This window comes from Tepidanaerobacter syntrophicus (assembly GCF_001485475.2).
In the GTDB taxonomy this organism is placed as follows: Bacteria; Bacillota; Thermosediminibacteria; order Thermosediminibacterales; family Tepidanaerobacteraceae; genus Tepidanaerobacter; species Tepidanaerobacter syntrophicus.
This window is the reverse complement of the sequence record NZ_DF977003.1, coordinates 519045-576715: the sequence shown is the minus strand read 5'-3', so window position 1 is coordinate 576715 and position 57671 is coordinate 519045. Positions and strand designations below refer to the sequence as shown.

At 38.5% G+C, this 57671-nt stretch carries 60 protein-coding genes, 1 tRNA gene and 2 rRNA genes (2 of these 63 cut by a window edge); 62 read left to right on the top strand and 1 reads right to left on the bottom strand.

The genetic code is table 11. The features are described from left to right. The 30 genes from TSYNT_RS11780 to ftsY all read left to right on the top strand — a co-directional run. Window positions 1-2233: ribosomal RNA gene (locus TSYNT_RS11780) — 23S ribosomal RNA — on the top strand; it begins 729 nt to the left of the window's first position. Window positions 2234-2277: 44 nt separating this feature from the next. Beyond that, window positions 2278-2389 (top strand): 5S ribosomal RNA (rrf, locus tag TSYNT_RS11775). A gap of 21 nt (window positions 2390-2410) precedes the next feature. Then, a tRNA-Asn gene (locus tag TSYNT_RS11770) sits at window positions 2411-2485 on the top strand. Between the two features lie 700 nt (window positions 2486-3185). Continuing rightward, the gene (locus TSYNT_RS11760; protein ID WP_059034278.1) at window positions 3186-3821 is read left to right on the top strand and encodes a YigZ family protein; all 636 of its coding nucleotides are present in this window, start codon (window positions 3186-3188) and stop codon (window positions 3819-3821) included. Between the two features lie 13 nt (window positions 3822-3834). Continuing rightward, window positions 3835-4557, top strand: a complete 723-nt coding sequence (gene nadE, locus TSYNT_RS11755) for an NAD(+) synthase (protein WP_059034275.1) — start codon at window positions 3835-3837, stop codon at window positions 4555-4557. Window positions 4558-4600: 43 nt separating this feature from the next. After that, window positions 4601-5329, top strand: a complete 729-nt coding sequence (locus TSYNT_RS11750) for a YebC/PmpR family DNA-binding transcriptional regulator (protein ID WP_059034273.1) — start codon at window positions 4601-4603, stop codon at window positions 5327-5329. Window positions 5330-5419: 90 nt separating this feature from the next. Beyond that, entirely contained in the window at window positions 5420-5920 is a 501-nt protein-coding gene (ruvC, locus tag TSYNT_RS11745) for a crossover junction endodeoxyribonuclease RuvC (RefSeq protein WP_059034271.1), read from the top strand. A 2-nt stretch (window positions 5921-5922) separates the two neighbouring features. After that, a complete protein-coding gene (gene ruvA, locus TSYNT_RS11740; RefSeq protein WP_059034269.1) occupies window positions 5923-6507 on the top strand; it encodes a Holliday junction branch migration protein RuvA in 585 nt (194 codons plus the stop codon). 12 nt (window positions 6508-6519) lie between these two features. Further along, window positions 6520-7521, top strand: coding sequence for a Holliday junction branch migration DNA helicase RuvB (gene ruvB, locus TSYNT_RS11735; protein WP_059034267.1), 1002 nt, complete (start codon window positions 6520-6522; stop codon window positions 7519-7521). A 23-nt stretch (window positions 7522-7544) separates the two neighbouring features. Beyond that, on the top strand, window positions 7545-9074 hold the full coding sequence (locus tag TSYNT_RS11730) for a SpoIID/LytB domain-containing protein (protein WP_059034264.1): 1530 nt from the start codon (window positions 7545-7547) through the stop codon (window positions 9072-9074). A 35-nt stretch (window positions 9075-9109) separates the two neighbouring features. Continuing rightward, window positions 9110-10135 (top strand): tRNA preQ1(34) S-adenosylmethionine ribosyltransferase-isomerase QueA, encoded by a 1026-nt coding sequence (gene queA, locus TSYNT_RS11725; protein ID WP_059034371.1) that lies wholly within the window; start codon window positions 9110-9112, stop codon window positions 10133-10135. A 15-nt stretch (window positions 10136-10150) separates the two neighbouring features. Further along, window positions 10151-10777, top strand: coding sequence for a transporter associated domain-containing protein (locus tag TSYNT_RS11720; protein WP_059034262.1), 627 nt, complete (start codon window positions 10151-10153; stop codon window positions 10775-10777). Between the two features lie 4 nt (window positions 10778-10781). Then, window positions 10782-11900, top strand: a complete 1119-nt coding sequence (gene tgt, locus TSYNT_RS11715) for a tRNA guanosine(34) transglycosylase Tgt (RefSeq protein WP_059034260.1) — start codon at window positions 10782-10784, stop codon at window positions 11898-11900. Between the two features lie 143 nt (window positions 11901-12043). Further along, the gene (yajC, locus tag TSYNT_RS11710) at window positions 12044-12343 is read left to right on the top strand and encodes a preprotein translocase subunit YajC (protein ID WP_083497756.1); all 300 of its coding nucleotides are present in this window, start codon (window positions 12044-12046) and stop codon (window positions 12341-12343) included. Window positions 12344-12423: 80 nt separating this feature from the next. After that, window positions 12424-12573 (top strand): six-cysteine ranthipeptide SCIFF, encoded by a 150-nt coding sequence (scfA, locus tag TSYNT_RS11705; protein WP_083497755.1) that lies wholly within the window; start codon window positions 12424-12426, stop codon window positions 12571-12573. A 164-nt stretch (window positions 12574-12737) separates the two neighbouring features. Further along, window positions 12738-13997 (top strand): protein translocase subunit SecD, encoded by a 1260-nt coding sequence (gene secD, locus TSYNT_RS11700; RefSeq protein WP_059034258.1) that lies wholly within the window; start codon window positions 12738-12740, stop codon window positions 13995-13997. Continuing rightward, window positions 13994-14866 carry a protein translocase subunit SecF gene (secF, locus tag TSYNT_RS11695; RefSeq protein WP_059034256.1) on the top strand — a complete coding sequence of 291 codons (873 nt, stop codon included), beginning with the start codon at window positions 13994-13996 and terminating at the stop codon, window positions 14864-14866. The genes secD and secF overlap by 4 nt, the downstream gene beginning before the upstream one ends. A gap of 20 nt (window positions 14867-14886) precedes the next feature. Next, window positions 14887-15210, top strand: a complete 324-nt coding sequence (locus TSYNT_RS11690) for a phasin family protein (RefSeq protein WP_059034254.1) — start codon at window positions 14887-14889, stop codon at window positions 15208-15210. A 160-nt stretch (window positions 15211-15370) separates the two neighbouring features. Then, on the top strand, window positions 15371-15952 hold the full coding sequence (fapR, locus tag TSYNT_RS11685) for a transcription factor FapR (RefSeq protein ID WP_059034252.1): 582 nt from the start codon (window positions 15371-15373) through the stop codon (window positions 15950-15952). A gap of 22 nt (window positions 15953-15974) precedes the next feature. Continuing rightward, window positions 15975-16973 (top strand): phosphate acyltransferase PlsX, encoded by a 999-nt coding sequence (gene plsX / locus TSYNT_RS11680; RefSeq protein ID WP_059034250.1) that lies wholly within the window; start codon window positions 15975-15977, stop codon window positions 16971-16973. A 4-nt stretch (window positions 16974-16977) separates the two neighbouring features. Continuing rightward, window positions 16978-17958: a beta-ketoacyl-ACP synthase III gene (locus tag TSYNT_RS11675; protein WP_059034248.1), complete on the top strand. Its 981-nt coding sequence runs from the start codon at window positions 16978-16980 to the stop codon at window positions 17956-17958. A gap of 35 nt (window positions 17959-17993) precedes the next feature. Continuing rightward, window positions 17994-18938: an enoyl-[acyl-carrier-protein] reductase FabK gene (gene fabK, locus TSYNT_RS11670; protein ID WP_059034245.1), complete on the top strand. Its 945-nt coding sequence runs from the start codon at window positions 17994-17996 to the stop codon at window positions 18936-18938. A gap of 11 nt (window positions 18939-18949) precedes the next feature. Further along, a complete protein-coding gene (fabD, locus tag TSYNT_RS11665) occupies window positions 18950-19885 on the top strand; it encodes an ACP S-malonyltransferase (RefSeq protein ID WP_059034244.1) in 936 nt (311 codons plus the stop codon). A 4-nt stretch (window positions 19886-19889) separates the two neighbouring features. Next, on the top strand, window positions 19890-20633 hold the full coding sequence (gene fabG, locus TSYNT_RS11660; RefSeq protein ID WP_059034242.1) for a 3-oxoacyl-[acyl-carrier-protein] reductase: 744 nt from the start codon (window positions 19890-19892) through the stop codon (window positions 20631-20633). A gap of 52 nt (window positions 20634-20685) precedes the next feature. Then, window positions 20686-20925 (top strand): acyl carrier protein, encoded by a 240-nt coding sequence (acpP, locus tag TSYNT_RS11655; RefSeq protein WP_059034240.1) that lies wholly within the window; start codon window positions 20686-20688, stop codon window positions 20923-20925. A 98-nt stretch (window positions 20926-21023) separates the two neighbouring features. Next, entirely contained in the window at window positions 21024-22268 is a 1245-nt protein-coding gene (gene fabF, locus TSYNT_RS11650; RefSeq protein WP_059034238.1) for a beta-ketoacyl-ACP synthase II, read from the top strand. A gap of 6 nt (window positions 22269-22274) precedes the next feature. Beyond that, entirely contained in the window at window positions 22275-22994 is a 720-nt protein-coding gene (gene rnc, locus TSYNT_RS11645; RefSeq protein WP_059034236.1) for a ribonuclease III, read from the top strand. A gap of 117 nt (window positions 22995-23111) precedes the next feature. Further along, the gene (locus TSYNT_RS11640; protein WP_059034234.1) at window positions 23112-23372 is read left to right on the top strand and encodes a stage V sporulation protein S; all 261 of its coding nucleotides are present in this window, start codon (window positions 23112-23114) and stop codon (window positions 23370-23372) included. A gap of 78 nt (window positions 23373-23450) precedes the next feature. Then, the gene (gene smc / locus TSYNT_RS11635) at window positions 23451-27044 is read left to right on the top strand and encodes a chromosome segregation protein SMC (RefSeq protein ID WP_083497754.1); all 3594 of its coding nucleotides are present in this window, start codon (window positions 23451-23453) and stop codon (window positions 27042-27044) included. Between the two features lie 36 nt (window positions 27045-27080). Then, window positions 27081-27974: a signal recognition particle-docking protein FtsY gene (gene ftsY / locus TSYNT_RS11630; protein ID WP_059034229.1), complete on the top strand. Its 894-nt coding sequence runs from the start codon at window positions 27081-27083 to the stop codon at window positions 27972-27974. 81 nt (window positions 27975-28055) lie between these two features. Here ftsY and TSYNT_RS11625 read toward each other — a convergent pair whose 3' ends face one another. Next, entirely contained in the window at window positions 28056-28718 is a 663-nt protein-coding gene (locus TSYNT_RS11625; protein ID WP_059034227.1) for a V-type ATP synthase subunit I domain-containing protein, read from the bottom strand. Window positions 28719-28959: 241 nt separating this feature from the next. Between TSYNT_RS11625 and TSYNT_RS11620 the strand changes: the two genes are divergently transcribed. From TSYNT_RS11620 to fliI, 32 genes are all read left to right on the top strand, one after another. Continuing rightward, complete coding sequence (locus TSYNT_RS11620) at window positions 28960-29409, top strand: MarR family winged helix-turn-helix transcriptional regulator (protein WP_059034225.1); 450 nt, start codon at window positions 28960-28962, stop codon at window positions 29407-29409. A 7-nt stretch (window positions 29410-29416) separates the two neighbouring features. Continuing rightward, window positions 29417-31144 carry an ABC transporter ATP-binding protein gene (locus tag TSYNT_RS11615; RefSeq protein WP_059034223.1) on the top strand — a complete coding sequence of 576 codons (1728 nt, stop codon included), beginning with the start codon at window positions 29417-29419 and terminating at the stop codon, window positions 31142-31144. Further along, window positions 31141-33045, top strand: a complete 1905-nt coding sequence (locus TSYNT_RS11610; RefSeq protein ID WP_059034221.1) for an ABC transporter ATP-binding protein — start codon at window positions 31141-31143, stop codon at window positions 33043-33045. The genes TSYNT_RS11615 and TSYNT_RS11610 overlap by 4 nt, the downstream gene beginning before the upstream one ends. Before the next feature lie 94 nt (window positions 33046-33139). Then, window positions 33140-34180 carry a M42 family metallopeptidase gene (locus tag TSYNT_RS11605; RefSeq protein WP_059034219.1) on the top strand — a complete coding sequence of 347 codons (1041 nt, stop codon included), beginning with the start codon at window positions 33140-33142 and terminating at the stop codon, window positions 34178-34180. Further along, window positions 34165-35178: a M42 family metallopeptidase gene (locus TSYNT_RS11600; RefSeq protein WP_059034217.1), complete on the top strand. Its 1014-nt coding sequence runs from the start codon at window positions 34165-34167 to the stop codon at window positions 35176-35178. Before TSYNT_RS11605 ends, TSYNT_RS11600 begins: the two co-directional genes overlap by 16 nt. After that, window positions 35179-36177, top strand: coding sequence for a M42 family metallopeptidase (locus tag TSYNT_RS11595; RefSeq protein ID WP_059034215.1), 999 nt, complete (start codon window positions 35179-35181; stop codon window positions 36175-36177). Between the two features lie 85 nt (window positions 36178-36262). Then, window positions 36263-36622, top strand: coding sequence for a YlxM family DNA-binding protein (ylxM, locus tag TSYNT_RS11590; protein ID WP_059034214.1), 360 nt, complete (start codon window positions 36263-36265; stop codon window positions 36620-36622). A 2-nt stretch (window positions 36623-36624) separates the two neighbouring features. Continuing rightward, the gene (gene ffh / locus TSYNT_RS11585) at window positions 36625-37962 is read left to right on the top strand and encodes a signal recognition particle protein (RefSeq protein WP_059034212.1); all 1338 of its coding nucleotides are present in this window, start codon (window positions 36625-36627) and stop codon (window positions 37960-37962) included. A gap of 13 nt (window positions 37963-37975) precedes the next feature. Then, the gene (gene rpsP, locus TSYNT_RS11580) at window positions 37976-38269 is read left to right on the top strand and encodes a 30S ribosomal protein S16 (RefSeq protein ID WP_059034210.1); all 294 of its coding nucleotides are present in this window, start codon (window positions 37976-37978) and stop codon (window positions 38267-38269) included. A 39-nt stretch (window positions 38270-38308) separates the two neighbouring features. Further along, the gene (locus TSYNT_RS11575) at window positions 38309-38536 is read left to right on the top strand and encodes a KH domain-containing protein (protein WP_059034209.1); all 228 of its coding nucleotides are present in this window, start codon (window positions 38309-38311) and stop codon (window positions 38534-38536) included. A gap of 36 nt (window positions 38537-38572) precedes the next feature. Further along, window positions 38573-39091, top strand: coding sequence for a ribosome maturation factor RimM (rimM, locus tag TSYNT_RS11570; RefSeq protein ID WP_059034207.1), 519 nt, complete (start codon window positions 38573-38575; stop codon window positions 39089-39091). After that, the gene (gene trmD, locus TSYNT_RS11565) at window positions 39091-39810 is read left to right on the top strand and encodes a tRNA (guanosine(37)-N1)-methyltransferase TrmD (protein WP_059034205.1); all 720 of its coding nucleotides are present in this window, start codon (window positions 39091-39093) and stop codon (window positions 39808-39810) included. The genes rimM and trmD overlap by 1 nt, the downstream gene beginning before the upstream one ends. A gap of 96 nt (window positions 39811-39906) precedes the next feature. After that, window positions 39907-40248 (top strand): 50S ribosomal protein L19, encoded by a 342-nt coding sequence (gene rplS, locus TSYNT_RS11560; RefSeq protein ID WP_059034203.1) that lies wholly within the window; start codon window positions 39907-39909, stop codon window positions 40246-40248. 36 nt (window positions 40249-40284) lie between these two features. Continuing rightward, a complete protein-coding gene (gene ylqF / locus TSYNT_RS11555; protein WP_059034200.1) occupies window positions 40285-41121 on the top strand; it encodes a ribosome biogenesis GTPase YlqF in 837 nt (278 codons plus the stop codon). A 37-nt stretch (window positions 41122-41158) separates the two neighbouring features. After that, window positions 41159-41794, top strand: coding sequence for a ribonuclease HII (locus TSYNT_RS11550; RefSeq protein WP_059034198.1), 636 nt, complete (start codon window positions 41159-41161; stop codon window positions 41792-41794). After that, complete coding sequence (locus TSYNT_RS11545; protein ID WP_059034196.1) at window positions 41794-42147, top strand: YraN family protein; 354 nt, start codon at window positions 41794-41796, stop codon at window positions 42145-42147. The genes TSYNT_RS11550 and TSYNT_RS11545 overlap by 1 nt, the downstream gene beginning before the upstream one ends. Window positions 42148-42168: 21 nt before the next feature. Further along, window positions 42169-43707 carry a YifB family Mg chelatase-like AAA ATPase gene (locus TSYNT_RS11540; protein ID WP_059034194.1) on the top strand — a complete coding sequence of 513 codons (1539 nt, stop codon included), beginning with the start codon at window positions 42169-42171 and terminating at the stop codon, window positions 43705-43707. A 20-nt stretch (window positions 43708-43727) separates the two neighbouring features. Next, window positions 43728-44258 (top strand): cob(I)yrinic acid a,c-diamide adenosyltransferase, encoded by a 531-nt coding sequence (gene cobO, locus TSYNT_RS11535; RefSeq protein ID WP_059034192.1) that lies wholly within the window; start codon window positions 43728-43730, stop codon window positions 44256-44258. Between the two features lie 18 nt (window positions 44259-44276). Next, window positions 44277-45374, top strand: coding sequence for a DNA-processing protein DprA (gene dprA / locus TSYNT_RS11530; RefSeq protein WP_059034190.1), 1098 nt, complete (start codon window positions 44277-44279; stop codon window positions 45372-45374). Window positions 45375-45448: 74 nt separating this feature from the next. After that, window positions 45449-47521, top strand: a complete 2073-nt coding sequence (topA, locus tag TSYNT_RS11525) for a type I DNA topoisomerase (RefSeq protein WP_059034188.1) — start codon at window positions 45449-45451, stop codon at window positions 47519-47521. 16 nt (window positions 47522-47537) lie between these two features. After that, window positions 47538-48881, top strand: a complete 1344-nt coding sequence (trmFO, locus tag TSYNT_RS11520; RefSeq protein WP_059034186.1) for a methylenetetrahydrofolate--tRNA-(uracil(54)-C(5))-methyltransferase (FADH(2)-oxidizing) TrmFO — start codon at window positions 47538-47540, stop codon at window positions 48879-48881. A gap of 73 nt (window positions 48882-48954) precedes the next feature. Continuing rightward, entirely contained in the window at window positions 48955-49860 is a 906-nt protein-coding gene (gene xerC, locus TSYNT_RS11515) for a tyrosine recombinase XerC (protein WP_059034184.1), read from the top strand. 20 nt (window positions 49861-49880) lie between these two features. Continuing rightward, window positions 49881-50414 (top strand): ATP-dependent protease subunit HslV, encoded by a 534-nt coding sequence (gene hslV, locus TSYNT_RS11510; protein ID WP_059034182.1) that lies wholly within the window; start codon window positions 49881-49883, stop codon window positions 50412-50414. A 14-nt stretch (window positions 50415-50428) separates the two neighbouring features. After that, window positions 50429-51826, top strand: coding sequence for an ATP-dependent protease ATPase subunit HslU (hslU, locus tag TSYNT_RS11505; protein WP_059034179.1), 1398 nt, complete (start codon window positions 50429-50431; stop codon window positions 51824-51826). A 63-nt stretch (window positions 51827-51889) separates the two neighbouring features. Further along, entirely contained in the window at window positions 51890-52675 is a 786-nt protein-coding gene (gene codY, locus TSYNT_RS11500) for a GTP-sensing pleiotropic transcriptional regulator CodY (RefSeq protein ID WP_059034177.1), read from the top strand. A 251-nt stretch (window positions 52676-52926) separates the two neighbouring features. Then, window positions 52927-53331: a flagellar basal body rod protein FlgB gene (flgB, locus tag TSYNT_RS11495; RefSeq protein ID WP_059034175.1), complete on the top strand. Its 405-nt coding sequence runs from the start codon at window positions 52927-52929 to the stop codon at window positions 53329-53331. A 2-nt stretch (window positions 53332-53333) separates the two neighbouring features. Then, complete coding sequence (gene flgC / locus TSYNT_RS11490) at window positions 53334-53762, top strand: flagellar basal body rod protein FlgC (protein ID WP_059034173.1); 429 nt, start codon at window positions 53334-53336, stop codon at window positions 53760-53762. A gap of 34 nt (window positions 53763-53796) precedes the next feature. Further along, window positions 53797-54090 (top strand): flagellar hook-basal body complex protein FliE, encoded by a 294-nt coding sequence (gene fliE, locus TSYNT_RS11485; RefSeq protein WP_059034171.1) that lies wholly within the window; start codon window positions 53797-53799, stop codon window positions 54088-54090. Between the two features lie 31 nt (window positions 54091-54121). Further along, the gene (fliF, locus tag TSYNT_RS11480; protein WP_059034169.1) at window positions 54122-55696 is read left to right on the top strand and encodes a flagellar basal-body MS-ring/collar protein FliF; all 1575 of its coding nucleotides are present in this window, start codon (window positions 54122-54124) and stop codon (window positions 55694-55696) included. 10 nt (window positions 55697-55706) lie between these two features. Then, window positions 55707-56717 (top strand): flagellar motor switch protein FliG, encoded by a 1011-nt coding sequence (fliG, locus tag TSYNT_RS11475; RefSeq protein WP_059034167.1) that lies wholly within the window; start codon window positions 55707-55709, stop codon window positions 56715-56717. Next, on the top strand, window positions 56710-57468 hold the full coding sequence (locus TSYNT_RS11470; RefSeq protein ID WP_238142725.1) for a FliH/SctL family protein: 759 nt from the start codon (window positions 56710-56712) through the stop codon (window positions 57466-57468). Before fliG ends, TSYNT_RS11470 begins: the two co-directional genes overlap by 8 nt. Next, a protein-coding gene (gene fliI / locus TSYNT_RS11465) for a flagellar protein export ATPase FliI (protein WP_083497753.1) crosses the window boundary here: on the top strand, window positions 57461-57671 show its beginning. Its footprint extends 1112 nt past the window's final position; the window shows 211 of its 1323 coding nt (coding positions 1-211); the start codon lies at window positions 57461-57463; its stop codon lies beyond the right edge, outside the window. The genes TSYNT_RS11470 and fliI overlap by 8 nt, the downstream gene beginning before the upstream one ends.

Sequence of the window (57671 nt, the reverse complement as noted above, 5' to 3'; positions counted from 1 at the left end):
GGTAGACCCGAAACCGTGTGATCTACCCATGGACAGGGTGAAGCGAGACTAACCTCTCGTGGAGGCCCGAACCACGTTGACGTTGAAAAGTCATGGGATGAGCTGTGGGTAGGGGTGAAAAGCCAATCGAACACGGAGATAGCTGGTTCTCCCCGAAATAGCTTTAGGGCTAGCCTTAACTTTTCGCCCTCGGAGGTAGAGCACTGAATGGGCTAGGGGCCGAAAATGTTACCGAACCCTATCAAACTCCGAATGCCGAGGAGCGATAGTTAGGAGTCAGACTGTGGGGGATAAGCTTCATAGTCGAAAGGGAAACAGCCCAGACCGTCAGCTAAGGTCCCTAAGTAAACCTAAGTGGGAAAGGATGTTGTACCGCGAAGACAACCAGGATGTTGGCTTAGAAGCAGCCATTCATTCAAAGAGTGCGTAATAGCTCACTGGTCGAGTGGTGCTGCGCCGAAAATGTAACGGGTCTAAAGGTTTACACCGAAGCTGCGGATGCAAGCAACAGCTTGCGTGGTAGGGGAGCGTTCCTGCAAGGCAGAAGCACATCCGAAAGGCTGTGTGGACTTACAGGAAGTGAGAATGCCGGTATAAGTAGCGAAAGACAGGTGAGAATCCTGTCCACCGAATGCCTAAGGTTTCCTGAGGAAGGCTCGTCCGCTCAGGGTAAGCCGGGGCCTAAGCCGAGGCAGTGAATGCGTAGGCGATGGACAACTGGTTGATATTCCAGTGCCACCTAAGGCCGCTATGAGCAATGGGGTGACGCAGGAGGGTAGGCTGAGCACGCCGTTGGTAGAGCGTGCCCAAGCGCAAAGGCAAGCCTGATAGGCAAATCCGTCAGGCCATGGCTGAAGCGTGATGGGGAGTGAAATTTAAGTAACGAAGCAGCTGAACCCATACTGCCAAGAAAAGCCTCTAGCAAGGCCAAGGGTGCCCGTACTGCAAACCGACACAGGTAGGCGAGGAGAGAATCCTAAGGTGAGCGGGACAACTCTTGTTAAGGAACTCGGCAAACTAACCCCGTAACTTCGGGAGAAGGGGTGCCTGAGTAGCTTTAGGGTAACCTAAGGCGAAAAGGCCGCAGTGAATGGGCCCAAGCGACTGTTTAGCAAAAACACAGGTCTCTGCTAAGGAGAAATCCGATGTATAGGGGCTGACGCCTGCCCGGTGCTGGAAGGTTAAGGGGAACGCTTAGCCGCAAGGCGAAGGTGTGAACCGAAGCCCCAGTGAACGGCGGCCGTAACTATAACGGTCCTAAGGTAGCGAAATTCCTTGTCGGGTAAGTTCCGACCCGCACGAATGGCGTAACGACTTGGGCGCTGTCTTGACAAGAGACCCGGCGAAATTGTATTATGAGTGAAGATACTCATTACCCGCGACAGGACGGAAAGACCCCATGGAGCTTTACTGCAACCTGATATTGGATTTCGGCATCAAATGTACAGGATAGGTGGGAGGCACAGAACCGGGTTCGTCAGGATCCGGGGAGCCGCCCTTGGGATACCACCCTTTTGATGCTGAGGTTCTAACCGCACTCCGTTATCCGGATGCGGGACATTGTCAGGTGGACAGTTTGACTGGGGCGGTCGCCTCCTAAAAGGTAACGGAGGCGCCCAAAGGTTACCTCAGCACGGTTAGGAATCGTGCATTGAGTGCAAAGGCATAAGGTAGCCTGACTGTGAGACCAACAAGTCGAGCAGAGTCGAAAGACGGGCTTAGTGATCCGGCGGCACTGTATGGAAGGGCCGTCGCTCAACGGATAAAAGCTACCCTGGGGATAACAGGCTGATCTCCCCCAAGAGTCCACATCGACGGGGAGGTTTGGCACCTCGATGTCGGCTCGTCGCATCCTGGAGCTGAAGTAGGGTCCAAGGGTTGGGCTGTTCGCCCATTAAAGCGGCACGCGAGCTGGGTTCAGAACGTCGTGAGACAGTTCGGTCCCTATCCGTCGTGGGCGGTGGATACTTGAAGGGAGCTGCCCCTAGTACGAGAGGACCGGGGTGGACGGACCGATGGTGTATCAGTTGTCGCGCCAGCGGCACAGCTGAGTAGCCAAGTCCGGCAGGGATAAGCGCTGAAAGCATCTAAGTGCGAAGCCCTCCCTAAGATAAGGTATCCCATCCCATTAAGGGAGTAAGGTCCCGGGAAGACTACCCGGTAGATAGGTCGGAGGTGTAAGAGCCGCAAGGCTTTGAGCTGACCGATACTAATAGACCGAGGGCTTGACCAAAATTTTCCTCACTGTGTAATTTTGAAGGTACAGCAAAATACATTCTCGGTGGCCATAGCGGAGGGGAAACACCGGTTTCCATCCCGAACACACAGGTTAAGCCCTCCAGCGCCGATGGTACTGGGCATTGCCCGGGAGAGTAGGTCGCTGCCGAGAATTTATTCATATCTAAACCGTTCCTCGATAGCTCAGCGGTAGAGCATTCGGCTGTTAACCGAAGGGCCGCAGGTTCGAATCCTGCTCGAGGAGCCATTTTTATGTACAAAAGTTTTAATACATATTTAGGTTCTAACTTTACATTAGGCCCTTTCTAAACCTTAAGCCTGCATAAATAAGGCTTACCCAATCTCAATATATATGAACCCCTGCCTTTAAACTTGTCATACTAAGACTTACCAACACATGCTCATACTGCCTGCTATATAATACTTATCATACTAATACTCAGCAATACATGCTCAGATTTGTCGCACCAAGGCTTGCTAACTAAACACATGTGCGGACGCATACTTAGACTGTCTGACACTTAAGGCCTGCCGCCGCAATGCTTATCGTGATAAGGCTGCCCAAAATTTGACTAGTTGTGCCATCTAGAGATTGCTAAACCTCTATTCTAAGATATTCTTAAACTTGCCCTAAGATATGCCCAATTTGACATCCTGAGAAAGCGAAAGAATCTTTACTTACACCGGAAGATGCGAGCAAAGATTCTTTATTTAAAATTGCATATTGCTGAAGAGGAAGTTTTAAGAGCCTGGGGGAGAGTGAGAAAGTTGCCCGGTTTTAAAGGGTGGTTTGAATATTTATTTTATGATATAATGGCTAAAGAGCAACTAGCAGCGGTATTGAGCAGGCTGGTAATATATAGGTCAGGTGTATTAAAGTTTGTAGCCTATAATTACGAGTTCGGTATTTCAATGCTGAATAGTTCACAAATTTAGGAGTTTTTATTATGTGTGTAGATGAATTTTTTACAGTGGCAAGGCAGTCGGAGAGCTTATATGAATGCAAAAAATCTAAATTTATATCTAATGTTTTTCCTGTAGAAAATGCCGATGAAGCAGAGCATTTACTGGAAATGGTCCGAAAAAAACATTGGAACGCAACACACAATGTTTATGCATATACCACCGGTTTAAACAATGAAATCCAAAGATTCAGTGATGATGGCGAGCCTTCCGGAACCGCCGGACGACCTGTGTTAGAAGTTATTAAGGCAAATAACTTGCGAAATGTCTTAATAGTGGTTACAAGGTATTTTGGCGGTATACTACTTGGAGCCGGTGGCTTAGTGCGGGCGTATAGTGAAAGTGCCGCAAGAGGCATAAAAAATTCGGGTATTATAAGGAAAGTTAATTGTAATATATATGAAATTGTCATAAATTATGATATACTAGGAAAGTTGCAGTGGGAATTTGAGCAGCGGAACATAAAAATATTTGATACAGATTATGCTGAAAATGTTAAAATTAAGGCATGCATCCCTAAAAGTTCTATATGCGATCTAGAAAAACTTGTGCTAAATATCACTTCTGGAACCGCTCAAATGCAACTTACAGGATCGTGCTTTATAGCAGTTGATATGTAAGGAGGGGTATTATATGGATATGGAAAAACTTTGTGATAAGTTAGTTGAATGGTTAAAAAATTATGTTAAAAACGCAGGGGCCAGTGGAGCTGTTTTTGGTATGAGCGGAGGTGTAGATTCGTCGGTTGTAAGCGTTTTATGCAAAAAAGCGTTTGGCGACAATGTATTAGGTCTTATAATGCCATGCCATAGCGACAAAAACGATGAACTTGATGCAAAACTTGTGGCTGAAAAGTTCGATATAAAATATAAAGTTGTTACCTTAGATAGTGTTTATGATGAGTTTCTTAAAGTTGTTGATGAAACCGAAGATAAGCTTGTAAAAGCTAATATCAAACCTCGCTTGCGTATGACAACATTATATTATTACGCAGGGCTAAATAATTATCTTGTCGTAGGGGCAGAAAATAAAAGCGAGCTTGTGGTAGGCTATTTTACAAAGCATGGAGATAGTGGGGCCGATTTGATGCCCATTGCAAATCTTGTAAAAAGCCAAGTTAGGATACTGGCATCTTATTTAGGTATACCGCAAAAAATCATTGATAAAGCGCCTAGCGCAGGTCTTTGGAGCGGACAAACCGATGAGAGCGAAATGGGTATTACTTACGAAGAGTTAGACAACTACATTTTAACCGGCAAAGCAGATCCAAAAATAAAAGAGCGCATAGAGCTGTTGAATAAAAGAAGCGAGCACAAGCGGTCACTTGCAAAAAAACCGGAGTTTATATTAGAGTAATATTTTTTTCTATGTATTATCTTCAAAAGGAGGAATTCGGAATATGTCGGGTCATTCTAAATGGGCAAATATAAAGAACAAGAAAGCCAAGATGGATGCTCAAAAAGGGAAAATTTATACCAGATTCAGCAAATTAATCATTGTAGCGGTTCGGGAGGGCGGCCCCGATCCTAACTCAAACTCAAAACTCAAAGACGTAATTGAAAAAGCAAAACAGGTGAATATGCCTAATGAAAATATAGAACGAGCCATAAAACGAGCAACTGGCGAACTTAGTGGTGCCGACTATGAGGAAATCATGTATGAGGGCTATGGCCCAAGCGGTGTGGCTATCCTAGTTGATGCTACAACAGATAATAGAAACCGTACGGCAGGAGAGATGAGGCATATATTTGATAAACACGGAGGAAATCTCGGCGAAACAGGCTGTGTTGCATGGATGTTTGAAAAGAAAGGTTTAATAATTATTGAAAAAGATGACAGCACAGATGTAGAAGAGATAATGATGCTTGCCATAGATGCAGGGGCTGAAGATGTGGACGAGCAGGAAGATTCGATTGAAGTTACAACAAGCGTTGAAAACTTTGCGGCTGTAAAGGATGCTTTTGAGAAAAACGGGATTAAGATTTTTTCTGCGGATTTGACCTATATACCCAAAACTACTTTAAGCTTGTCTGAATCAGAATGTGAAAAAGTTGAAAGACTTATAGAGGCATTAGAAGACCACGATGATGTCCAAAATGTCTATACAAACTATGAACCTGCTGAGTAGATTAATTTAAATCACAAACTACCTCCAATTTTATATGCTTAAAGAAGGAGAATCACCGTTAGATGTAGAATTACACTAAGGGTGATTTTTATGTTGATAATGGGAATAGATCCCGGCATTGCTATAAGCGGATATGGAATAATTTCAAATGAGAAGGGCAAGCCATATATTGTTGACTATGGAACAATAAGGACATCTCCTAAAGTTTCAATTCCAGAAAGATTAAGGATATTGCACAACGGCTACCTTGAGCTGATAGATAATTACAAACCTGATGCAATAGCTGTTGAAGAACTGTTTTTTAACAAAAACGCTAAGACTATAATTTCTGTGGGACAAGCGCGCGGAGTTGCGCTTTTGTCTGCTGCGCTGTCGAATATCGATGTATATGAATACACGCCTCTTCAGGTAAAACAAGCAATAGTAGGATACGGCCATGCGGATAAAATTCAAGTTCAGCAGATGATAAAGATTTATTTTGACATGAACGAGCTGCCAAAACCGGATGACGCCGCCGATGCACTGGCAGTAGCTTTATGCCATATGCATTCATATAAGCTCCAAAATATAATAGATTCCAGAGGATTTTAGCCATGTTAGAATACATAAAAGGTAAACTGGTTTTTGTCGAACCTACTACTGCTGTTGTGGACATATCCGGCGTAGGTATAAAAGCCGATATTTCGATGTATAGTTACGATAAAATTAAAAATTATAAAGGCGAGACTATTACACTTTACACACATTTATTACTAAAAGAAGATGCAATAGAGCTTTTTGGCTTTTTTGATAAAATAGAGCGACAAGCATATCTTTTTTTAAATAAGGTTTCAGGTGTGGGGCCTAAAGTGGCACTTTCGGTGCTTTCGTTAATGGATGCAGCAAAATTAAAGAATGTAATTTTAACAGAAAATGTTAATGAACTAACAAAGGTTCCTGGAATAGGAAAAAAAACAGCTCAAAAGATCATAATTGAGCTAAAAGATCGAATCAAAGATCTTCCTGTGTCAACTCCAGACGAAGACACCGAAGATTATATTTCGGAAGCAAAGGAAGCACTTATTTCTTTGGGATTTAGCTCGGCGGAGGTTAATTTAGCCTTAAGCGATGATTTGGTAAAAGATAGCAAAAACTTAGAAGATATAATTAAAGCTGCACTTAAAAAAATGTCGAAATAAAGGGTGAAAACTTTGAATGATAGAATTGTTGCTCCGTCTATAAAAAATGATGAAGAAATCGAATATGAAAAAAGTATAAGGCCTTTAACTTTTGACGAATACATCGGGCAGGAGCGCGTAAAAGAGAACCTTAAAGTATTTATTGAAGCAGCTCTGATGCGCAGAGAAGCCCTGGACCATGTTTTGCTATTTGGACCGCCAGGCCTTGGCAAGACGACCCTTGCCTATATTATCGCAAGAGAGCTAGGCGTGAATATAAGGATAACGTCTGGGCCGGCAATAGAGCGAGCAGGAGATCTGGCTGCAATCCTTACAAACCTTGGAGAAAGGGATCTGCTTTTTATTGATGAAATCCACCGATTGCATCCAAGCGTTGAGGAGATATTATATCCGGCCATGGAAGACTTTGCCTTAGACATCATGATAGGAAAAGGGCCTAGCGCAAGATCCATGAGACTTGATTTAAGTCCATTTACTTTAGTTGGAGCTACTACAAAAGCAGGGCAATTAACATCTCCTCTAAGAGACCGTTTTGGCGTAAGCCTGCATTTGGATTTTTATAAAATACCGGAACTGGTAGAGATTATAAAAAGGTCAGCTGCACTTTTGAAGGTGGATATAGATGATGAATCTGCAGAGCGTATAGCATTATGCTCTAGAGGGACTCCTCGCCTTGCAAACAGATTGCTAAAACGGATTAGAGACTTTGCTCAGGTTAGAGGAGATGGAAAAATTACAGTGGATATTGCTAAAGAAGGATTGAGGCTTTTAGAAATTGATATCAACGGACTTGACAGGAATGATCGCAGACTGCTGATTACACTAATTGAAAAATTTGACGGCGGTCCTGCTGGCATTGAATCTATTGCTGCTGCGCTCAATGAGGATATTTCCACAATTGAAGATATCTACGAGCCTTATCTTGTACAAGAAGGTTACATATTCAGAACGGCAAGGGGTAGGATAGCCTCAGATAAGGCATATGAATGTTTAGGTAGAAAACGAAGTGATTGATTGTCAGGAGGCCTGGAAATAAAATGAAACGGTGGTTTGTATTATTTATTGCATTTACATTTATTTTTAGCGTAAATACTCCTACTCAAGGGTCTGAAGCAAATATAACCATTCCGAACAAAATAAAAGTGGGACTTTATTACGGAAACAGCAGCAGAAATTCTTACGAGCTCTCTTCTGATGTAGGATTTGTAGTAGGAAGGATACAGAATAAAAACCCCTTTACAGTAGTGAGTTTTTCTGATAAGTTATTAGAGGTTTGCAGCGCTAGTTCCTCAAATTTTACTCCGGAAAAAAGTGGTATTAGCGATATGGAAACTGCGGCAGAATATGCAACAAAACTTATAAACAGGGGAACAAAGTGCTACTTATTCTTTGATAACAATTGGTCTGTATGGGTTGATAACAATTCAAATAATAGTAATGCAGCCTCTGATTTAATAATGATTAAAGGCGATTCTAAATATCCGGCGGTTATACTTCCTGTTTCAGCCGAGAGCCCAGTCTTTTTTGCCGGTTCAGATCTAAAGACTCCTATATCCATAGAAGGTAGAAGATATCGTGGGATGCTTGAGATGACAACTTCTGGAAATTTAATTCAAGTTGTAAATGAGTTAGGGTTAGACGAATATCTATATGGAGTTGTACCTTGCGAAATGCCTTCAAATTGGGATATAGAAGCCCTGAAAGCACAAACAGTAGCAGCCAGGACCTATGCAGTTGCAAATTTGGGAAAATGGCAAAACTATGGCTTTGATGTAAGTGCCGGTTCTTCTGATCAAGTATATGGAGGGTTTAGCGAGGAGACTGCAAAGACCAATCAGGCAGTTGACCAAACCAGCGGACAAATCCTTTTATATGATGGCAAACCCATAACTGCTTTTTATCATGCTGACAGTGGCGGCAGAACAGAGGCGTGCAAAGATGTTTTTGGAATAGATCTACCTTATTTGCAGCCGGTGGACGATATAGTTCCTTCTCAATCTCCTTACGAAACTTGGCAGATATCACTAGATGAGTTAAGCAAAAGATACAATACCTATGCATCAAGTTCCATTGGCGACATCAAAGAAATTATAATTGCCGAAACCACTTTGGCGGGAAGAGCAAAAAAGCTGCTTTTAAAGGGCACAAAGGGAGAGACTTTGCTCAGCTCAGATGACATCAGAAACCTGCTTCAATTAAAGAGCAATTATCTTGATATAGCGCAAGATCAGACAGCAGTACCGGCTGCGAACCTCGGGCTTGCCGTGCTCTCAGGAGACGGCTCAAAGAAAAATATTCGGTTATCTGGCATAAATATCTTAAGCCAACAGGGTATAAACCACACAAAAGGCGATTGTGCAGTCATTTCGGCGGAAGGTATAGCAAAAAAAATAACCAGCAGTTATAATACACCAAATACGTCTGATGATATATATGTCATATCCGGCCATGGCTGTGGCCATGGAGTAGGAATGAGCCAGTGGGGCGCCAAAGCAATGGCTGAAAATGGCTACAGTTATACTGAAATTTTATACCATTATTATACTGGTGTTGAGATTACACCATAAACTCTTGTTTTTGAAAGAAGATGCAGATGCAAAAAATGAAATTAGAAGAATTTGATTTTGATTTACCTGAAGAATTAATAGCTCAAGAACCTATAGAAAATCGCTCAAAATCCAGACTCCTTGTGCTGAATAAATCAACAGGAGAAATTGAACATAAAATCTTTGAGGATGTCATTGATTATTTGCAAAAAGGTGACTGCTTGGTCTTAAATAACACTAAGGTAATACCGGCTAGATTGATTGGGCGCCGTCAAAGGACAGGGGGTAGAATTGAGGTAGTCCTGTTAAAGCCTATTGAAAACGATGTATGGGAAGCCTTGGTTAAGCCCGGCAGCAAAGCACGCAAAGGAGAAGAAATTGTCTTTGGTAATGGTCAGCTTACTGCTAAAGTCTTGGATAACACTGATTATGGCGGCAGATTGATGCAATTTTTTTACGAGGGCTCTTTTGAAGAGATTTTAGATAAACTGGGACAAATGCCTACTCCTCCTTATATTAAAAAGAAATTAGAAGATAAAGATCGCTACCAAACCGTATATGCACAAATACCTGGTTCAGCAGCCGCGCCTACAGCAGGCCTTCATTTTACCGAGGAGCTGTTAAATAAACTAAGGGCAAAAGGCGTATCAATAGTCTTTATAACGCTTCATGTAGGGCTTGGAACATTTAGGCCTGTAAAAGTTGAAAATGTTGAAGAGCATAAAATGCACTCCGAGTATTACGAAGTAAGCCCCGAGGCTGCCGAAACCATTTGCCGGACAAAGGAGACCGGTAAAAGAGTTATTGCAGTAGGCACTACTTCTACAAGGACATTAGAGACTATTGGAGACGAGAACGGTATGGTAAAACCCGGAAACGGATGGTCTGATATATTCATTTATCCCGGATACAAGTTTAAAGTTGTAGATGCACTTATAACCAATTTTCATCTCCCTAAATCCACACTTATAATGCTGGTTAGCGCTTTTGCAGGGAAAGAAAAGGTATTTAAGGCCTATGAAGAAGCTATAAGAGAGAAATACAGATTTTTTAGTTTTGGCGATGCAATGCTCATAATATAATGAAAGGTGCGGCCAATGAAAATTTCTTCTCGAATTGCAAAAACTATAATTATTTTAGAATCTGTTTTGGCTTTTTTCGTAATCTTAGGTGTTATAGTTGGATCAGTCGATATTTTGCGGTACCTTAAAATAATATATGAAACTCCGCCTACAGAAAGCTTCCCCATAGTACAGGCGTTTTTAGGACATATACTTGCATTGGTAATAGGGCTGGAACTTGCCGTAATGCTGATAAAACATACACCGGCTAGTGTTATCGAAGTTTTATTATACGCTATTGCCCGCAAAATGTTAATTGATTCCAAAAATATGCTGGATATAGTTTTGGGCATACTTGCCGTAGGTGGGTTGTTTTATATAAATAAGCATTTTGAACCGGCAAAGACTTTTTTTATTGATGCAAATATTGTTAATCCGGCTATGCTGATTGGAGATTTAAATAAAAAATTGCACACTAATATTCCTGAAAATATTGCAAACACAATTGGAGGCTTAGTCGTAAAACTTTGTAAAGAAGGGCAATGCGGACTATCTGAGGGAAAAAGTATAAGAGTCAACGATGCGGAAATTACAATACTGTCTATGGACGGAGAACTTATCAGAGAGTTAAAAGTAGTAAAGTGTGACGAAAAGGATGAATAAAATTATGAAGTTTGATGTTGTAAAAAAATCTTCAAATACATCTGCAAGGCTTGGAAGGCTTGAAACATGCCATAACAGCTTTTCAACTCCAATATTCATGCCTGTTGGCACTCAGGCCACAGTAAAAACTATGACACCTGATGAACTTGAAGAAATTGGAGCAAAAATAATTTTAGGTAATACCTACCACCTTTATTTAAGACCGGGACATGAGCTTATTAGAGAAGCCGGCGGTTTGCACAAATTCATGAATTGGAATGGTTCTATTTTAACTGATAGCGGAGGCTTTCAAGTATTTAGCTTAGGAGAACTTAGAGAAATAAAGGAAGAGGGAGTAACTTTCAGGTCTCATATAGATGGTTCCTTACATTTTATAGGCCCTGAGACCTCAATGGAAATACAAAATGCCCTAGGCAGCGATATAATGATGGCCTTTGATGAATGCATACCTTATCCTGCCACATATGAGTATGTTTTGCGGTCCGTAGAAAGAACCACAAGGTGGGCCGAAAGATGTAAAAAAGCCCATAAAAACACCGAGACGCAGACGCTTTTTGGAATTGTCCAAGGCGGAGTGTATAAAGAGCTTAGAAAAAAAAGTGCGCAAGATATCACATCCTTAGACTTTGAGGGATATGCAATAGGCGGCTTAAGTGTAGGAGAGCCCAAAAAGATGATGTATGAGATGCTGGATTTTACCGTCCCTCTTTTACCGGATGAAAGGCCGCGGTATTTAATGGGTGTTGGGACCCCTCAAGATCTTTTTGAGGGAGTAATACGAGGTATTGATATGTTCGACTGTGTTTTACCGACACGCATTGCAAGACATGGCACTGTTTTTACAAAAAAAGGAAAATTAGTAGTCCGCAACGCTGCATATGCTAGAGACTTTGGGCCGCTAGACCCAACCTGCGATTGTTATGTATGTAGGAACTTTAGCCGCGCTTATATTCGCCACTTAATAAGTGCTAACGAAATTTTAGGTCTCAGGCTTACAACTTACCACAATCTTTACTTTCTGATAAATCTTATGCAAAAGATACAAAAAGCTATTGAGGGTGATTATTTATTAGAACTGAAAGATGAATTCTTTGCTGATTTTGGCATCCCGAATATAATGTAAATATTTACATCCTTATTAATGAAACTTATCATTAAAATCAAAAATAAAATAATATAAATTATATTATATTTAAAGGATTTCTTGTTTTAACATAGAACTTAATAAATATGAGAAATATATTTTGAAAGGAAGGATGAGATAAAGTGAATCCAGCAACATTTATGCAGCAGTTTGGTCCTATCATAATTATTTTTGCAATCTTTTATTTCATGATAATTAGGCCACAGCAAAAACGTGAAAAAGATCGCAGAAATATGCTTTCGAATTTAAAAGAAGGTGATGAAGTAATAACAGTAGGCGGCATATATGGTAAAGTTCTTAACATAAAAGATGATGTCGTGACCCTTGATGTAGGCGATAAAATTAAGATTAAGGTTTCCAGGTCTGCTATTGGAAATGTAATCAGGAAAAAGAACGGCAACAGTGCCGAGGAAGAGCGATAAAACTATACCTCCTTTAAAATTCTAAAGTTGTATGATATAATGTTTTAAAATTGACGGTAAATGGAAGGAGGGCTTTTAAAGTGAAACATATTACGCCTTTGTATAAGGGCTGTTTAAACAGCAAAGATAGCCTTGCCCATAGAGGCTGCGGCAAGTGCAAATCATCTTGCCAATCTGCATGCAAGACTTCATGCACGGTAGCCAATCAAGTATGTTCTAAAGAAAAGTAGGGGCCCGGAAGGCCCTATTTTTGTGTTTAAAAATTTAGCTTTTTTAACCAAGACGCTCCCATTTCAATGAATGAATGAGTAAGTGGTGAGTAGTTCACTTGACAAGGTGTTAAATTGAAATATAATAAAAAATGTACTTAGAGGAATGGAAGAAGGGACTTAGTATGAACTCACAGACAAAAAGCCTTATCAAAATAATTGCTATAGTTATTGCAGCAGCTATTTTGGGCTATGCAACCTTGGTTGGTTTTCAAATAGGGGACTACAAAGTGCTTCCTATTAAAGACTCAATTAAATTAGGCCTTGATTTACGCGGAGGAGTGTCAGTACTTCTTGAAGCAAAGCCGAAGCCCGGCGAAAAGATAACAGATGAAAAGATGGCAGGGGCAGAAAAAGTCATCAGAAGCAGGGTGGATCAATTAGGGGTAGCCGAGCCCTTAATAGTAAGACAGGGAAGCAATAGAATTTTAGTTGAGCTTCCGGGAGTAGAGGATTCTAAAAAGGCACTAGAGATTATCGGCAAAACAGCATCGTTGCAGTTTGTAGGACCTGACAGCAAAGTTATTTTAACAGGCGATGATGTGCAGGATGCAAAAGCGGTATACGGTCAGCAAAATGAGCCGATGGTAAGCCTGAAATTCGATGCAGAAGGTGCAAAAAAATTTGCTGAAGCTACAAAAGAATATTTAGGTAAACCTATTGCAATAGTTCTTGATAACGAAGTAATATCAGCTCCGGTAGTGCAAGATGTTATTGCAAACGGCGAAGCAGTTATTACAAACCTTGAAAGTATTGAAAAAGCAGCGGAACTTGCAGCACTTATTCGCGCAGGCGCTTTACCTGTTGATCTTGAACAGCGGCAAGTTATGACGGTAGGTCCAACACTAGGTTCTGATTCATTAAACAAGAGCTTAAGAGCCGGTGTAATCGGTGTTATAATTGTTTTACTCTTTATGCTCATATACTACAGACTGCCAGGACTAGTAGCAGATTTTGCATTACTGATTTACATAATGCTGGTATTAAATATTTTTTCAGCTATTGGAGCGACGCTCACACTTCCGGGTATTGCAGGATTCATACTATCAATTGGCATGGCGGTTGATGCCAATGTGCTTATATTCGAACGAATGAAAGAAGAGCTTCGCAATGGCAAAACCTTGAGAGCGTCACTTACCGCAGGTTTTACCAGAGCTTTTTCAACTATAATAGATTCAAACGTAACTACGGCTATAGCTGCAGTTGTTCTATTGTACTTTGGCGCCGGATCAATAAAGGGTTTTGCAGTAACTTTACTAATTGGTATCGCAGTAAGCATGTTTACAGCGGTAACAGTAACAAGAATAGTTCTTGCAAATTTAATCAATGTTCATTCGTTCAAGAATATCAAGCTATTGTTCGGCGTAGAAGGGGTGAAAAAATGAAGGCATATAAGATAATAGAAAAAAAGTATCTATGGTTTGGCCTTTCCCTTGCAGTAATTATTATTGGGATTGCATTCTTGATATTCCAAGGTTTTAATTGGGGTATCGATTTTACAGGCGGAAATATGCTGCAGTTTGATATTCATCAGTCTTTTGAATTGGCAGACGCCAGGAGTATCCTAGAACAACTTGACATACGCGAATTTGAAGTTAAAAAAGGCGGAGATACTCAACAAGAATTAATCATAAAAACTACCACAATATCAGAAGATATGCAGAATAAAATTTCGGAGTCGTTAAAGCAAAAATGGCCAAATACTGAATTGATTCAAGCAGAAACCATTGATGCAGTAATCGGCAAGGAAATGAGGCAGCAAGCGATTATTGCCTTGATTTTGGCTAATATTGGAATGCTTATTTATATAACCTTCAGATTTGAATTCAAGTCAGCTGTAGCAGCAGTTTTAGCCTTGGTTCATGATGTACTGATTATCATAAGTTTTTATGCGATTTTTCATATCCCGGTTGATAGCACTTTTATAGCTGTGGTTCTGACAATCGTCGGTTATTCAATAAATGATACCATTGTGGTTTTTGATAGAATCAGAGAAAACCTTAAGACGATGAGGAAAGCTTCCTTTACAGACATTGCAAATTTGAGTATCATGCAGACCCTCGCAAGGTCAATAAATACATCTTTTACGACATTGATTACGATTACTGCCCTATTTTTACTGGGAGGAGAAACAATAAAAGACTTTTCGCTAGCGCTTATTGTTGGAATTGCAAGCGGAACATATTCTTCGATTTTTATAGCAACTCCGCTTTGGGAGATTTTTAGAGATAGGACCAAAACAGTAAAAGCATAAATAAGTGAGGTGAAAGGAAAATGCTGAAAGAGATGATTTACGCAAGCATAGGCCTTGCAACGATTACAAGGGAAAAAGCGGAAGAAGTAATTTCTGAACTGGTGAAAAAGGGTGAGATGACTCAAGAAGAGGGAAAAGACGTACTAGGCACGTTGATGAAAAAAGCCAAGGAAGAAAACGAAAAACTGAAGCAAAAAATCAAGGAGCAAGTGGATAGTGCTGTGGCATCTTTAGACATTGTAACAAGAACAGAATTCGACGAAGCTATAAAAAGAATTTCTGAACTGGAAAAAGAATTAGCACAAATTAAGGAAGAAATGGAATCACAAAAAAAGAATAAGTGATTTTGTCTTTATTAAAGGCTCCGGCTTAAAAATCAGTAAAGCCGGAGCCTTCTCTTTCTGAGTTTTCAATTTCACATATTCAAGTCTATTGATTTTTATTTTTTAATAAGATATACTATTAACATCTACTCCTAAAAACAGCTAATATTGAGGTGATCTAGTGCCAAAACGAGGATTGCCGAAGAAAATAAGGCAAAAACTTTTACTTGAAACAATTGCCGAAGATCCTTTTTTAAATGATGAAGAATTAGCAGAAAGATTTAATGTGAGCGTTCAAACAATACGCTTGGACCGAATGGAATTGAAGCTGCCCGAGCTTCGAGAAAGAATTAGAGCTGTAGCACAGGATAGTTATGCCAAAGTTAAATCTATCGATGTAAGCGAAATAGTTGGAGAATTAGTAGATTTGGAACTAGATAAAAGAGGTATTTCGATTCTAGAAACCAATAACAATATGACATTTGGAAAAACAAAGGTTATACGAGGAGATATTATTTTTGCTCAGGCAAATTCACTGGCAATAGCAACTATCGATGCTAAAGTGGCACTTACCGGGGTTGCAAACATCAAATATAAATTGCCTGTATACGCAGGCCAAAAACTTGTTGCTAAAGCAGAAGTTACAAGGGTTCGCGGAAACAAAAAGTTTGTTTTTGTAAGAACATATGTAAAGCAAAAAGAGGTTTTTAGAGGCAAATTCATCTTAGCATCATTAGAAGATAGTATAGAAGCAGAAGAATAAGAGAAGGGGGCGCCTAGGGCAATTGAAGATTATAGTTGATGCAATGGGGGGCGATAAGGCGCCTGAAGAAGTAGTAAAGGGCGCTTTAAATGCTTCAAATAACCCTGAAATAGAAATTATTTTAGTAGGCGATGAAAAGAAAATTAGACCGTATTTAAAAGATTCCGACAAAAATATAGAAATCGTGAATGCGCAAGAAGTAATTACATATGATGAGCAACCGGTTAATGCTATTCGTAAAAAAAAGGATTCATCTATTGTGAAGGGCTTAAAAATGTTAAAAGACAAAAAGGCCCAAGCAATGGTTTCAGCAGGCAGTACCGGCGCATTAATGGCCGGCGGCTTACTTATTCTTGGAAGATTAGAAGGAATTGACAGACCTGCAATCGCGACACTTTGTCCAACGGCTAAAGGTCCGATTTTAATGCTGGATATTGGAGCAAACAGCGAAGTAAAACCAAAAAATCTTGTACAATTTGCAGTAATGGGAAGCATTTATTCTAAGGAAATACTAAATAAGTATAATCCTACTGTCGGCCTTTTAAATATCGGAACTGAGGAAGAAAAAGGCAATTCTGTAGTAAAGACGGCATATTCGGAACTAAAACAAATAAGCAGCGTAAATTTTAAAGGAAACATTGAGGCGCGAAATATATTTGACGGCGATTTTGATGTAGTAGTATGTGATGGATTTACAGGAAACATTTTTCTAAAAACCGTTGAAGGATTCGGGATGTATATTTTTCATCAGTTAAAAAATGAAATCAAAAAAAGCCCCAGATATTTAGCCGGAGCCGCCCTTTTAAAGCCTGCAATAGAAAAAATTCGCTCAAGTATGGATTATTCAGAATATGGCGGCGCCATGTTTTTAGGCATTGACGGAGTTTTAGTAAAATGCCACGGCTCATCTGACAGCAAAGCCATTGAAAATGGCATAAATGTGGCTTATAATTCGGTAATTTCAAGTATTAACGAAAAGCTCAGGGAAGGACTAAAGTCAGTTACGGAAAAAGGAGAATAGTCAAATGAGAGTTGGAATTATAGGAACAGGTTCCTATTTACCGGATAGTATTTTATCGAATTTTGATTTAGAAAAAATAGTAAATACATCAAATGAATGGATCGTTGAAAGAACCGGAATTTCTTACAGAAGAAAAGCTGATGATGATGTCTGCTCATCGGACTTGGGAGCTGAAGCTGCAAAAATCGCAATAGACAGGGCAGGGCTGAGCTTTGAAGATATCGATCTTATTATTTCAGCCTCATCAAGCCCGGACAAATTTTTCCCGTCAACAGCATGTATTATACAAAGCAAAATTGGGGCTAAAAATGCTGCGGCTTTTGATTTGCAGGCAGGCTGTAGCGGCTTTATTTATGGAGTAACTACTGCTGCCCAATGTATAGCTACAGGACAGTTTCGCAATGCTCTTGTTGTAGGAGCTGAAGTGCTTTCGAAATTTACTGATTGGGAAGACCGCAATACCTGCGTTCTTTTTGGAGATGGAGCAGGAGCTGCGGTATTAAGCCAAGTTGAATCCGGAGGTGTCCTTGCAAGCATTTTAGGTGCTGACGGAGGTGGGGCCGATTTATTAGAGCTACCCGCCGGCGGCACTAAAGAACCCGCCAGTTTTGAAACGGTTAAAAATCACAGACATTACATAAAGATGAATGGAAACGAGGTATTTAAATTTGCTGTTAAGATTTTGGAAGACAGCGTAAAAAAAGTTGTTGCAAAAGCTGACTTAACCTTAGAAGACATAAATTATATTATTCCTCATCAAGCCAACATACGAATAATAGATGCTGCTGTAAAACGCTTAAAATTCCCTCGGGAGCAGGTAATAGTAAATCTTGATAAATATGGCAATATGTCATCTGCGTCTATTCCTGTAGCACTAGACGAAGCGCTAAATGCAGGAAGAATCCAAAAAGGCGACAAAATAGTTATGGTAGGGTTTGGAGCTGGACTGACGTGGGGCGCAAATCTAATAGAGTGGAGCCTTTAAATTGAAAAAAGGTCTGATGCTTAGGAGGCAGTAAAATGTTTAATACAAGAATTTGTGAACTGTTAAATATCAAGTACCCAATAATTCAGGGCGGCATGGCTTGGGTTGCAACGGCAGAACTTGCAGCGGCTGTGTCTAACGCCGGCGGGCTGGGTATAATCGGCGCAGGAAGCGCTCCGGCCGAAGTAGTAAAGGGCGAAATAAAAAAAGCAAAGGCTCTGACTGATAAACCTTTTGGTGTAAATGTATACTTTATGTCGCCGTTCGTAGATGAAATAATGAATCTGGTAATCGAAGAAAATGTTCAAGTAATAACTACCGGTGCTGGAAATCCGGGGAAATACATACCAAGACTAAAAGAAGCAGGCATAAAAGTTATGCCAGTTGTTTCATCGGTTGCGCTGGCCAGAAGACTGGAAAAAACAGGGGTTGACGCACTGGTGGTGGAAGGGATGGAGTGCGGCGGACATATAGGAGATTTAACAACTATGGTAAGCGTACCTCAAGTGGTAGATGCGGTAAGCATACCGGTTATAGCTGCCGGTGGAATAGCTGATGCTAGAGGTTTTGTGGCGGCATTGGCACTTGGCGCTGAAGGTGTTCAGATGGGTACACGTTTTGTGTGTTCAACAGAATGTACTGCACATCCAAAGTTTAAAGAAGCTATTGTAAAAGCTAAAGATAGGAGCACTACAGTAACGGGAAAGACTACGGGGCACCCGGTAAGAGTGTTGAAAAATAAGCTTACAAATAGATTCGAAGAAATGGAAAGTAATCTTGCGCCTGTGGAAGAACTAGAGGAGCTGGGAAGTGGCAAATTAAGGCTTGCAGTAATTGAGGGAGATGTAGAAAACGGTTCTGTTATGGCAGGGCAAATAGCAGGCCTAATTTCTGATATAAAGCCTGTAGCCGAAATTATACAAGAAATAATCACTAATGCTGAAGAATTGATAAAAAAGCTCCAAGACTATGTTGTATAAGGAGGTTAGCAATGAACAAACTGGCATTTATCTTTCCCGGACAAGGCGCCCAATATGTTGGCATGGGAAAAGATCTTTATGATAATTTTAAAGAGGCACGCCATATTTTCGATGAAGCCGATAAAGCTTTAAACGAAAAAATATCAAAGATATGTTTCGAAGGTCCCGAGGAAAAATTGCAGGAGACTGTAAATACTCAGCCTGCTATTTTAACACACAGCACGGCATGCTTTTCCATCCTTAAAGCAAATGGTATAATTCCGGATATAGTTGCGGGTTTAAGCATAGGTGAATATTCTGCACTCGTTGCAGCAGAATCAATAAAATTTGAGCAGGCAGTTCCCTTAGTGCAGAAACGCGGTAGATTCATGCAAGAAGCTGTGCCTCTTGGTGAAGGAGGTATGGCTGCTATCCTAGGCCTTACAAAAGAAGAGGTATTAGAAATTTGCAGCATAGCATCTAAAGAAGGTGTTGTTGAAGCAGCAAATTTCAATTGCCCGGGCCAAATAGTAATCGCAGGCGAGGCTAAAGCAGTAAGCGCAGCTATAGAGCTTGCAAAAGAGAAGGGCGCAAAAAAGGCTATACCGCTTGCTGTAAGCGCCCCGTTTCACTGCAGCTTAATGAAGCCTGCGGCCGAAAAGCTTTCTGTAGAACTTGAAAAAGTAGACATAACAAATCCAAAAATTCCGGTAGTTGCAAATGTAAATGCCGAAATTGTACCAAGTAGTAACGCAATTAAAGAATTCTTGATAAGGCAAGTATATTCTCCTGTTTTTTGGGAAGACTGCGTTAGAAAAATGATGGATTTTGGTGCCGACGTTTTTGTAGAGGTTGGACCGGGTAAAGCATTGAGCGGTTTTGTTAAAAAAATTAGCAAAGATGTTACTGTTTTAAATGCCGGAGATAGTGAATCACTGCAAAAAACGATTAACTATTTTGGAGGCTGAATAAATGAATCTTAGCAGCAAAGTCTGTTTGGTAACGGGCGGGTCAAAAGGAATTGGCAGAAGTATATGTATCGAGTTTGCAAAAAATGGTGCTGACATAGCATTAAATTATTCTTCTGATGAAAAGGCAGCGGTCCAAACGGCTGAGGAGATAAGAAAATTGGGTGCAAAAGTTGAAACCTTTAAAACGGATGTATCTGATTTTCAGCAAGTAGAGAAGATGGTAAAAGATATATATGACAAATTCGGCAGAATAGATATCTTGGTGAATAATGCAGGAATTACAAAAGATGCTTTGCTTCTTAGAATGACCGAAAAAGAATGGGACAAAGTTATAGATGTAAATCTAAAGGGCGTGTTTAATACGTCAAAAGCATGTGTAAGATATATGCTAAAACAAAAACAAGGCGGCAGGATAATAAATATTTCATCTATTGTAGGTATTTACGGTAATGCCGGGCAAACAAATTATGCAGCAGCTAAAGCCGGAATAATAGGCTTTACTAAATCTCTTGCAAAGGAACTTGGAAGTCGCGATATTACGGTAAATGCAATTGCACCTGGATTTATAAGAACAGATATGACTCTTTCCTTGCTCCAAAAAGATAGCGATATCAGCAAGAATATTCCGCTAAAAAGGCTTGGCAATCCTGAAGATGTAGCCAAGACAGCAGCTTTTCTAGCATCGGAAGATGCAAGTTATATTACGGGACAGGTTATTGCTGTTGACGGCGGTTTAACTTTATAATAGAATAAGTAATCGGCATATATATGTGTTTGTGAAGGGGGGTGAAACTTATATGGAAGGCGAAGTATTCGATAGAATAAAGCAGATTATTGCAGATCAACTAGGGGTTGACGAGGATGAAATTGTTCCCGAGGCATCGTTCATTGACGACCTGGGTGCAGACTCCCTCGATATCGTTGAACTAATAATGGCTTTTGAAGAGGAATTTGATATAGAAATACCTGATGAAGATGCGGAAAAGATAAAAACAGTGCAAGATGTCATAGATTATATAAAGAATTATTCCGCATAAAGATTGAAATGTCCCGTAGCTTCATTTACGGGACTTTATTTTTCTATATATACACTATATATACAATAAATAATAAGCGCCATCATAGGAGGATTGCGATGAACAAACGTATAGTGGTAACGGGAATGGGAGTAGTTTCGCCTGTAGGGATAGGAATAAATAAGTTTTGGAATTCCCTTATAGGCGGCAAATCAGGCATAGATAAGATTACGGCATTTAATGCTGAAGACTTGCCGTCAAAGATAGCCGGCGAAGTTCGAGATTTTAATCCTGAAGATTATATCGATAGAAAAGAGCTAAAAAGGCTTGATAGATTTACTCAATTTGCAGTTGCAGCAACCAAAATGGCATTTGAGGATGCGCAACTTGACCTTTCAAAGATTGATCCAACGAGAGTTGGCGTTATATTAGGTTCAGGCATAGGAGGAGCTAACACCTGGGAAGAACAGCATACTATTCTTCTGGAAAAAGGACCTAGGCGCGTAAGTCCTTTCTTTATCCCTATGATGATAATCAATATGGCATCAGGGCAAACTGCAATGGCTTTTAATTTAAAAGGACCTAATTTTACTGTCGTAACTGCATGTGCTTCAGGAACAAATGCTATCGGGGAAGCCTTTCGAGTACTTCAGCGGGGAGATGCGGATATAATTGTGTCAGGAGGCACTGAAGCCTCAATAACAATGCTTTCTTTAGCAGGTTTTTCATCTATGAAGGCACTTTCAACAAGAAACGATGAACCGACAAAGGCCAGCCGACCTTTTGACAGAGACAGGGACGGTTTTGTAATCGGCGAAGGCGCAGGAATAGTTATACTTGAAACCCTTGAAAGCGCCCTTAGCAGAAATGCAAGAATTTACGGTGAAATTGTGGGGTATGGCTCAACTGCAGATGCCTATCACTTAACGCAGCCTGCTCCGGAAGGAGAAGGAGCATCAAGGGCGATGATGGCATCGATTTTAGATGCGGGCCTTAAACCCGAAGATGTGGATTATATAAATGCCCATGGAACTTCTACACCTTTAAATGATAAATTTGAGACTATGGCAATAAAAAATACCTTTGGTAAACATGCGTATGAGCTTGCCGTAAGTTCAACAAAATCAATGACCGGGCATTTATTAGGTGCTGCTGGTGCCATAGAATTTATTGCTGCCACCTTAGCTGTCTATAATGATGAAATACCGCCGACGATTAACTATGAAAACCCCGACCCTGAGTGCGACCTAAATTATGTGCCTAACAAGTCTATAAAAAGACAGGTAAACGTTGCTTTATCTAACTCCATGGGTTTTGGGGGACAGAACGCAAGTGTTGTAGTAAAAAAATATAAAGAGGTATAATTTTAAATGTCAATGGATGAAAAAAGGCTTCAGCAATTGACGATTTTAGAAGAGAAAATCAGTATAAAATTTAGTGATATAAGTATTCTAAATCAAGCGTTTGTCCACCCGTCTCTTGCCAACGAAAAAGAGAAATTCCATCAGGAAAATAATCAAAGACTCGAATTCCTTGGCGATGCAGTGCTAGAACTTGCTATAAGCGAGTATCTTTATCGAAACTATGATTTTTTGACCGAGGGACAAATGACAAAAGTCCGAGCTTTCACAGTTTGCGAATCAAGCCTTGCAAATATCGCAAGGCAACTTGCGCTAAATGAGTACTTGATTTTGAGCAAGGGTGAAGAGAATACGGGCGGCCGGGAAAAAGCTTCTATTTTAGCAGATACATTTGAAGCTTTAATTGGTGCGATTTACATCGATAAGGGATATAAAATTGCGTATGATTTTATAATTAAAAACTTAGAAGAAATCATAAAAAAGGCTGTAAATGGCAAGTGCGGCTTCGACTACAAAACCGACCTTCAAGAACTTTTGCAAAAGTTTGGCGATGAAAAGATAATCTATAATGTAATAAGCGAATCCGGGCCGGATCATGATAAGCTTTTTCAGGTAGAAGTAGTGTGGAAAGATAAGATTTTAGGCAAAGGCGGAGGCAAAAGTAAAAAACAAGCCGAACAAATGGCCGCAAAGGCAGCCCTTGATAAGATAAATTTTAGTGAGATTTAAGAGAAATACTGCAAAAAAGAAGGAAATCTGAAATAATCATCGAATATATAATTAGTAGCCTTATTAAAATTAATATCAAATAAATCTCACATTGGAAAATTAAGGGGGACATCTGAAATGGAAGTACTAAAAGTGTCAGCACAATCAAATCCTAAGTCTGTGGCAGGAGCACTAGCAACTGTAGTAAGGGAAAAAGGCGTGGCCGAACTTCAAGCGGTGGGAGCCGGAGCAGTAAATCAAGCAGTGAAGGCCATAGCTATTGCACGAGGCTTTGTAGCGCCGAACGGAATAGATCTTATAGCAATTCCGGCTTTTGCGGAAATCGAGATCGACGGCGAGGAAAGAACAGCCATAAAGTTTATTGTAGAGCCCCGTTAGAAAATCTTATCATATCTGGTACCTGTCTTTGTAGGCAGGTATTTTTATGTTTAAAATTTTTATTGTTTCTTTTCTAAAATCATTTATGGTAAAATTGTAAAGGTAAGCAGGGAGGGATGTCTTCTGTATTTAAAAAGAATAGAACTTCAAGGCTTTAAATCTTTTGCGAATCGAATTTCATTAGAATTTCAGCCGGGAATAAATGCTATAGTTGGACCAAATGGCAGTGGAAAGAGTAATATTGTTGATGCCGTAAGATGGGCTTTAGGAGAACAAAGCATAAAAACTCTGCGCGGCTACAAATTAGAAGATGTAATATTTGCCGGAAGCAGCAAAAGAAAGCCTCTTGGTATGGCAGAAGTTGCTATAACCCTGGATAACTCTGACAATCTTATCCCGCTGGATTATTCCGAAATATGTTTTATGCGGCGCACTTTTCGTTCCGGTGAGAGCGAATTTTATCTTAATAAAACCTCTTGCAGATTAAAAGATATTCAAGAAATACTTATGGACTCAGGAATTGGAAAAGACGGTTATTCAATTATAAGCCAAGGACAAATTGACGATATCCTTACTTGCAGACCGGAAGAAAGACGAGCTATGTTGGAAGAAACCGCCGGAATCGCAAAATATAAGTTGCGAAAAAAAGAAGCCGAGGCAAGACTTGCGGAAACGGTCAATAATGTATCAAGAATCGATGATATAATAAGTGAAATATCAAGTCAATTAAAACCCTTGGCCGTCCAAAAAGATGCTGCTTTAAAATATAAAGAGCTATCTTTACTACTTACAAATACAGAAATTAGTTTATTGGTATTACAACTGGAAGACAGGGAAAAACGGCTTGCGCATATAAGAGAAAAGTTGGATTCAAAAGAAAAAGCGATTTTGCAACTTTCAAGCATAATTGAATCCTTAAAAACAAACTTAGACGATTACAAAAACAGGCAAAACTCAATTGAATCCGATTATGAAAAGGCTCAGAAAAATTTTTATGAGGTATCCGGTAAAATAAAAGACTTACAAAAAGATTTTGAAATGTTAAGCGCTGATAAAAATAGAATATTAAATGAAAACAATAAGTTACTTTCTGATATTAGAAACCAAGAAACACTTATTACTGCTTTTAAAGAAACATTTAAAGAGAAGTCCTGCGAACTTGCAAAAAAAGCCGATGACATAAATGACACATTAGAGAAATTAAATACAAGCGAAAATAGGCTTACAGAGATAAATTCTAAAATAACAGAAGTTCAGTATTCAATAAGCAATTTTCAAGGTAGTATAATGCAGTTATTGAATGATATATCCGAAAAAAGAAGCACGATATCAAATCTTACCGGCACAAAATCTAATTTTGAAAATAGGCTAAGACAGATCAGGGATGAACGCAAGGAAATAGAAAATACAAACAAGAAGATTCTCGATAAAATAACTGATATTGAAAGCAGAAGGACTCAACTTGAACAGACAAAAACTAACCTTAAAAAAGAAATAGAGCATTTGGAAAACATTTTAAAAAATCTTACAGAAGATAGAAATATAAACGTCAATGCCAAGACTAAAAAACAGCAGGAATTAGCGACATTGACCACCCAAGAAAAAACACTGGCAGAAATATATGATAACTATGAAGACTATCAATATGGTGTAAAAAATTTGCTGCTGGCATTAAAAAGCAAACGTTATAACGACAGTAGAATACACGGTACAATAGCAGATGCAATTTCGGTAGATGAACAATACGAAGTTGCAATTGAAACAGCTTTAGGGTATGCTATGCAAGATATTATTTGTGAAAATGAAGAAAGTGCAAAAGATGCAATAGAATACCTGAAAAAACATGGATTAGGGCGCGCTACTTTTTTGCCACTTTCTGTACTAAAGCCCAGGTTCCTGGAGCCTTACGAGTCAAAAATCGTTTTAGAAGATGATAAAGTATTGCCGGCGATTGAATTAATAAAGTTTGACGATAAGTATTATCCCGCATTAGCTTTTCTATTAGGAAGGGTCTTGGTGGCAAAAACCTTCGAAGATGCCTTGATTGCAGCCAAGCGCTGCCATTTTAGCTTAAAAATTGTTACAATTCAAGGCGAAATCTTAAGTCCGGGAGGCTCTATTACCGGCGGCAGTCAAAATAAATCAAAATTTTTACTTACACGAAAAAGAAAGCTGGCCGAAGACAGGCAAAAAATCAGTAAACTAAATCTTGAATTAGAAAAATTAGATTCAATAATTATAACTTTAAATAATAAAATCTTAGACACTCAAAAACAAATAACAGAAAAGAACGAACATCTTAATTCCATAGAGTCTGAAATAGCAACTTTAAACGATGAACTTAGAGAAAAGCAATTGATTTTTCAAGAACGAATAAAGAGAAGGGAACAGTTGGAAGCTGAAATATTCTCGATAAACAAAAAGATTCAAGAAATTACGGATGAGATCTTGCTTCTTGAAAATGAAATAAAAAATGTTGACAGCCAAAATCTGTCTGGCCAAGATGCCGTAAAACAATTGCAAAATGAGCTTGCAGAATTGAACAAATTAAGAGATGATTTATCGGCGCAGGTAACCGAACTAAAAGTAAAAGTGGCTTCCTATAATCAGGAAAAAACAAATATTGAAGAAAATTTAGATGCAATCAATGACAGAATAAATAATTGTTATACGGAAATTGATAAATACAGGAAAAAAATCGGGGAAAATGATAAGCTTTTATTAAACATCGATAAGGAAATTGATACATGTAAAAAGGAACTCAAGTCTTTTGATGCGCAATGCAGTGACCTTCAAAAACTTTTAGAATCTTTAGCCCGGCAAAAGGACGAAATAAAGCACCAAATTAATAATGCGCAAAATAAGTTAAATCAAGCAGAAAGAGAGTATGCGCAAGGAGAGAAATTTTTACAAAATAACAAAATAGAAGAAGCAAAAATTCTCACTGAGCTTTTACAAATTAAGAATGAACTGTTTGAACGATACAATGTTTCAGATCCCAAAGTCGGTGAATATGATTATGAGAGTGCGGATAAATTAAAAGAAAGACTGTCTTCATTAAAACGAGAAATCGAATTATTAGGACCTGTGAACCTTAAGGCAATAGAAGACTACGAAAATATAAAGGCAAGATACGATTTTCTAAAATCTCAACGGGACGATTTGGTAAAAGCTAAACTCGATTTAGATAGCCTAATTAATGAGATAAATTCCAATATGGAAGCTATGCTCTTAGAGACTATAGAAAAGGTCAATAGAGAATTTAACAAGGTATTTTCGGAGCTTTTTGATGGCGGAAGCGCAGAACTGATTATTGAAGGGGATGCAAACGTTTTAGAATGTGGCATAGAGCTAAATGTTCAACCTCCGGGAAAGCGGCTTCAAAATATTTCTCTATTATCAGGAGGCGAAAAAGCTCTTTCTGCTATTGCCTTGCTTTTCGCCCTTTTGAACATAAAATCTACACCTTTCTGCATTTTAGATGAGATAGAGGCAGCTCTTGACGATGCAAATATTGCAAGGTTTACGCGCTATCTAAAAAAATCTTCTGCCAATACTCAATTTATCGTAATAACTCATAGAAAGCCCACGATGGAAATAGCAGATGCCTTATATGGCATAACAATGGAAGACGATGCCACATCTAAATTGTTGGCAGTAAAAGTCGGATGATTTATAGATATGTAAATAAATTTATGAGGTGACAAGATGGCTTTTTTTGATAAAATAAAGCAAGGTTTAAGTAAAACACGAGAAAATTTAAGTGGAAAACTCGATAGCATATTAAAACTTAATAAGAAAATTGATGATGAAACGCTTGAAGAGTTAGAAGAGTTACTGATTTCAGCTGATATAGGCGTTGACACGACTCAAATGCTTATCGAGAAGCTTAAAGAGAATTCGAAAAATATCTCAACTCCTTTAGAACTAAAAGAAGCTTTAAAGAAAGAAATGATAAATCTTTTTCCCCAGAAAAATACTTCCTTAATTTATCCTACGGTTATGCTGATTGTAGGGGTAAATGGTGTTGGAAAAACCACATCTATAGGGAAACTGGCTTACAAATTCAAAAATGAGGGCAAAAAAGTACTACTAGTTGCGGCAGATACATTTAGAGCGGCAGCTATCGAGCAGCTGGAGATATGGGGCCAGAGAGTGGGAGTGGATGTAATAAAACATAAAGAAGGTTCTGATCCGGCTTCCGTTCTTTTTGATGCTCTTCAAGCCGGAAAAGCCAGAAAATCAGATATAATAATATGCGACACCGCTGGTAGACTTCACACTAAGAAGAATTTAATGGAAGAACTAAAAAAGCTTCACAGAGTTTGCCAAAAGGAATACCCGGAAGCAAATCTTGTAAATCTTATGGTGCTAGATGCTACAACAGGCCAAAACGCATTAGTACAAGCGAGAATATTTAAAGACGCCGTAGATTTTTCCGGAATAATATTGACTAAATTGGACGGCACGGCAAAAGGAGGAATTGCAGTAGCTATTGCCTCAGAGCTTGGAATACCCGTATGGTATGTGGGAGTAGGTGAAGGAATAGACGATTTATATGAGTTCGATCCCAGGGATTTTACAGAAGCTATACTCAATTAAGTATAGCTTCTTAAACTTGCATAAATAAGCCACCGGCATAGCCGGTGGCTCTAAAATTAAAATCAAGGGAAAATCAAAGGGCTATTTATTTTTCTCATTCTCTATTTCTTCTATTTCTTTAATTTGGTCAGAAGTCAGATTTTCCTTTTTCTGTATCTTTTCTAGTTCGGCGTTCTTGCTTTCTATTTTACTTTCTATCTCTGATATTTCGCCTATAATTTTTTTCATCTCATCAGACAATTTTATATTTTCTAATGGATTGCTCTTATAATCATTAAGTAAAGCCTCTCCCAGCTTTGCGATTTTTTCTTTTTTTGCATTGTTTAGAGAGCTCAGCTCTGATCTTATGCTTATGATTTCAGAAATTTTACTGGTCTCTTTGCCGAATTTCTTGGCGAAATTCGAAATTGTTGTTCCCACTGATTTAGCTGCAGATGTTATTGTATCGCTTATGCTGCTTTCTTCTGTTTCCTTTTTTACCTTGTCTGTTGCCTCTTTAGCCTTATCCGTGGCTTTTTCTTCCAGTTCTCCAAGTTTAGACTCTGCATACTTTATTATGTCGTTTAGCTCGCTTTTTACATCATCACTAGCTTCGTTTAGTTTAGATTTAGCAAAGTCAATTATTTCCTCAATCCTCTTCTTTTCATCCTCTAGCGTTTCTTTCACATCCTTACTGCCCTCGCCTATCTTACTTTTTGCAAATTCAATAACTTCTTCTATAGGTGACTTAGATTCTTTATTCATGAGTTTTCCTCCTTTTTTCATTATATTTTAATTATTTATATATCATAGATGTACTATAAACTTTTCAATTCTTTTTGTCAATGTTGAAAAGGCCTTCGCCATCTTTCATAGATGAATAGAAAGGTAATGCCCTTTATGAAACTAAAATGATAGTGTAAAATATTTAGTATTGACTTTTTTAATTTCAAGTGATAGAATACAAATTCGTTAGACGTCTAAGTAATTGGAGAGTGAAATTCAAATGAATTGTTTAGATCCTGAATCAAACTATGCTCTCTTCTTGGAGATTGCAAGACTGCATTATCTGAAGACGCATAGATCGTTTCAAAAAAGAGGAGTTTATCCCGGACAGCCGCCTCTTTTGTTTGCACTTTATAAAAACGATGGTCAAAGTCAAGCAGAATTGGCGCGTAGCTTAAAAATGAAAGCTCCTACTGTTACCATTATGCTAAAGCGAATGGAAAAGGCAGGATTGGTAAAAAGGGTCCAGGATGAAGCTGACCAGCGGATTGTGCGGGTATATATTACCGAATACGGCCGAAAACTTTGCAAAAGCATTTATGCAGAAATACAATCTATAGAAGAAAAAATGTTCAGCGGCCTATCTGAGGAAGAAAAGAGTATTCTTAACAGACTTTTTAAAAAAATAAGAGATAACCTTAAAGAACCTATTGAGGCTAATGCGAGGTGATAGTTTTATGAAAAAAATCTTAAGCAATTTAAAACCATATTGGATATTTATTTTAGCATCATTGATCTTTATATTCTGCCAGGCCATGTCGCAGCTGATACTGCCGTCGATGCTTGCAGATATCGTAAATACTGGCATAGTAAATGGTAATACCGGTTACATTCTTTCTGTAGGAGGGAAAATGCTACTAGTGGCTCTTGGCGCTGTATGTGCTGCAATAGCGGCAAGCTACTGTTCTTCAAGGGCGGCGATGGGTTTTGGCAAATCACTTAGAGAAAGTATTTTCAAGAAAGTGGAGAGTTTTTCTCTTAATGAATTTAATAAAATAGGAACCGCTTCTCTTATAACAAGAACTACAAACGATGTAACTCAGCTGCAAATGGTTGCAATGATATTTTTTAGAATGGTAGTTATGTCTCCCATAATGGCTATAGGCGCTATAATAATGGCTGTATCTACTGCGCCAAGTCTCTCTTTTGTTTTTTGGATAGTTGTGCCTATAATAGCAGGAGTAATAGTTGTCTTATCTAAGTTTTCATTACCGCTTTTTAGAGCCATGCAAGCAAAAATTGATACTGTAAACAGAGTGATGAGAGAAAATCTCACAGGCGTTAGAGTTATTCGAGCCTTTAACAGAGTAGAACACGAGAAAAAACGCTTTAATGCCGCAAATATTGATCTTACGAATGTAGCAATAAGAGTAAATAGGTTAATGGCTATAATGATGCCTCTTGTTATCTTGATATTCAATGTTACAACTGTTGCCATTGTGTGGTATGCAAGCCTCAAGATAAATGCAGCAATGATGGAAGTAGGGGATCTTCTTGCATTTATCCAGTACGCCATGGAAATAATGTTTTCTACAATGATGCTTTCCATGATGTTCATAATGATACCTCGTGCAGCCGCATCTGTAGAAAGAATCAAAGAAGTATTAAATATGGAGCCTGAAATAGTAGATCCTGAAAATCCTGTTATTCCAAAAGAAATAAAAGGGATATTAGAGTTTGATGATGTCACATTCAAATATCCCGATGCTGAAGAGCCGGCATTATCTAATATATCATTTAAAGCACTGCCGGGCCACACTACTGCAATAATCGGTGCTACAGGTTCAGGCAAGTCTACTATCTCCAACCTTATAATGAGGTTTTATGATGTAACCTCCGGCAAAATAACTATAGATGGAATTGACATAAGGAACATTCCGCAGAAAGTTCTTCGTTCATGGATAGGTTATGTTCCCCAAAAGTCTGTTTTATTTACAGGCACTATTGCCGAAAATATAAGGTATGGCAAAAAAGATGCTACAGATGAGGAAGTTCGGCATGCGGCAGAAATTGCTCAAGCAGCAGAATTTATAAATGAAATGAAAGACGGCTTTGATACAATACTTGCAGAGGGCGGTCTTAACGTTTCCGGCGGTCAAAAACAGAGAATTTGTATTGCAAGGGCTATTGTAAAAAAACCTAAAATATACTTGTTTGATGATAGTTTTTCTGCATTGGATTTTAAAACAGATGCTAAGCTTAGAATGGCATTAAACAAAGAGACTAAAAATTCTACTGTAATAATTGTAGCTCAACGTGTCGCAACAGTTATGAATGCAGATCAAATAATTGTATTAGATGAAGGGCGAATAGCAGGTATAGGAAAACACAAAGAACTCTATGAAAACTGTGAAACATATAGAAATATTGTGCTTTCCCAGCTTTCGGAGGAGGAGATAGCATGAGCAGCGAAAACGAAAGAATAGATAGGCATAGACTTGGCGGCGGAAGACGTAAAGGAGGTCACGGCGGTGGACCGCCTATGGCAAGAGCTATGGAAAAGCCCAAGGATTTTAAAGGCAGCTTGATGAGGCTTTTAAATTATATAAAGCCGTATATCCCAATAATTTTAGTTGTATTCTGTATGGCTGCTCTTAGCACTGTGTTTAATATTTTAGGACCTAAAATTATGGGAATGGCAACAACAAAGCTTTTCGAGGGTTCTATGGCCATACTGCGCCATGAGCCCGGGGCCCACATAGATTTTGCTTATATAACCCATATATTGTTTATATTACTCGGCCTGTATATAACGAGTTCTGCATTTAACTATATTCAGCATTATATGATGGCCGGAGTAGCCCAAGGCGTAGTAAGAACGATGAGGGCAGATATAATGGATAAATTGACCAAATTACCCCTTAAATTCTTTGATGCAAACCCATATGGAGAAGTTTTGAGTCGAGTCACAAATGATGTCGATAATATAAGCTCCACGCTGCAGCAAAGTATCACTCAACTGATTACCGCAGTTGTCACTCTTATCGGCGTAATCGTAATGATGCTGACCATAAGTCCTATACTGACTTTGGTTACTGTAATAACATTACCGCTGAGTTTATTAGCAATAAGATCTATTGCATCTCGCTCACAAAAATATTTTGCTATGCAGCAAAGAGTATTAGGCAATTTAAACGGTCATGTGGAAGAAATGTATGGCGGCCATAATGTAGTAAAAGCTTTCGGTCATGAAGAAGACGCTATTGAAGAATTTAAATCCATAAATGAAGAACTTTATGGAGCATCCTGGCGGGCACAGTTTGTTTCAGGTATAATAATGCCTATTATGAACTTTATCAGTAACCTGGGTTATGTCTTTGTATGCGTTACCGGAGGTATAATGGTAGCCGGCGGACGTATCACAATAGGCAATGTGCAGGCATTCATTCAGTATTCACGGCAGTTTACGCAGCCTATAACTCAAACCGCAAATATAGCTAATATCATTCAGTCTACAATTGCTTCAGCGGAAAGGGTATTCGAGATACTAGATCAAGAAGAAGAGATACCAGACAAAGAAGATGCGACAGTTATTGAAAATGCTGAGGGGTATGTGGATTTAGATCACGTGTATTTTAGCTATAAGAAAGATGAGCCTTTAATCGAAGATTTAACAATAGATGTAGACCCGGGACAAATGGTTGCTATAGTCGGACCTACAGGTGCGGGAAAAACAACCCTTGTAAATCTTCTTATGAGATTTTACGAAATAGATTCGGGCAAGATAATGGTAGATCATGTAGATATCAGAGATCTTAAGAGAAGCAACCTTAGGAAAATTTTTGGCATGGTTCTTCAGGACACCTGGCTTTTTAGCGGCACAGTTAAAGATAACATAGCTTATGGAAAAGAAGGAGCTACAGATGAAGAAATAATAAGAGCTGCCAAAGCGGCTCATGCTCACCACTTTATAAAAGCGCTTCCTGAAGGGTATAATACAGTGCTCAATGAGGATGCTTCGAATATTTCCCAGGGTGAAAAACAGCTTATTACTATTGCGCGAGCTATTCTTGCAGATCCTGATATATTAATACTCGATGAGGCAACCAGCAATGTAGATACTCTAACAGAAATGTCTATTCAAAAAGCCATGAAGGAACTTATGGCAAACAGGACAAGCTTTGTTATCGCTCATCGTCTATCCACCATAAGAAATGCAGATAATATTTTAGTTATGAACCACGGCCGGATAATAGAACAAGGCACCCACGAAGAGCTGATGGCAAAGGGCGGTTTTTATGCCGATCTGTATAAGAGTCAATTCCTTGGAGCCTTTGTAGAAGATGAACAAGCAAATGTTATGTAAAATTCAGCGGGAAGTTATTCCTGCTGAATTTTTTCATTTTTGATATTCTTATTATGATATAATAGAGAAAGCACCTAGGAAAGGAGTGTATCGGATGGATACGCTGGAGTTTTTATCTAAAGTAAATAATCTTGCAGGAATATCAGGTTATGAAAAAAATGTTGCAAGCATAACTGCCGACATATTTAAAGAGCTTTGCGATGATGTTGAGGTAGATACTTTTTACAATGTTATAGGCAAAAAATCCAAGAAAATTGGTGGCCCGAAGGTTATGTTAGCGGCTCACTTAGACGAAGTTGGGATGATGGTAACAGATATAGACGATAAGGGTTTTGTAAAATTTACCGGCATAGGAATAGATCAAAGAATACTGCCCGGCCAGGAAGTTAGAATACACGGCAGTAAAGAGGTTTTAGGTATAATAGGGGCAAAACCACCGCATCTGCAAAAACCGGGAGAATCAGACAAGGCTATAGATATTAAAGATATGGCAATTGATACCGGCATGAGTAAAGATGAGTTAATTCAACTTATTAGCATAGGAGATCCAATAACTTTTAAAAGCCCCCTTATAAAAATGAATGATAAGATGATAAGCGGCAAATCTTTAGACGACAGAGCCGGCGTAGCTGTTATGATTGAGGCTATGAAAGAGCTTGACAAGTTAAATTATACCGGAGAGGTTTATTTTGTAGCAACTAGTCAGGAAGAGCTGGGAAGCCATGGAGCAAAAATAAGCACTTTTAAAATTTCGCCGGATGTTGGCATAGCAATAGATGTAACTCATGGAGAAACTCCGGATGCGCCGAAAGAAAGAACTTGTGTGATAGGCAAAGGACCGGCTATAGGAATAGGCCCTAATATGCATCCTATACTTACACAAAAACTCATAGATACAGCAAAAGAGTATGGCATAGACTATCAAAGCGATGTCATACCCGGGCGCAGCGGCACTGATGCATGGGTGATGCAGGTATCTAAAGATGGCGTGCCTTGTGTGCTTGTTTCCATTCCGCTTAGATATATGCATACAACCGTTGAAACCTTAAATATAGATGATGTAAAGAAGGCAGCAAGGCTCATAGCTCTTTTCATAGCTTCGCTAAAGGAGGAGAAAGAATGGTTGAGCTATTAAAGCGTCTCACTGAAACAGATGGTGTTTCGGGAAACGAAAACAAAATCAGGGAACTTATAAAGGAAGAAATCACCCCATACGTTGATAACATTCATATAGACAGCATGGGTAATCTGATAGCTTTTAAAAAAGGAACAAAAGAGCATCCAAAGAAGATAATGCTTGATGCCCATATGGATGAGGTAGGCCTTATTATTACATATATCTGCGATAATGGTATGTTGAAGTTTGGCACTATAGGAATAGACCAACGAGTTCTACTTTCAAAAAGAGTGCTTATAGGCGGAAAGGTGTTTGGAGTAATCGGCGTAAAGGCTATACATTTGCAAGAAAAAAGCGAAAGAGAAAATGTAATAAAGCAGGAAAATATGTATATAGACATCGGAGCCTCGTCAAAAGAAGAAGCTGAAAAGCTTGTAAAATTAGGGGATTATGCAGCGTTTACCACAGAATTTGAGGAGATAGGAAATGGTAAGATAAAGGCTAAAGCATTAGACGACAGAGCCGGCTGCGGTGTTCTTATAGAAACACTAAAAGAAAGTTATCCTGACGATATTTACGCATGTTTTGCGGTTCAAGAAGAAGTAGGCCTTCGAGGTGCGATGACAGCATCTTATAAAATAAATCCCGATATAGGTATAGCGATAGAAGGGACTACATGCTCTGACGTGCCTGGAGCAGATGAACATATGTATTCCACAGTTATGGGAATTGGGCCGGCTATTTCGATAATCGACAGAAGCTCATATTCTTCAAAAGAGATAGTCTCTGCCTTAATAGACACAGCTGAATCTTGCAATATTCCTTATCAAATAAAAAGAACCATGACAGGCGGCAATGATGCAGGCATAATTCAACTTGCACATGAAGGTGTTCGAACGGGCGTAGTGTCGGTTCCTGTAAGATATATACATTCTCCGGTATCTATGATGGACATAAAGGATTATGAAAATACCATAAAGTTAATTAAAGAATTTTTAAGAAAGGGTGTGCTTTAAATGAAGGAGCTTTTAAAAAAACTTGTATCTGTATTCGGCCCGTCAGGCAATGAAGAACTTATAAGAGAAAGTATAATAAATGAAATAGAAGGTTTTGCAGATGAAATCAGAACTGATGTTATGGGAAATTTAATAGCTGTAAAAAAAGGAACAGGTTCCAAAATAATGCTGGCTGCCCATATGGATCAAATTGGTCTTGTGGTTACATTTGTTGACGAAAATGGCTTTTTAAGATTTGCTCCGGCAGGTGGTTTTAGCGTAACAGATCTTATTAACAGGAAAGTGATTTTTAAAAACGGTACAGTAGGTGTCGTAAGCTACGAAAGCGAAATTAAAGAAATAAAAGACATAACTTTAAACAATCTTTATATAGATATAGGAGCAAAGGACAAAGATGATGCTCTTTCAAGAGTAAATATTGGAGATGCAGCGGTTTATTACACACCTTTTGCTGAAAATGGTACACGATGTACTTCTTGCGCCATGGATAACAGAGCATCGTGTGCGCTGCTTATTGAAACCTTAAAAAACATTCAGACCTGTCCTCATGAAGTATATTTTGTTTTTACTGTTCAAGAAGAATTAGGCCTTCGAGGCGCAACTACTGCTGCATATGCCATTGAACCATATGCAGCTATAGCAGTTGATGTAACGGATACAGGAGATACCCCAAAATCTTTGCCAATGGCCGTAAAACTTGGCGCCGGCCCGGCTGTTAAAGTATTTGATCAGTCAGTAATGGTACACCCGGCAATCAAGAATTTAATGAAAGAAAAAGCCGAAAAATATAATATACCTTATCAAATGGAAGTTCTTAAAGCCGGAGGAACAGATTCCGGAGCAATAGCATTGAGCAAAAGCGGTGTTCCTACAGGATGTCTTTCGATACCATGCAGATATATTCATTCTGACAGTGAGATGGTAGATATTTCAGATATGGAAAATGGCGCAAAACTCCTTTTAAACATTCTTCAAGACGGGATAAAAATTGACAAATAATTTTAATACAAAAAAGAGTTGACTTACACCCGATATTTATGTAAAATAACACCTGTAAAGTTATTTTGCTTTACAGGTGATTTTCATGGATAATATTACAAAACTTAATCTTTTGTTTGACTGCTATGGCAGTCTTCTAACAGAAAATCAAAGAAATGTTTTCAAAATGCATTACTTTAACGACTTGTCTCTTGGCGAAATAGCAGAAATTACAGGCATAACACGCCAAGGTGTTTATGATGCTCTGCGTAGAAGCCAGGAAATGCTGATTAATTTCGAAGAAAATTTGGGAATGGTAAAAAGATACCTAAAACAAGAAAAAGAGATCAAACACATACTAGAAGTTCTTAAGGAAATAGAACCCGGTGTGGATAGTGCCTTTAAAGAAAAATACGAAGACATTTGTGATTGCGTATATTCATTATTGCAAGAAGGCGGTGAATAAGTTTGGCCTTTGAGTCCCTTACTCAAAAATTAAATGATATTTTCAAAAAGCTTCGCGGTAAGGGCAAATTATCAGAAGCTGATGTAAAACAAGCAATGAAGGAAGTTCGCCTGGCTTTGCTGGAGGCGGACGTAAATTTTAAAGTTGTAAAGGAATTGGTTGCCAGAATCACCGAACGTGCTATAGGACAAGAAGTCATGGAGAGCTTGACTCCCGCTCAACAAGTTATAAAAATTGTCAACGAAGAACTTGTTGCCTTGATGGGACCTGCTCAAAGTAAAATCGATTTTTCTAAAGACATAACCGTTATAATGATGGTTGGTCTGCAGGGATCAGGCAAGACCACTACAGCAGGTAAACTGGGCAAATTTTTTGCAAAAGATGGTAAAAAACCTCTACTGGTTGCAGCAGACGTCTACCGCCCAGCTGCTATAAAGCAACTTCAGGTAATTGGAGATAAAGTAGGCCTGCCCGTTTTTTCAATGGGGCAGCAAAATCCAGTGGACATATCTAAAGCGGCAATAGAATATGCAAGAAAAAATAACCATAATGTCGTAATAATAGATACAGCAGGGCGCCTGCACATAGATGATGAATTAATGGATGAACTTATAAACATAAAAAATGCGGTAAATCCATCGGAGATTTTGCTTGTGGTAGACAGTATGACAGGCCAGGATGCAGTTAATGTAGCAGAAGAATTTAACAAAAAATTAAGCTTAACAGGCTTAATACTTACAAAACTCGATGGCGATACCAGAGGCGGTGCTGCTCTTTCTGCAAAAGCTGTTACAGGATGCCCTATAAAATTTGTAGGAATGGGAGAAAAGCTTGACGACTTAGAAAGCTTTTACCCTGAGAGAATGGCGTCTCGAATCTTGGGAATGGGTGATGTTCTATCGCTGATAGAAAAGGCCACGGCAGATTTTGACCTTAAAAAAGCTCAAGAATTGGAAGAAAAGTTAAAGACCCAGAATTTTGATCTTAACGATTTTATGGAACAGCTATCTCAAGTTAAAAAAATGGGTTCTTTGAGCCAAATACTCGATATGATACCCGGTTTTTCTCAGCAAAAACTAAAAGGTGTAGAAGTAGATGATAAAGAACTGGTTCGAATAGAGGCCATCATTAGCTCTATGACACCTTCTGAGCGCAGCGACCCGTCAATAATAAATGGCAGCAGGCGCAGACGAATAGCAGCCGGCAGTGGAACTGCCATTCAAGATGTAAATAGGCTACTAAAGCAGTATGAGCAAACTAAAAAAATGATAAAACAATTTACGCGAATTGAAAAAAGCGGCAAAAAGTCTCGTCAAAAATTACCATTTTTTAACTTTTAAAGGAGGTGAGACAATGGCAGTAAAAATAAGACTAAAGCGCATGGGCGCCAAGAAAAAACCTTTCTACAGAGTTGTGGTTGCCGATAGCCGTATGCCAAGAGATGGCAGGTTTATAGAAGAGATTGGCTACTATGATCCTTTGGCAGATCCTATCAAAATAAAATTAAATGAAGAGCGAGCTGTTGAATGGCTTAAAAATGGAGCTATCCCAACTGACACAGTAAAGTATTTATTTAAAAATGCCGGGATTTTGCCTGACAAGAAAGCTGCAAAACAAAATAGCGAAGGTGAAGCTGAGTCGTTGTAAGCAATAATAACTTAGTTAATCTAAAGGGGGAAATATCAAGTGACAGAATTAGTTGAGTATATCGCAAAAGCATTGGTAGATCATCCTGAAAATGTTGTCGTAAACCAAATCGAAGGAGAACAGTCTGTTATACTAGAGCTTAAGGTTGACCCTGAAGACATGGGAAAGGTGATTGGCAAACAAGGCAGAATTGCCAAAGCTATCAGGACCGTTGTAAAAGCTGCAGCGGCAAAGGAAGGCAAAAGAGTTGTTGTGGAGATTATATAAAAAATCATCCGAGAAGTAAGCCTGGGGAGAAGGAATTTGAACGAAAAATATTATATAACCATAGGCCGAATAATATCTTCTTGGGGTGTTAAAGGACAAGTCAAAGTTGAACCTTTAACGGATTTTCCTGAAAGATTCAAGAAATTGGAAAAGGTTTTTATTAACCTAAAAGGGGAATTTGTTTGTTGTAAGATAGAATCGATTACACTGTTAAAAGGCTATTTTCCGATTATTAAATTTAATGGGGTAGATTCAAAAGACAAGGCAGATGATTTGAGGGGATGCTATATTGCCGTCAGGAGAGAAGATGCAGTAAAATTGCCCGAAGGCCGCTACTTTATATGTGATATAGTGGGTCTTAGGGTCTTTGATGAAACTTCCGGAACATATATCGGAACAGTCAAAGATGTTCTTCAAACAGGCGCAAATGATGTATACATCATAGAAACAGATGCTAAATCAGAAATCCTCATTCCGGCGATTAGACAAGTAGTAAAGAAGATAGATTTTGAAAATGGCATAATAGCGATTGAACCGCTGGAGGGGATGTTCTAGTGCTTAACATTTATATACTTACATTGTTTCCCGAGTTTTTTGAGAGCCCCTTTAGCGTGAGCATAATAAAGCGAGCCATCGATCGAAACTTAGTCAAAATTGAACTTATAAACATACGAGATTTTTCCCATGATAAACATAAAAAGGTTGACGACTATCCTTATGGCGGAGGCTGTGGGATGGTTATGAAACCGGAACCGATTTTTGAATCGGTGGAATATGTGGAAAAGAAGATTGAGTCTACAAACAGGCGAATAATTTTATTGTCCCCTCAAGGCAAAATTTTTAACCAAGCCATAGCTCAGGAGTTGTCTTGCGAACAGAATTTAGTCTTTATTTGCGGACATTATGAAGGCATAGACGAACGAGTTAAGACTATAATAACAGATGAGATATCTCTGGGAGATTTTATTTTGACAGGCGGAGAAATTCCTGCCCTTGCAGTAACAGATTCTGTTATAAGGCTTGTTCCCGGTGTCTTAGGAAGCAGTGATTCTCCGGTTAATGAATCTTTTTGCAACAATCTCTTAGAATACCCCCAATATACGCGACCCGAGATTTACAGAGGATTAAAGGTCCCTGATGTCCTTTTATCGGGCGATCATAAAAAAATTGAAATCTATAGGCGAAAAGCAGCTCTAATAAGAACCAAAGAAAAAAGGCCGGATCTTTTTGAGAAGATAGAGCTGACTGAAGAAGATAGGAAACTGCTTGAGTAAAACTTATGTAAGTTTATCCGGTATGCTGCAACAGCTTGTCCTGTTTCAAAGACAAGTTTTTCTACTGATTATAAAAGCAAAAAGGAGGGGAGAAAAATGGATTTAGTTACTTCAGTTGAACAAGAACAAGTAAGAACCGATATCCCTGATTTTAGACCGGGCGATACCGTTAAAGTTTATACAAAAGTTGTAGAAGGCGGCCGCGAAAGAATTCAGGTTTTTGAAGGCATTGTAATTGCAAGAAAAGGCGGCGGCTTAAGAGAGACTTTTACAGTTCGTAAGATTTCATATGGTGTAGGCGTTGAAAGAGTCTTTCCTTTGAACTCGCCACGAATTGACAAAATTGAAGTTGTTAAAAAAGGTAAAGTGCGTCGGGCAAAGCTTTATTACATGCGTAAATTAAGGGGTAAGGCTGCAAGAATAAAAGAAAGGGACTGATAGCAGTCCCTTTAACTTTTCAAAGAGGTGAGAGTTTTGGATATTCAATGGTACCCGGGCCATATGGAAAAGGCAAAAAAGTCAATCAAAAATTATTTAAAGCTGGCAGACGGCATCATAGAAATTGTTGATGCTCGGGCGCCTGTTTCTACAAGGATAAAAAACATAGAAAAACTCGCCTCCGGCAAAAATATCATAATAGTCCTTAACAAAGCAGACCTTGCCGATCTGAAGATAACTCAAATGTGGCTTGAATATTTTAACTCTGGTAGTATTATGGCAATTGCTATAAACGCTTTAAAAAAATCGGAATTAAATAAACTTTATGGCCTTCTATCTAAACCCAAAAATAAATCTCGCATCGCTCCTTTAAGGTGCGTGGTGGTAGGTGCTCCGAATGTAGGAAAATCTACATTCATTAATCAGATAAAGGGCAGAAAGACTGCAAAAACAGGAGACTTTCCCGGTATAACAAAAAATATTGCATGGATAAAAGCGAGCGATGATTTAGAACTACTTGATACTCCGGGGATCCTGCAGCCAAAGTATGAAGACAGATTTATAGCTGCAAAGCTTGCGATATTGGGAACGATTAATCCTGATATCTTAGATTTTGAGGAGCTTGCAAAAACTTTAATTGAATATTTATTAAAAAATTATCCTACAAATATTGAGAAAAGATATGGCGTCAACCTTGACTTCAATTCTTCAAAAGTGTTAGAAAGCATAGGAAAAGCTCGAGGTTTTTTGACAAACGGCGGTTCTGTTGATATAGAAAGAACTGCAAAGACTGTTATAAAAGAATTTCAAGAGGGGAAACTCGGTCGCATATCTTTAGAGAGACCTGATGAAATGCCAGATAAAAAAGATTGAATAAATACGGCTAAGGATTTTTAAAGAGGTGATACAGATGGATCTTGAGAAAGAAAGGATTCGAATATCAAAACTTTATGAAAAGGAAAGAAGTCTTAGCAAGAAGGGCTATATGCTGATTGCGGGAGTAGACGAGGCGGGTCGCGGACCACTGGCAGGTCCGGTAGTGGCCGGAGCCGTTATTTTAGCTATTGACACAGAAATAATTGATTTGAAAGACTCTAAAAAAATAAGCGAAAAGAAGAGAGAAAGGGTTTATGAAGATATCTGTAAAAAAGCTCTTGCATATTCTTTTGACATAGTAGAGCCTGATTATATTGATAAAAACAACATTTTAAATGCAACACTGCTTGCAATGAGAAATGCTATATATAAGCTGCCTATACGGCCAGAATATATTCTAGTGGATGCTGAAGAAATACCTGACATAGATATACCCCAAGAAAGCATAATTCATGGAGATAGCCTTAGCGCATGTATAGCCGCAGCCTCGATTGTAGCAAAAGTTAATAGAGATAGAATAATGAGAGAATATGATACGCTTTATCCCGATTATGGATTTATAAGAAACAAAGGCTATGGCACCAAAGAGCATATTGATGCACTAAAAAAATATGGCCCGTGTCCTATTCATAGACAGAGTTTTTCAGTAAAATCCCTCGAGAATAAGTAATGAACCCAAAAAAACTTGGAACTTTAGGTGAACAGTATGCAGCACAATATTTACAATGTAAACATTACAGAATACTTAAAATGAATTTCAACTGTAAGTATGGAGAAATAGATATTATAGCAGAAAACAAAGGAATTATAATCTTTGTAGAAGTTAAGACACGAAAATCTACAAACTACGGAAGAGGGATGGAAGCCGTAAATTATGTAAAACAGCAAAAAATAAGGAAGGTTGCCTTATACTACCTCAAAGAGAATCCCGGCTATTTTGACGGTATAAGATTTGATGTCATAGACATTATGCTTAATAACAATAATAAATTTGAAATAGAGCATATTGAAAATGCCTTTTAATTTAGGATGTGATTTGGTAAAATGTTGGCTCAAACAAAAAGTTGTTCAATATATGGTCTGGAAAGCTTTTTGGTAGACGTAGAGGTAGATATTTCAAACGGATTACCATCTTTTGACATAGTGGGGTTGCCTGATACAGCTGTAAGGGAATCACGAGAGCGAGTAAGATCGGCTATAAAAAATCAAGAATTTGATTTTCCCATCAAAAGGATTACCTTAAATTTAGCCCCTGCCGATATTAGGAAGGAAGGTCCCCATTTTGATCTGCCGATAGCAATAGGCATTCTTGCCGCAACAGACCAATTGCCGCAAGAAGCATTAAAGGGATATGCAATAATAGGAGAGCTTTCATTAGATGGACGTGTAAGACCTGTAAACGGTGTTTTGGCTATGAGCATTGAAGCAAAACAGCAAGGGCTTAAGGGAATTATCGTGCCAATTGAAAATGTAGAAGAAGCCTCAGTTGTTAGTGGTATAGAAGCTGTAGGTGTAACTTCTTTAAAAGAAGCAGCATTGTATTTTAAAGGTGAACATAAGGCCGAAAGGCGTAACGATATTTTGCACAAAAACAGGAACAACGAAGACGAAATAAAATTTGAAGGAGATTTCTCGGAAGTTAAAGGTCAAGAAAACTTAAAAAGATGCCTTGAAATTGCCGCAGCGGGCCAGCATAATTTGATAATGACAGGACCACCGGGCTCCGGTAAGACCATGATTGCAAGACGGATTCCCACTATCCTTCCGTCTATGACTTTTGAAGAATCACTGGAAACTACTAAAATCTATAGTATAGCAGGTCTTATTTCTGATCATTCGGGGCTTATAAGAACAAGGCCTTTCAGATCTCCCCATCACACAATTACGCCGAGCGGGATGGTAGGAGGTGGCCGCATACCAAAACCGGGGGAAATCACATTAGCTCATAACGGCGTTTTATTCTTAGATGAGCTTCCGGAATTTCCGAGGGAGATACTTGAACTTTTGCGGCAGCCTTTGGAAGACGGAAAAATTACTATAGCAAGAGCACATGCAACTGTATCATTTCCATCTAAATTTATGATGGTAGCTTCGATGAATCCCTGTCCCTGCGGGTTTTATAACAGTCCTTTTCATCAGTGCAGCTGCACGATGCGCCAAATACATAAGTATCGGGGGAAAATCTCAGGACCGTTGCTTGACAGAATGGACATGAATTTAGAAGTTGCGCCGGTCAAGTTTTCAGAACTTGAGGGACCGTCCACAACAGATTCTGCTACAATTAGGAAGCGAGTGGAAGCAGCGCGACAGCTTCAGCTAGAAAGGTATAAAAATAGCAATGTATATTGGAATTCTCAGCTGACGCCTGCCATGATAAACAAATATTGCAGACTTGACAAGAATGGAAAAGTGCTGCTGAAGCAAGCGTTTAATAGAATGAAGCTGAGTGCTCGAGCCTATAATAAAATATTGAAGGTTTCGAGAACTATAGCTGATTTGGAAGAAAAGGATTTAATTAAAGAATATCATGTAGCTGAAGCTTTGCAGTATCATGGTAGAGAAGAAGATCAAATCGTAAATTAAAATGAGGGGAGTAAAATTAAATGGAAAACAAAAAGGGTTTAGTGCTTGTTTATACCGGCAACGGAAAAGGTAAAACCACAGCAGCATTAGGTTTGGCATTGCGCGCCGTAGGACATGATGAAAAAGTTTACATAATCCAATTTATGAAAGGCAATGAAAAATACGGAGAAGTCCAGGCAGTAAGAAAGTATCTACCCAATGCCGAACTGGTGCAAAAAGGTTTGGACAAGTTTGTTAAAAAGGGAAAGCCTTCAGAGGAAGACCTAAAACTTGCCAAAGAAGGTATTGATCTTGCAAAAGATGTCATATCATCAGGTGAATATGATTTAGTCATTCTAGACGAGATAAATGTAGCTGTGGACTATGGTCTAATAAAGGAAGAAGATGTTTTAGATCTAATATCTATAAAACCTGAACATGTGACACTTGTTTTAACAGGAAGATACGCTCCCGAGAAAATCCTAGAAGCAGCTGATATGGTAAGCGAGGTAAGAGAAATTAAGCATCATTATAAGCAGGGAATTAAGGCACAGCCCGGCATAGAATATTAATATTAAAACAGTAAAAATATGACAGAAAAAGATGATAAGCTGCTTTTAGTTACATTAAATGCTATTCCCGGATTAGGTCCCAGGAAAATTCAAAAACTAGCTATGCGTTTTAAAAATTATAAAACTTTTTTAGAAGCTAAACGTGAAGATTTTTTGGAAATTAACGGTGTTGGCGAAATAATCTGTGAGAAAATATTAGAATATCGAAGCAAATTCGATCCATATAAAGAGATTAAAAAGGCAAACAATCTGAACATAAAAGTCATTACTCTAAAGGACGATAAATATCCTTTTTTGCTCAAAGAAATATATGATCCGCCACCGGTCCTTTATTTTAAAGGCACAGCGCCTCTAAGCCCCCATTCTATTGCTATAGTCGGTTCCCGTAAAGCCTCTGCTTATGGTAAAAATGTGGCAGCAAAGTTTGCAAGAGAGCTAGCTGCCGTGGATATAAACATAGTAAGCGGTATGGCACGTGGGATAGATTCTTGTGCCCATAAAGGAGCTTTAGAAGCAAATGGCTTTACAATTGCCGTTTTGGGATGCGGAATCGATATTGTATATCCTCCGGAAAATACCGGTTTAATGAAAGATATAGTAGAAAGTGGTTGTGTAATTTCAAGTTTTCCATTAGGTACGCCTCCACAGGGTGCGAATTTTCCTGCAAGAAATCGAATTATCAGCGGACTTTCCTTAGGAACTCTAGTAGTAGAGGCTGCAAAAAAGAGCGGCTCCCTGATAACTGCTGATTTTTCACTAGAACAAGGCAGAGAGGTCTTTGCAGTGCCCGGCAGTATTTTCAATCCCTATAGCTCAGGTACTCATAAACTAATAAAGCAGGGAGCAAAACTTGTAGAAAATGTTGAGGATATACTTGATGAACTCTATCTTGAAAATCTTCCGGAATCTATAGCTTCCTCAGGTAAGGCAAATAAGCCTGATCTTACTTGCGAAGAAAAGGGCATTTTAGATATAATTGATTATCAACCAACTTATATTGAAGAAATTATAAGCCTGAGCCATAAAACGCCGGGCAGTATCAACATCTTGCTTACACATCTTGAACTTAAAGGCTATATTTCAGCACTGGGCGGAGGCTATTTTGCAAAAATTTGACTTTTATCTAAAAAAAGTTATTATAATGTAAGAACAGTTAATAGTAAGTGCTTAATAAATAAGGGTGGTATTAAATGGCTAAAACTTTGATTATAGTCGAATCTCCCGCAAAGGCTAAAACCTTAACTAAATATTTGGGCAAAAACTATAAAGTGGCAGCTTCGATGGGACATGTTAAAGATTTACCAAAAAGTCAATTAGGAATAGACATAAAAGCCGGATTTGAGCCGAGATATATTACAATACGAGGAAAAGGACCGCTGCTGAATAACTTAAAAAAGGAAGCGGCAAAGGCAGATAAAGTTTTGCTTGCAACAGACCCGGACAGAGAAGGAGAGGCAATTTCTTGGCATCTTGCAAACGCCCTTGGCCTTCCGGAAAATGATCCGTATAGAGTAGAGTTTTACGAAGTTACAAAGAATGCTGTCTTAGAGTCTATTAAGAAACCTCGAAAAATAAATTTAGATTTAGTTGAAGCTCAACAGGCAAGAAGAATCTTAGATAGATTGGTAGGCTACAAAATAAGCCCGATACTTTGGAAAAAAATAAAAAGAGGGCTAAGCGCTGGAAGAGTTCAATCAGTTGCCGTCAGAATTATATGCGACAGAGAGAAGGAAATACGAGAATTTGTTCCTGTAGAATATTGGACAATTGATGCAGACTTAAAAGACGGTAAGGAAAAAATAAGGGCTCGTCTTTACTCAAAAGGCGATGAAAAATTAAAAATAGAAAATAAAGACGAGGCCGACAAAATAGTAGAGGACTTGAAAGATAAGACTTTTCAAGTTACTGAAATAAAAACAAGCGAAAGAAAAAAGATGCCTTATCCCCCTTTTACAACAAGCAGTATGCAGCAAGAAGCAGCTAGAAAATTAGGTTTTACAGCTAAAAAAACCATGATGGTAGCACAGCAGTTGTATGAAGGTTTGGATGTTAAAGGCGAGGGAACCGTAGGATTAATAACTTATATGCGAACAGATTCCACAAGAATATCCGAACAGGCGAAAAAAGAAGCTCAAAACTATATTGGCGAAACGTATGGTAAGGAATATGTAAGCAACGGCGCGCCTACACGCAAGAAAAATGATAAGAACATTCAAGACGCCCATGAAGGTATAAGACCTACATCGGTAATGAGAACGCCTGAAAAGGTGAAAGATTCTCTGACAAAAGATCAATATAAGTTGTATAAGCTTATTTGGGATAGATTTGTCAGCAGCCAGATGTCTCCTGCTATATATGACACAGTATCCATAAGTATCAAAGCTGGAGAATATCTTTTTAAGGTTTCAGGATCAACTATGAAATTTCCCGGTTTTATGTTACTATATACAGAAGGTTCTGATGAAGAAACTGCAAATGAAGAAAGCAAGCTACCTGTCTTAAAGGAAGGACAGATTCTCAAATTAGTAAAATTGCTCCCTGAACAGCATTTTACTCAACCACCGCCGAGATACACGGAGGCTATGCTGGTAAAGACCTTAGAAGAAAAGGGAATTGGAAGGCCCAGTACTTATGCACCTACCATTGATGTTATACAAAAACGTGGTTATGTAGAAAAGGAAAAGGGCCGTTTCAAGCCTACTGAGCTCGGAGAAATTGTGGTGCAAGTATTACAGGAATTTTTTGAGGATATTATCGACATTGACTTTACTGCAGAAATGGAAGAAAAGCTGGATAAAATCGAAGCCGGCCAACAGAATCGCCAAGAAGTCTTAGAGTCTTTTTATGTTCCTTTTGAAGAAAAGCTTAAAATCGCAGAACAGGAATTAGAAAAAATTACTATAGAAGATGAAGTAACTGATGAGAAATGTGAGTTCTGTGGTCGAAATATGGTTATAAAAACAGGAAGATACGGCAAATTCTTAGCTTGCCCCGGCTTTCCGGAGTGTAAAAATACTAAGCCGATAGTAACCGAAATTGGGGTGAAATGTCCTTTGTGCGGAGGCGATATTGTTGTCAAAAGGTCAAAACGTGGAAGGACCTTCTATGGATGCTCAAATTACCCCGATTGCAAATTTGTTTCATGGGAAAGACCTATTGACAAACCTTGTCCAAAATGTGGTTCCCTTATGGTTAAAAAAAGAGCAAAGGCAGGCGAATATGAAGCCTGTACTAATAAAGAATGTGGATATACTTCTAAATAGAAAGTAAGGAGCTTTTATGAAAAGAGTTACAATTGTAGGCGGAGGGCTTGCCGGATGCGAAGCAGCATGGTATCTGGCTGAAAGTGACATTAAAGTTGACCTTTTTGAAATGCGGCCGGAGAAAACAACACCGGCCCATCATACTGATTTACTATGTGAATTGGTATGCAGCAATTCACTAAGATCCAATGAAGTGACAAACGCAGCAGGTCTCTTAAAAGCCGAAATGAGACTTTTAAACTCACTTATAATGAAAGTTGCAGATATGACAAAAGTTGGTGCAGGTTCAGCCCTTGCAGTAGACAGGGAATTATTTGCAAAAAAGATTACAGAAATAATAAAAAGTCACCCGAACATTAAAGTTCATGTTCAAGAAGTTACCGAGGTACCCTGCCCGCCTTCGATAATTGCTACAGGACCTTTAACATCTGATAAATTCTCTAACGCTTTAGGTAGGCTGCTGAAAAAAGAGCATTTTTATTTTTACGATGCAGCAGCGCCTATTGTTACCGGTGAATCTCTCAACTGGGAAAAAGCCTTTTGGGGTTCGCGCTATGGCAAAGGTGAATCCGATTACGTAAATTTGCCTTTTACCCGGGAAGAATATGATATTTTCTATAATGAGCTTATTTGCGCTCAAACTCATCCTGTAAAAGAATTTGAAAAAGCAATTTTTTTTGAAGGCTGTATGCCTATAGAGGTAATGGCAAAACGTGGTTACAAAACACTTCTTTTCGGACCGTTAAAACCTGTAGGTATTACCGATCCAAAAACAGGGAGACAACCATATGCAGTGGTACAACTTAGGAAAGAGAATAAGGAAGGTACTTTATTTAATATGGTCGGCTTTCAAACCAGCCTTAAGTGGAACGAACAAAAACGGGTTTTCAGGCTTATTCCCGGTATGGAAAATGCGGAATTTGTGCGTTATGGTTTTATGCACAGGAATACATTTATAGCAAGCCCTATTTATTTAAATCCCACATTAGAATTTAAAGGAGAAAAGGGACTGTTTTTCGCCGGCCAAATAACTGGCGTGGAAGGTTATATTGAATCAGCGGCCTCTGGTATAATTGCAGGAATAAACATGAAAAGGTATCTGGAAGAAAAAGAACTTATAAGTTTGCCTGTTGAAACAGTAATAGGTGCTTTGCTGCGCTATATAACTTCATCTAGTGCAGAAAACTTCCAACCTATGAAGGCGAATTTTGGAATTTTACCGCCCTTAGAAGATTTTCGATCAAAAGATAACAAACTAAAGAAGCAACTCCTTAGTGAAAGAGCACTAAAATCACTTGAACAATTTATAGAGTCTAAGGAAGTTTTTGCAAAAAAAAATAACAAAATAATATATAAATAATTTAGAATTTAATCTTGCATTAATTAAAATCTTATGATACTATATTAAATGTTAGTTGAGAGGTTTGATTTCCATGGATGAGGCACTGATAGACAGCTTTTTAGATTACCTGAAAGCTACCAAAACTCAATCGCAAAATACCCTACGATCCTACGCGGGAGACCTTTCTCAGTTTCTTGAATATTTAAAACAAAGGAAACTGTCTGAACCAACATTACTCAACGCTAAACACCTTGACATAAGAGGCTTTTTGGCATATCTTCGCCGAGAAGAAGTTTCAAAAAGAAGTGCTGCCCGAAAGCTTTCAACGCTTCGAAGCTTTTATAATTATCTAATGCTTCAAGGCTTAGTTGAAGAAAATGTGGCAAAGGCCGTAAGATCACCTAAAATGTCAAAGAAGCTTCCACTGTTTTTATACCCGAAGGAAATTGAAGCGCTTCTTGAGGCTCCAAAGGATGACGTTCTCGGCATCAGAGACAGAGCAATAATAGAGCTCTTATATGCTACCGGTATCCGCGTCAGCGAGCTGGTATCTATAAAAACTGAAGATGTTAATTTTGGTTCAAACTATATTATTGTTTTTGGTAAAGGTTCGAAGGAACGTGTTGTATTTTTTGGAAAAAAAGCCGAGGAGAGCTTAGAAAGATACCTAAAAGAAAGTAGGCCGTTTTTACTAAGAGATATTTCTGAGGAATACCTGTTTTTAAACAAAAACGGCACATCAATCTCGGATAGAAGCATTCGAAGAATGATTGACAAATATGTAAAGCAAACTGCTCTTAACAGCAATATAAGCCCCCATACCCTGCGACATACATTTGCAACACATATGCTTAATAACGGCGCGGACTTAAAAACAGTTCAAGAGTTGTTAGGCCATTCGAGCTTATCTACAACACAGATTTATACTCATGTTACAAAAGAAAAACTTAAGGAGGTATATGATAAAACATTTCCTGATAATGAAGAGAGCACGTGAAATTTGAAAGGAGAACTAAGATGTTTACAGCAACAACGATACTTGCGATGGCAAACGGAACAAGTGCTGCAATTGCGGGGGACGGGCAGGTCACATTTGGCGAGAATACCATTATGAAACACCATGCAAAGAAAGTAAGGAAGCTTTACAATGATGAAATTTTGGCAGGATTTGCAGGTTCTGTAGCTGATGCGATTACTTTATTTGAAAAATACGAAGAAAAACTTCATGAAAACCATGGAAATCTTACAAAAGCCGCAGTGGAACTTGCAAAAGAATGGCGTAAAGATAAAATGCTGCAAAAATTAGAAGCATTGCTAATTACAGCAGATAAAGAACATATTTTAGTTATTTCAGGCAGCGGTGAGGTTATCGAACCTGATGATGGCATCGCAGCAATAGGCTCCGGCGGATCATATGCCTTAGCAGCTGCAAGGGCTCTCAAACGGCATTCCGATTTATCATTAAAACAAATAGTTGAAGAATCTCTAAAGATAGCGTCTGAAATCTGCGTCTATACCAATAATTGCATTACAGTAGAATCGTTGGAGTGAGGTGGACAGGATTTATGGAAGAAAATTTAACTCCAAAGAAGATTGTTGAAGAACTTGATAAATATATTATCGGTCAAGATGAAGCAAAAAAATCTGTTGCAATAGCACTCAGAAACAGATATAGACGTCAAAAGCTTTCTGATGAGATGAGAGAAGAAGTCATACCAAAAAATATTTTAATGATTGGTCCTACAGGCGTTGGAAAAACTGAAATAGCACGGCGCCTTGCAAAACTTGTGAATGCACCTTTTATAAAAGTCGAGGCTACCAAGTTTACAGAAGTAGGTTATGTAGGGCGAGACGTAGATTCGATGATACGGGATTTAGTTGAAACCTCCATTAGAATGGTAAAAAGCGAAAAAATGGAGGCTGTGAAAGACAAAGCGACAGAACTTGCTAATAAACGAATTGCAGAGATACTTTCTCCTATGCCAAGACAAAGGTCTTCCGCAAATCCCTTTGAGACGCTTTTTGGAGCAGGAAGGCAGGACCATACTGAAAGCGGAGAGTTTTATACAGCAGAAACAAGTACTGCGGTAGAAAAACAGAAAGAAATCCTGAAAAAGCTGGCTGATGGCAGCTTGGATAAGGAATTAATTGAGATTGAGACTGAAGATAATTTACCGTCGATGTTTGAGATATTTTCTGGTTCAGGCATGGAAGAGATAGGGATTAATTTTAAAGATATGTTTGAAGGCTTTTTACCGAAACGCAAAAAGAAAACTACTGTGACAATAGAAAATGCAAGGAGAATCCTGACTCAAGAAGAAGCCCAAAAATTAATTGATATGGATGAAGTGATAAATGAATCAATTAAAAAAGCTGAAGAATCAGGGATAATATTTATAGATGAAATAGATAAAATTGCCGGAAAAGAATCATATGGACCAGATGTTTCCAGGGAAGGCGTTCAGCGAGATATCTTACCAATTATAGAGGGTTCGACTGTTGTTACAAAGTACGGCCCCATAAAAACAGATCATATCCTTTTTATAGCAGCAGGAGCCTTTCATGTATCGAAGCCGTCGGATTTAATTCCTGAGCTTCAAGGGCGTTTTCCGATTCGCGTAGAACTAGAAAGCTTAAACGAAACAGATTTAAAGCGAATTCTGACTGAACCAAAAAATTCCTTGATTAAACAATACACTGCACTTCTTGCTACCGAAGGCGTAAATATAAGTTTTTCAGAAGATGCCATTGATGAAATAGTAAAAGTTGCAGTTGCTGTAAATCAAGAAACTGAGGACATCGGAGCTCGACGACTCCATACTGTTATGGAAAAATTGTTGGAGGACATTTCTTTTGAAGCGCCTGATTTGTCTCAAAAAGAAGTAATAATTGATAAAGAATATGTAAATAGCAAACTAAAGGGAGTCATAGAGGATAAAGATTTAAGCATGTATATTCTATGACATTCCAAATATAAATACTATTAAATTGAAAATATTCTATTAAAAATTAGGAGGAATTTAAAAATGAGTGAAAGTTTATTAGAAAAAACAAGGAGAATTAACAAGCTTTTGCAGAGGTCTGCAGGATATCCGGTGGATTTTAACGATGTCTGCAAAACACTGGGAGAGGTTTTATCATCAAATGCATATGTAGTAAGCCGCAAAGGTAAAATTTTAGGATATTATTTACTGGAAAACTATGAATGCGATCCTATGGAAGAGCAGATTTTAGAAGAAAAAATGTTCCCGAAAGATTACAATGATAAACTGCTTGATATCAGCGAAACTAAACCTAATATCACCAAGGATTCACCCGAAGGTATCTTTTTAGGAGAAAAAACAAAGGCAAATGCCGAAAAATTTATGACGATAGTGCCTATAAATGGCGGCGGTGAAAGACTTGGAACTTTAGTGCTATCCAGATTCAAAAAAGAGTTTACAGAAGAAGATTTAGTGCTTGCAGAGTATAGCGCGACTGTGGTAGGAATGGAAATTTTAAGATCTAAAAGCGATGAAATTGAAGAAGAGGCCAGGAAGAAAGCAGTGGTTCAACTAGCTATTGGTACTTTGTCTTTCTCAGAACTAGAGGCTGTTGAACATATTTTTGAAGAATTAGACGGCACTGAAGGACTCTTAGTTGCAAGCAAAATTGCCGATAGAGTTGGAATTACCAGATCGGTAATTGTAAATGCCTTAAGAAAATTGGAAAGTGCAGGCGTTATAGAATCACGCTCTTTAGGCATGAAAGGCACATATATAAAAATACTTAATGATAAACTGTTGGAAGAATTAAAAAAAGTAAGAGGATAATAATTGGATAGATATTTATTTAAAAGCAGCATACCAATGGTGTGCTGCTTTTAAAATGTATAATCTATTTATTTTAAAAGATTTATATTTTAAAGAAGGATTTTGTTTGTTTTTGTCTAATATATATTCTATACTATAAATAAGAAATAAATTCCATTATAACCAAAAAAACTATATTATACCATGTTATATATACTTTTACATTGATATAACAGCAAAAATATGTAAAAATGGATAAGGTGGTGATGCGTTTGACCGGTTTGTTTGACAATATAGAATTAATGGGGAAATTGCTTGATGTAAAGGCAAAAAGACATGAGCTTATTTCTAATAATTTGGCTAACGTTGACACGCCCGGCTATAAACGATCAGATATAGCATTTGAAGAAATTTTAAAGAGCAAATTGGACCAAAAAATTCTTCCGCTTTCCATAACAAATGACAAACACATAAATTTAGTGTCAAAAGCTGAGGAAATAGAACCCCAAATATATAAACAGCAAGATTATGCTATAAGAAATGATGAAAATAATGTGGATGTTGATAGGGAAATGATTGAACTTTTAAAGAACAATCTTTCTTATGATATTATCTCGGAACAATTACAAACGAGCTTAAAACTTCTTCAGACTGCAATTAATGAAGGGAGGAAATAAAGGTGGGATTTTTCAATTCCTTAGACATAAGCGCTTCCGGTCTCACCGCACAAAGGCTTAGATTAGATGTTATTTCAAATAATATAGCAAATGTAAACACTACAAGAACAGAAGATGGAAATCCGTTTCAAAGAGAGAGAGTTGTCTTTCAAGAACGAAAAACAAACACATCTTCAGAATACGGAAGCCGAGAAAAACCAGCCGGCGTTAAGGTGGTTGCGATTGAAAAAGATACCTCTCCGCTTAAGTTAGTTTATGATCCCACACACCCGGATGCGGATGAAAGAGGATATGTAAGTCTTCCTAATATTAATATTGTAACAGAAATGGTAGATATGATATCCGCAACAAGAAGTTATGAGGCAAATGCTACAGCTATAAATTCCGCAAAAGACATGCTGAACAAAGCTCTTGAAATTAGTAAGATATAATCTTGGGAATATTAGGAAGGAGCAATTTCTAAACATGGAAATCAGTAATGATAATATAGTAAAAGATTTGGGTATTAACAACTTTGGGGCATTTAAAACACGGGAAAATAAATCGTTCGGCGAAATATTAGGCAGCATGCTAGAATCTGCAAATACATATCAGAAACAATACGAATCATTAGTAACACAGCAGATTTCAGGCGACGATGTGGACGTGCACGATGTTGCTATTGCCGGCGAAAAAGCCAAAATTTCACTAGAACTTGTTCTACAGATACGGAACAAGGCCCTAGATGCGTACCAAGAAATAATGAGGATGCAGGTATAAGTAGTAAGTAATGGTAGGCCAGGTGTAAGGTATGAATTTTTTACAAAAAATCAGGCAGCAAGTTACTGAATTTTGGCAAAGTAGAAATAGGGCACAGAAGATAAGGATAGTAGTTTCTATTGCAGCCGTTATTATACTTGTAAGTATAATGCTGTACATAATAAATCAACCTAAATATGTTCCACTTTATACTAATCTTGATATAAAAGATGCGGGAGAAATAGCCAAAAAGCTTGACGACTTAAATATACCCTATAAAATCGCAGACGGCGGGAAGAGTATTTTAGTTACTCCTGAGCAAAAATATAAAACCATGCTCACACTTGCTCAAGAAGGACTGCCAAAAAGCAGTTCATCAGGATTCGACGAACTGTTTAACACTACACAGTTAGGTACTACAGATTGGGAAAGGCAAGTAAGATACAATCAGGCGCTGCAAGGAGAGCTTGCAAAAGCCATTGAAATGATGGAATCAGTCGAATCTGCAAAAGTGTACATAGTCCAGCAAGAAAAATCACTTTTTATCGAAACTGATTCTGGTTATGAGCCGTCAGCAGCAGTATTTCTCCAGCTAAAACCGAGTGCACAACCTACAAAAGAGGAGATACTTGGTATCATAAATCTTGTCACACATTCTGTAAAAAATATGAAGAGTGAAAACGTAGTTGTAGTAGATCAATACGGAAGAACTCTTTCTACCGGGGTAACATCTAAAGACGAAGGCGATGACAGCGGCCTTTTAAACGATCGACTCGCCATTCAAGATAATTTTCAAAATCAACTTCAAGCCAATGTTCAATCGCTCTTGGAACAGGTTTTCGGTCCCGGCAATGTAGCAGTTCGAGTAAACGCGAAATTGAATTTTGATAAGAAAATTGTACAAAACAAGTTGTTTAGTCCTGTCAGCCAAGACACAGGCGAAGGCATAGTAAGGAGCATCCAAGAGCTAAAAGAGCATTTTACAGGCACTGGAAACGCAAGCGGCGGAACTCCCGGCGTGGATGCAAATGTTCCCGGGTACGCTCAGGCACAAACAGGACAATCTGAACAACAAAAATCAGAAACTGTAAAAAACTTTGAGATAAATGAAACTAATGAGAATCTGACAGTTGCTCCTGGTGCTGTGGATAAATTGACTGTCTCTGTTATCATAAATAAAGAATTGACTAATGCAGAAAGAGATGCTATTACTCAAGTGGTTGGTAATGCCATAGGGTATGATCCGCAAAGAGATCAGATTTCTGTAGAATCTATGGAATTTAATAATGATTTAATGAAATCTCTTACTGACGAAATGACTCGACAACAAAGTGCGGCCCAGCGAGCAAGAAATATAAAAATTGCCGGAATTATACTCCTGATTTTAGCTGCAGCAATAGGGGCAAGAACATTTTTTGCAAGACGAAAGGCCAAATCTGAAGAAGAGGAAATTTCCAAAGCTATGCTAGAGATACAACAAGCAGCTTCCGCAAAAGCTCAAGGAGAAGGAACTGCGGAAATAATAGAGGAACAAGAAAACACTGTCTACAGCCAAATTGAAAAATTAGCCCGCCATAAGCCGGAAGATGTAGCCAAAGTTTTAAAGAGTTGGCTGAAAGAAGATTAGGGGTGATTGTGTGGCGCAACATACAAAATTAACAGGAAAGCAAAAAGCTGCTATATTAATAGTTTCTCTAGGGCCGGAAATAGCCGCAAATATTTACCGCTTTTTAAGCGAGGAAGACATAGAGCAACTGACTTTAGAAATAGCTAATATGAGGAAAATAAGTCAGGAAGAAAAAAATGAAGTGATGGACGAGTTTTACCAAATGCTGCTTGCCCAAAATTTCATAACTGAGGGCGGCATAGATTATGCGCGCCAGGTATTGGAAAAGGCTTTGGGCACTCAAAAAGCTTTGGAAATTATCAATAGGCTTACCTCATCACTTCAAGTAAGACCTTTTGATTTCGTAAGAAAAGCCGATCCTTCTCAATTAATGAACTTTTTGCAAAATGAAAATTCACAAACAATAGCATTAATACTTACATACTTAGAGCCTGAACAGGCGGCATCTTTTCTTTCTTCCCTGCCACCTGAAAAGCAGGTTGATATAGCAAAAAGGGTAGCTACTATGGACAGAACATCTCCTGATATAATTATGGAAGTAGAGCGAGTCTTAGAAAGACAGTTTGCATCTGTAGTAACAGAAGATTATACAAATGTAGGCGGAGTTCAGGCTGTAGTTAATATTTTAAACAATGTAGACAGGGGAACCGAAAAAAATATCATCGAGGCTTTAGAAGCAGAGAATCCCGACCTAGCAGAAGAAATAAGGCGAAGGATGTTCGTGTTTGAAGATATACTTACATTGGACAATAGGTCAATTCAGCGCACATTGCGCGAAGTTGATACTCGTGATTTGACATTGGCGCTAAAAGGAGCAAGTGATGAGGTTAAAAAGAGGATTTTTGAAAATATGTCAAAGCGTCAGGTAGAGATGGTAAGCGAAGATATGGAATTTATGGGGCCTGTTAGATTGCGAGATGTAGAAGAAGCCCAGCAAAAAATAGTAAATATAATAAGAAAATTGGAAGATGCGGGCGAAATTGTAATTTCACGCGGCGGAGGTGACGAGATCATTGTCTAATGTAATCAAAAGCGTTACTTTTACAAGCGAAAACCCCTTAAAATTAAAAGAACACTATAACGCTAAAAAAGCCGGAACAGGTAGCGCAAAATCCATAAATAGTCTGGATTTAACGTATCCTAAAATTTATGAAGATGAAGCTTCTCAACTATTAGAAGAAGCAATATCTAAGGCACGGGAAATTATAGAAGACGCTAAAGCTCAGGCTGCCGAAATTATTTCTAAAGCCGAAAAGCAAAAAGAGGATATTGAAAATAAGGCATTTAATAAAGGCTATAGCGAAGGACTAAAAGCGGCCATAAAAGATCAGCAGGAAAAATGGAATGAATACACGGAAAACTTTAAAGAGAGCCTTCAAAATGTTTTGACCAAAAACGAGTCTTATAAAAAGCACCTCGAGAAAGAATGCATTAAGCTTTCCCTTATGGTTGCTGAAAAAATCCTGCAGCAAAAGATAGAAGAACCGAATAATGAATATCTTGTTAATTTGGTAAGAAACAGCCTTAAAAAATTAGGAGAAGAAAAAGGCGCTATAATAAGAGTTTCCGAAAGCGATTACGACAAAGTGCACGAGCTGGCTTTGGCGGGAGATAATAATTTAAGACAAATCACAGTTATAAAGGATCCATTTTTATCTTGCGGAGACTGCATTATAGAATCTCCATCAGGTCAAATTGATGCAGGGATACACACTCAAATTGAGAATATCAGGCTATCTTTGAAAGAATTAGGAGTAATAAGTGATGCCTAAAAGTGGTTTTGATTACGTTTATTCTGTTTTAGACGATATAGTCACTATAAAGCCAAAGGGAAAGATATCTAAAATCGTAGGCCTTACCATAGAATCAGAAGGTCCTCCTGCTGAAATAAGCGAAATTTGTGTGATAAAATCTTCGAAAAATCCTAAAACGGTTTTAGCAGAGGTCGTCGGATTTCGAGACAAGACCATGATTT

Coding starts and splice junctions, on each gene's coding strand:
- TSYNT_RS11760 (WP_059034278.1), top strand. CDS start 3,186: ATGTGTGTAGATGAATTTTTTACAGTGGCAAGGCAGTCGGAGAGCTTA.
- nadE (WP_059034275.1), top strand. CDS start 3,835: ATGGATATGGAAAAACTTTGTGATAAGTTAGTTGAATGGTTAAAAAAT.
- TSYNT_RS11750 (WP_059034273.1), top strand. CDS start 4,601: ATGTCGGGTCATTCTAAATGGGCAAATATAAAGAACAAGAAAGCCAAG.
- ruvC (WP_059034271.1), top strand. CDS start 5,420: ATGTTGATAATGGGAATAGATCCCGGCATTGCTATAAGCGGATATGGA.
- ruvA (WP_059034269.1), top strand. CDS start 5,923: ATGTTAGAATACATAAAAGGTAAACTGGTTTTTGTCGAACCTACTACT.
- TSYNT_RS11730 (WP_059034264.1), top strand. CDS start 7,545: ATGAAACGGTGGTTTGTATTATTTATTGCATTTACATTTATTTTTAGC.
- queA (WP_059034371.1), top strand. CDS start 9,110: ATGAAATTAGAAGAATTTGATTTTGATTTACCTGAAGAATTAATAGCT.
- TSYNT_RS11720 (WP_059034262.1), top strand. CDS start 10,151: ATGAAAATTTCTTCTCGAATTGCAAAAACTATAATTATTTTAGAATCT.
- tgt (WP_059034260.1), top strand. CDS start 10,782: ATGAAGTTTGATGTTGTAAAAAAATCTTCAAATACATCTGCAAGGCTT.
- secD (WP_059034258.1), top strand. CDS start 12,738: ATGAACTCACAGACAAAAAGCCTTATCAAAATAATTGCTATAGTTATT.
- secF (WP_059034256.1), top strand. CDS start 13,994: ATGAAGGCATATAAGATAATAGAAAAAAAGTATCTATGGTTTGGCCTT.
- TSYNT_RS11690 (WP_059034254.1), top strand. CDS start 14,887: ATGCTGAAAGAGATGATTTACGCAAGCATAGGCCTTGCAACGATTACA.
- TSYNT_RS11675 (WP_059034248.1), top strand. CDS start 16,978: ATGAGAGTTGGAATTATAGGAACAGGTTCCTATTTACCGGATAGTATT.
- fabK (WP_059034245.1), top strand. CDS start 17,994: ATGTTTAATACAAGAATTTGTGAACTGTTAAATATCAAGTACCCAATA.
- fabD (WP_059034244.1), top strand. CDS start 18,950: ATGAACAAACTGGCATTTATCTTTCCCGGACAAGGCGCCCAATATGTT.
- fabG (WP_059034242.1), top strand. CDS start 19,890: ATGAATCTTAGCAGCAAAGTCTGTTTGGTAACGGGCGGGTCAAAAGGA.
- acpP (WP_059034240.1), top strand. CDS start 20,686: ATGGAAGGCGAAGTATTCGATAGAATAAAGCAGATTATTGCAGATCAA.
- fabF (WP_059034238.1), top strand. CDS start 21,024: ATGAACAAACGTATAGTGGTAACGGGAATGGGAGTAGTTTCGCCTGTA.
- rnc (WP_059034236.1), top strand. CDS start 22,275: ATGTCAATGGATGAAAAAAGGCTTCAGCAATTGACGATTTTAGAAGAG.
- TSYNT_RS11640 (WP_059034234.1), top strand. CDS start 23,112: ATGGAAGTACTAAAAGTGTCAGCACAATCAAATCCTAAGTCTGTGGCA.
- ftsY (WP_059034229.1), top strand. CDS start 27,081: ATGGCTTTTTTTGATAAAATAAAGCAAGGTTTAAGTAAAACACGAGAA.
- TSYNT_RS11625 (WP_059034227.1), bottom strand. CDS start 28,718: ATGAATAAAGAATCTAAGTCACCTATAGAAGAAGTTATTGAATTTGCA.
- TSYNT_RS11620 (WP_059034225.1), top strand. CDS start 28,960: ATGAATTGTTTAGATCCTGAATCAAACTATGCTCTCTTCTTGGAGATT.
- TSYNT_RS11615 (WP_059034223.1), top strand. CDS start 29,417: ATGAAAAAAATCTTAAGCAATTTAAAACCATATTGGATATTTATTTTA.
- TSYNT_RS11610 (WP_059034221.1), top strand. CDS start 31,141: ATGAGCAGCGAAAACGAAAGAATAGATAGGCATAGACTTGGCGGCGGA.
- TSYNT_RS11605 (WP_059034219.1), top strand. CDS start 33,140: ATGGATACGCTGGAGTTTTTATCTAAAGTAAATAATCTTGCAGGAATA.
- TSYNT_RS11600 (WP_059034217.1), top strand. CDS start 34,165: ATGGTTGAGCTATTAAAGCGTCTCACTGAAACAGATGGTGTTTCGGGA.
- TSYNT_RS11595 (WP_059034215.1), top strand. CDS start 35,179: ATGAAGGAGCTTTTAAAAAAACTTGTATCTGTATTCGGCCCGTCAGGC.
- ylxM (WP_059034214.1), top strand. CDS start 36,263: ATGGATAATATTACAAAACTTAATCTTTTGTTTGACTGCTATGGCAGT.
- rpsP (WP_059034210.1), top strand. CDS start 37,976: ATGGCAGTAAAAATAAGACTAAAGCGCATGGGCGCCAAGAAAAAACCT.
- rplS (WP_059034203.1), top strand. CDS start 39,907: ATGGATTTAGTTACTTCAGTTGAACAAGAACAAGTAAGAACCGATATC.
- TSYNT_RS11550 (WP_059034198.1), top strand. CDS start 41,159: ATGGATCTTGAGAAAGAAAGGATTCGAATATCAAAACTTTATGAAAAG.
- TSYNT_RS11545 (WP_059034196.1), top strand. CDS start 41,794: ATGAACCCAAAAAAACTTGGAACTTTAGGTGAACAGTATGCAGCACAA.
- TSYNT_RS11540 (WP_059034194.1), top strand. CDS start 42,169: ATGTTGGCTCAAACAAAAAGTTGTTCAATATATGGTCTGGAAAGCTTT.
- cobO (WP_059034192.1), top strand. CDS start 43,728: ATGGAAAACAAAAAGGGTTTAGTGCTTGTTTATACCGGCAACGGAAAA.
- dprA (WP_059034190.1), top strand. CDS start 44,277: ATGACAGAAAAAGATGATAAGCTGCTTTTAGTTACATTAAATGCTATT.
- topA (WP_059034188.1), top strand. CDS start 45,449: ATGGCTAAAACTTTGATTATAGTCGAATCTCCCGCAAAGGCTAAAACC.
- trmFO (WP_059034186.1), top strand. CDS start 47,538: ATGAAAAGAGTTACAATTGTAGGCGGAGGGCTTGCCGGATGCGAAGCA.
- xerC (WP_059034184.1), top strand. CDS start 48,955: ATGGATGAGGCACTGATAGACAGCTTTTTAGATTACCTGAAAGCTACC.
- hslV (WP_059034182.1), top strand. CDS start 49,881: ATGTTTACAGCAACAACGATACTTGCGATGGCAAACGGAACAAGTGCT.
- hslU (WP_059034179.1), top strand. CDS start 50,429: ATGGAAGAAAATTTAACTCCAAAGAAGATTGTTGAAGAACTTGATAAA.
- codY (WP_059034177.1), top strand. CDS start 51,890: ATGAGTGAAAGTTTATTAGAAAAAACAAGGAGAATTAACAAGCTTTTG.
- fliE (WP_059034171.1), top strand. CDS start 53,797: ATGGAAATCAGTAATGATAATATAGTAAAAGATTTGGGTATTAACAAC.
- fliF (WP_059034169.1), top strand. CDS start 54,122: ATGAATTTTTTACAAAAAATCAGGCAGCAAGTTACTGAATTTTGGCAA.